Source organism: Mycobacterium europaeum (assembly GCF_002102155.1).
Lineage (GTDB): Bacteria > Actinomycetota > Actinomycetes > Mycobacteriales > Mycobacteriaceae > Mycobacterium > Mycobacterium europaeum.
The window spans coordinates 171,286-227,745 of record NZ_LQOU01000009.1 but is presented as its reverse complement, the minus strand read 5'-3'; the positions used below and the strand labels follow the sequence as shown (position 1 = coordinate 227,745).

Annotated in this window: 56 protein-coding genes and 1 tRNA gene (2 of these 57 cut by a window edge); 34 read left to right on the top strand and 23 right to left on the bottom strand. The window is 68.3% G+C overall.

Features of this window, described 5'->3' with window-relative positions; genetic code table 11:
• Both AWC03_RS04035 and AWC03_RS04030 read left to right on the top strand, forming a co-directional pair.
• A protein-coding gene (locus AWC03_RS04035; RefSeq protein ID WP_068061172.1) for a hypothetical protein crosses the window boundary here: on the top strand, positions 1–117 show its final stretch. 243 nt of this gene lie to the left of the window's left edge; 117 of the gene's 360 nt are visible here — the last part of the coding sequence; its start codon lies off the left edge, out of view; it ends in the stop codon at positions 115–117.
• A gap of 138 nt (positions 118–255) precedes the next feature.
• Complete coding sequence (locus AWC03_RS04030) at positions 256–453, top strand: hypothetical protein (RefSeq protein WP_085239221.1); 198 nt, start codon at positions 256–258, stop codon at positions 451–453.
• A 298-nt stretch (positions 454–751) separates the two neighbouring features.
• Here AWC03_RS04030 and AWC03_RS04025 read toward each other — a convergent pair whose 3' ends face one another.
• On the bottom strand, positions 752–1,573 hold the full coding sequence (locus AWC03_RS04025) for a spore germination YkwD domain-containing protein (protein WP_142278315.1): 822 nt from the start codon (positions 1,571–1,573) through the stop codon (positions 752–754).
• A gap of 488 nt (positions 1,574–2,061) precedes the next feature.
• Here AWC03_RS04025 and AWC03_RS26740 point away from each other — a divergent pair, with 488 nt between their 5' ends.
• Positions 2,062–2,565: a hypothetical protein gene (locus tag AWC03_RS26740; protein ID WP_090420953.1), complete on the top strand. Its 504-nt coding sequence runs from the start codon at positions 2,062–2,064 to the stop codon at positions 2,563–2,565.
• 50 nt (positions 2,566–2,615) lie between these two features.
• On the opposite strand, the gene AWC03_RS04015 is transcribed toward AWC03_RS26740, so the two are convergent.
• On the bottom strand, positions 2,616–4,232 hold the full coding sequence (locus AWC03_RS04015; RefSeq protein WP_085239218.1) for an adenylate/guanylate cyclase domain-containing protein: 1,617 nt from the start codon (positions 4,230–4,232) through the stop codon (positions 2,616–2,618).
• Positions 4,233–4,277: 45 nt separating this feature from the next.
• Between AWC03_RS04015 and nucS the strand changes: the two genes are divergently transcribed.
• A complete protein-coding gene (gene nucS / locus AWC03_RS04010) occupies positions 4,278–4,949 on the top strand; it encodes an endonuclease NucS (protein WP_085239217.1) in 672 nt (223 codons plus the stop codon).
• Between the two features lie 22 nt (positions 4,950–4,971).
• A complete protein-coding gene (locus tag AWC03_RS04005; RefSeq protein ID WP_085239216.1) occupies positions 4,972–5,259 on the top strand; it encodes a hypothetical protein in 288 nt (95 codons plus the stop codon).
• 10 nt (positions 5,260–5,269) lie between these two features.
• Here the strand turns inward: AWC03_RS04005 and mce are convergent, their stop codons facing one another.
• On the bottom strand, positions 5,270–5,737 hold the full coding sequence (mce, locus tag AWC03_RS04000) for a methylmalonyl-CoA epimerase (protein ID WP_167542671.1): 468 nt from the start codon (positions 5,735–5,737) through the stop codon (positions 5,270–5,272).
• 89 nt (positions 5,738–5,826) lie between these two features.
• Here mce and AWC03_RS03995 point away from each other — a divergent pair, with 89 nt between their 5' ends.
• Complete coding sequence (locus tag AWC03_RS03995; RefSeq protein WP_085239214.1) at positions 5,827–7,014, top strand: acetyl-CoA C-acetyltransferase; 1,188 nt, start codon at positions 5,827–5,829, stop codon at positions 7,012–7,014.
• A gap of 188 nt (positions 7,015–7,202) precedes the next feature.
• On the top strand, positions 7,203–8,114 hold the full coding sequence (locus AWC03_RS03990; RefSeq protein WP_085239213.1) for a tetratricopeptide repeat protein: 912 nt from the start codon (positions 7,203–7,205) through the stop codon (positions 8,112–8,114).
• An 18-nt stretch (positions 8,115–8,132) separates the two neighbouring features.
• Here AWC03_RS03990 and glgB read toward each other — a convergent pair whose 3' ends face one another.
• Both glgB and AWC03_RS03980 read right to left on the bottom strand, forming a co-directional pair.
• Positions 8,133–10,328, bottom strand: a complete 2,196-nt coding sequence (gene glgB / locus AWC03_RS03985; RefSeq protein ID WP_085239212.1) for a 1,4-alpha-glucan branching protein GlgB — start codon at positions 10,326–10,328, stop codon at positions 8,133–8,135.
• Between the two features lies 1 nt (position 10,329).
• Positions 10,330–12,444 (bottom strand): alpha-1,4-glucan--maltose-1-phosphate maltosyltransferase, encoded by a 2,115-nt coding sequence (locus AWC03_RS03980; protein WP_085239250.1) that lies wholly within the window; start codon positions 12,442–12,444, stop codon positions 10,330–10,332.
• Between the two features lie 224 nt (positions 12,445–12,668).
• Here AWC03_RS03980 and glgP point away from each other — a divergent pair, with 224 nt between their 5' ends.
• Complete coding sequence (glgP, locus tag AWC03_RS03975; RefSeq protein ID WP_085239211.1) at positions 12,669–15,314, top strand: alpha-glucan family phosphorylase; 2,646 nt, start codon at positions 12,669–12,671, stop codon at positions 15,312–15,314.
• Between the two features lie 2 nt (positions 15,315–15,316).
• Here the strand turns inward: glgP and AWC03_RS03970 are convergent, their stop codons facing one another.
• Together AWC03_RS03970 and AWC03_RS03965 are read right to left on the bottom strand one after the other, a co-directional pair.
• A complete protein-coding gene (locus AWC03_RS03970; protein WP_085239249.1) occupies positions 15,317–17,326 on the bottom strand; it encodes an ATP-dependent DNA helicase in 2,010 nt (669 codons plus the stop codon).
• The gene (locus AWC03_RS03965; protein WP_085239210.1) at positions 17,323–18,657 is read right to left on the bottom strand and encodes a nicotinate phosphoribosyltransferase; all 1,335 of its coding nucleotides are present in this window, start codon (positions 18,655–18,657) and stop codon (positions 17,323–17,325) included. Before AWC03_RS03965 ends, AWC03_RS03970 begins: the two co-directional genes overlap by 4 nt.
• 67 nt (positions 18,658–18,724) lie before the next feature.
• Here AWC03_RS03965 and clpS point away from each other — a divergent pair, with 67 nt between their 5' ends.
• The 8 genes from clpS (at position 18,725) to AWC03_RS03925 (ending at position 24,721) form a co-directional block, all read left to right on the top strand.
• Positions 18,725–19,030: an ATP-dependent Clp protease adapter ClpS gene (gene clpS / locus AWC03_RS03960; protein ID WP_085239209.1), complete on the top strand. Its 306-nt coding sequence runs from the start codon at positions 18,725–18,727 to the stop codon at positions 19,028–19,030.
• A gap of 24 nt (positions 19,031–19,054) precedes the next feature.
• Positions 19,055–19,636 carry an oxidative stress transcriptional regulator AosR gene (gene aosR / locus AWC03_RS03955; RefSeq protein ID WP_085239208.1) on the top strand — a complete coding sequence of 194 codons (582 nt, stop codon included), beginning with the start codon at positions 19,055–19,057 and terminating at the stop codon, positions 19,634–19,636.
• A gap of 16 nt (positions 19,637–19,652) precedes the next feature.
• The gene (locus AWC03_RS03950) at positions 19,653–20,696 is read left to right on the top strand and encodes a P1 family peptidase (protein WP_085239207.1); all 1,044 of its coding nucleotides are present in this window, start codon (positions 19,653–19,655) and stop codon (positions 20,694–20,696) included.
• Between the two features lie 36 nt (positions 20,697–20,732).
• Complete coding sequence (locus tag AWC03_RS03945) at positions 20,733–21,413, top strand: rhomboid family intramembrane serine protease (RefSeq protein WP_085239206.1); 681 nt, start codon at positions 20,733–20,735, stop codon at positions 21,411–21,413.
• Positions 21,410–22,225: a glutamate racemase gene (gene murI / locus AWC03_RS03940; protein ID WP_085239205.1), complete on the top strand. Its 816-nt coding sequence runs from the start codon at positions 21,410–21,412 to the stop codon at positions 22,223–22,225. Before AWC03_RS03945 ends, murI begins: the two co-directional genes overlap by 4 nt.
• Before the next feature lie 73 nt (positions 22,226–22,298).
• Entirely contained in the window at positions 22,299–23,081 is a 783-nt protein-coding gene (locus AWC03_RS03935) for a cyclic nucleotide-degrading phosphodiesterase (protein ID WP_085239204.1), read from the top strand.
• Between the two features lie 24 nt (positions 23,082–23,105).
• The gene (gene rph, locus AWC03_RS03930; protein ID WP_085239203.1) at positions 23,106–23,885 is read left to right on the top strand and encodes a ribonuclease PH; all 780 of its coding nucleotides are present in this window, start codon (positions 23,106–23,108) and stop codon (positions 23,883–23,885) included.
• A gap of 236 nt (positions 23,886–24,121) precedes the next feature.
• The gene (locus AWC03_RS03925) at positions 24,122–24,721 is read left to right on the top strand and encodes a DUF4395 domain-containing protein (protein ID WP_244275206.1); all 600 of its coding nucleotides are present in this window, start codon (positions 24,122–24,124) and stop codon (positions 24,719–24,721) included.
• A 57-nt stretch (positions 24,722–24,778) separates the two neighbouring features.
• Here the strand turns inward: AWC03_RS03925 and AWC03_RS03920 are convergent, their stop codons facing one another.
• A complete protein-coding gene (locus AWC03_RS03920) occupies positions 24,779–25,879 on the bottom strand; it encodes a ferritin-like domain-containing protein (RefSeq protein ID WP_085239202.1) in 1,101 nt (366 codons plus the stop codon).
• 227 nt (positions 25,880–26,106) lie between these two features.
• Here AWC03_RS03920 and rdgB point away from each other — a divergent pair, with 227 nt between their 5' ends.
• Entirely contained in the window at positions 26,107–26,706 is a 600-nt protein-coding gene (rdgB, locus tag AWC03_RS03915) for an RdgB/HAM1 family non-canonical purine NTP pyrophosphatase (protein WP_085239201.1), read from the top strand.
• A 69-nt stretch (positions 26,707–26,775) separates the two neighbouring features.
• Here rdgB and AWC03_RS03910 read toward each other — a convergent pair whose 3' ends face one another.
• The 3 genes from AWC03_RS03910 to AWC03_RS27750 are packed head-to-tail and all read right to left on the bottom strand — an operon-like array spanning position 26,776 to position 27,993.
• Positions 26,776–27,126 carry a DUF3817 domain-containing protein gene (locus AWC03_RS03910; RefSeq protein WP_085239200.1) on the bottom strand — a complete coding sequence of 117 codons (351 nt, stop codon included), beginning with the start codon at positions 27,124–27,126 and terminating at the stop codon, positions 26,776–26,778.
• Positions 27,123–27,503, bottom strand: coding sequence for a hypothetical protein (locus AWC03_RS03905; RefSeq protein WP_085239199.1), 381 nt, complete (start codon positions 27,501–27,503; stop codon positions 27,123–27,125). The genes AWC03_RS03910 and AWC03_RS03905 overlap by 4 nt, the downstream gene beginning before the upstream one ends.
• 16 nt (positions 27,504–27,519) lie before the next feature.
• Complete coding sequence (locus AWC03_RS27750; protein ID WP_244275205.1) at positions 27,520–27,993, bottom strand: LAGLIDADG family homing endonuclease; 474 nt, start codon at positions 27,991–27,993, stop codon at positions 27,520–27,522.
• 361 nt (positions 27,994–28,354) lie between these two features.
• Between AWC03_RS27750 and AWC03_RS03895 the strand changes: the two genes are divergently transcribed.
• Positions 28,355–28,438: transfer RNA gene (locus tag AWC03_RS03895), tRNA-Leu, on the top strand.
• An 87-nt stretch (positions 28,439–28,525) separates the two neighbouring features.
• Positions 28,526–28,834 carry a hypothetical protein gene (locus tag AWC03_RS03890; RefSeq protein WP_085239197.1) on the top strand — a complete coding sequence of 103 codons (309 nt, stop codon included), beginning with the start codon at positions 28,526–28,528 and terminating at the stop codon, positions 28,832–28,834.
• On the opposite strand, the gene AWC03_RS03885 is transcribed toward AWC03_RS03890, so the two are convergent.
• Entirely contained in the window at positions 28,831–29,256 is a 426-nt protein-coding gene (locus tag AWC03_RS03885; RefSeq protein WP_085239196.1) for a thiol-disulfide oxidoreductase DCC family protein, read from the bottom strand. The two genes, AWC03_RS03890 and AWC03_RS03885, sit on opposite strands and share 4 nt — an antisense overlap.
• A 153-nt stretch (positions 29,257–29,409) precedes the next feature.
• Between AWC03_RS03885 and AWC03_RS03880 the strand changes: the two genes are divergently transcribed.
• The 3 genes from AWC03_RS03880 (at position 29,410) to AWC03_RS03870 (ending at position 34,889) form a co-directional block, all read left to right on the top strand.
• On the top strand, positions 29,410–31,992 hold the full coding sequence (locus tag AWC03_RS03880) for an ABC transporter ATP-binding protein/permease (protein ID WP_085239195.1): 2,583 nt from the start codon (positions 29,410–29,412) through the stop codon (positions 31,990–31,992).
• Positions 31,989–33,725 carry an ABC transporter ATP-binding protein gene (locus tag AWC03_RS03875; RefSeq protein WP_085239247.1) on the top strand — a complete coding sequence of 579 codons (1,737 nt, stop codon included), beginning with the start codon at positions 31,989–31,991 and terminating at the stop codon, positions 33,723–33,725. The genes AWC03_RS03880 and AWC03_RS03875 overlap by 4 nt, the downstream gene beginning before the upstream one ends.
• An 87-nt stretch (positions 33,726–33,812) precedes the next feature.
• The gene (locus AWC03_RS03870; RefSeq protein WP_085239246.1) at positions 33,813–34,889 is read left to right on the top strand and encodes a phosphotransferase family protein; all 1,077 of its coding nucleotides are present in this window, start codon (positions 33,813–33,815) and stop codon (positions 34,887–34,889) included.
• Between the two features lie 4 nt (positions 34,890–34,893).
• Here AWC03_RS03870 and AWC03_RS03865 read toward each other — a convergent pair whose 3' ends face one another.
• The 3 genes from AWC03_RS03865 to AWC03_RS03855 are packed head-to-tail and all read right to left on the bottom strand — an operon-like array spanning position 34,894 to position 37,394.
• Positions 34,894–35,322, bottom strand: coding sequence for a pyridoxamine 5'-phosphate oxidase family protein (locus AWC03_RS03865; protein WP_085239194.1), 429 nt, complete (start codon positions 35,320–35,322; stop codon positions 34,894–34,896).
• A gap of 46 nt (positions 35,323–35,368) precedes the next feature.
• A complete protein-coding gene (locus AWC03_RS03860) occupies positions 35,369–36,190 on the bottom strand; it encodes a mycofactocin-coupled SDR family oxidoreductase (protein WP_085239193.1) in 822 nt (273 codons plus the stop codon).
• Between the two features lie 31 nt (positions 36,191–36,221).
• Entirely contained in the window at positions 36,222–37,394 is a 1,173-nt protein-coding gene (locus AWC03_RS03855) for an acyl-CoA dehydrogenase family protein (RefSeq protein ID WP_085239192.1), read from the bottom strand.
• 180 nt (positions 37,395–37,574) lie between these two features.
• Between AWC03_RS03855 and fabG the strand changes: the two genes are divergently transcribed.
• The 6 genes from fabG to AWC03_RS03825 all read left to right on the top strand — a co-directional run bounded on the left by fabG (position 37,575) and on the right by AWC03_RS03825 (position 43,068).
• Positions 37,575–38,309, top strand: coding sequence for a 3-oxoacyl-ACP reductase FabG (gene fabG / locus AWC03_RS03850; RefSeq protein WP_085239191.1), 735 nt, complete (start codon positions 37,575–37,577; stop codon positions 38,307–38,309).
• Positions 38,306–39,532: an acetyl-CoA C-acetyltransferase gene (locus AWC03_RS03845; RefSeq protein ID WP_085239190.1), complete on the top strand. Its 1,227-nt coding sequence runs from the start codon at positions 38,306–38,308 to the stop codon at positions 39,530–39,532. Before fabG ends, AWC03_RS03845 begins: the two co-directional genes overlap by 4 nt.
• Positions 39,529–40,722 (top strand): CoA transferase, encoded by a 1,194-nt coding sequence (locus AWC03_RS03840; protein WP_085239189.1) that lies wholly within the window; start codon positions 39,529–39,531, stop codon positions 40,720–40,722. Before AWC03_RS03845 ends, AWC03_RS03840 begins: the two co-directional genes overlap by 4 nt.
• 25 nt (positions 40,723–40,747) lie before the next feature.
• Positions 40,748–41,941 carry an acyl-CoA dehydrogenase family protein gene (locus tag AWC03_RS03835; protein WP_085239188.1) on the top strand — a complete coding sequence of 398 codons (1,194 nt, stop codon included), beginning with the start codon at positions 40,748–40,750 and terminating at the stop codon, positions 41,939–41,941.
• Positions 41,942–41,943: 2 nt separating this feature from the next.
• On the top strand, positions 41,944–42,636 hold the full coding sequence (locus AWC03_RS03830) for a GntR family transcriptional regulator (protein ID WP_085239187.1): 693 nt from the start codon (positions 41,944–41,946) through the stop codon (positions 42,634–42,636).
• Between the two features lie 69 nt (positions 42,637–42,705).
• Complete coding sequence (locus tag AWC03_RS03825) at positions 42,706–43,068, top strand: hypothetical protein (protein ID WP_085239186.1); 363 nt, start codon at positions 42,706–42,708, stop codon at positions 43,066–43,068.
• On the opposite strand, the gene AWC03_RS03820 is transcribed toward AWC03_RS03825, so the two are convergent.
• From AWC03_RS03820 to AWC03_RS03795, 6 genes are read right to left on the bottom strand one after another with little or no spacing between them, the layout of a single operon-like run.
• Complete coding sequence (locus AWC03_RS03820; protein WP_085239185.1) at positions 43,044–44,603, bottom strand: class I adenylate-forming enzyme family protein; 1,560 nt, start codon at positions 44,601–44,603, stop codon at positions 43,044–43,046. The two genes, AWC03_RS03825 and AWC03_RS03820, sit on opposite strands and share 25 nt — an antisense overlap.
• Positions 44,596–46,200 carry a class I adenylate-forming enzyme family protein gene (locus AWC03_RS03815; RefSeq protein ID WP_085239184.1) on the bottom strand — a complete coding sequence of 535 codons (1,605 nt, stop codon included), beginning with the start codon at positions 46,198–46,200 and terminating at the stop codon, positions 44,596–44,598. Before AWC03_RS03815 ends, AWC03_RS03820 begins: the two co-directional genes overlap by 8 nt.
• A complete protein-coding gene (locus tag AWC03_RS03810; protein ID WP_085239183.1) occupies positions 46,190–47,668 on the bottom strand; it encodes a class I adenylate-forming enzyme family protein in 1,479 nt (492 codons plus the stop codon). Before AWC03_RS03810 ends, AWC03_RS03815 begins: the two co-directional genes overlap by 11 nt.
• A complete protein-coding gene (locus AWC03_RS03805; protein WP_085239182.1) occupies positions 47,668–48,468 on the bottom strand; it encodes an enoyl-CoA hydratase/isomerase family protein in 801 nt (266 codons plus the stop codon). The genes AWC03_RS03810 and AWC03_RS03805 overlap by 1 nt, the downstream gene beginning before the upstream one ends.
• Complete coding sequence (locus AWC03_RS03800) at positions 48,459–49,271, bottom strand: enoyl-CoA hydratase/isomerase family protein (protein WP_085239181.1); 813 nt, start codon at positions 49,269–49,271, stop codon at positions 48,459–48,461. The genes AWC03_RS03805 and AWC03_RS03800 overlap by 10 nt, the downstream gene beginning before the upstream one ends.
• A 9-nt stretch (positions 49,272–49,280) precedes the next feature.
• Positions 49,281–50,093: an enoyl-CoA hydratase/isomerase family protein gene (locus AWC03_RS03795; protein WP_085239180.1), complete on the bottom strand. Its 813-nt coding sequence runs from the start codon at positions 50,091–50,093 to the stop codon at positions 49,281–49,283.
• Positions 50,094–50,224: 131 nt separating this feature from the next.
• Between AWC03_RS03795 and AWC03_RS03790 the strand changes: the two genes are divergently transcribed.
• Both AWC03_RS03790 and AWC03_RS03785 read left to right on the top strand, forming a co-directional pair.
• On the top strand, positions 50,225–50,932 hold the full coding sequence (locus AWC03_RS03790) for a hotdog family protein (protein ID WP_085239179.1): 708 nt from the start codon (positions 50,225–50,227) through the stop codon (positions 50,930–50,932).
• Complete coding sequence (locus tag AWC03_RS03785; protein WP_085239178.1) at positions 50,929–51,822, top strand: enoyl-CoA hydratase/isomerase family protein; 894 nt, start codon at positions 50,929–50,931, stop codon at positions 51,820–51,822. Before AWC03_RS03790 ends, AWC03_RS03785 begins: the two co-directional genes overlap by 4 nt.
• A gap of 14 nt (positions 51,823–51,836) precedes the next feature.
• Here AWC03_RS03785 and AWC03_RS03780 read toward each other — a convergent pair whose 3' ends face one another.
• Positions 51,837–52,649 (bottom strand): TetR/AcrR family transcriptional regulator, encoded by an 813-nt coding sequence (locus AWC03_RS03780; RefSeq protein ID WP_085239177.1) that lies wholly within the window; start codon positions 52,647–52,649, stop codon positions 51,837–51,839.
• A 221-nt stretch (positions 52,650–52,870) separates the two neighbouring features.
• Between AWC03_RS03780 and AWC03_RS03775 the strand changes: the two genes are divergently transcribed.
• Complete coding sequence (locus AWC03_RS03775; RefSeq protein ID WP_085239176.1) at positions 52,871–53,668, top strand: SDR family NAD(P)-dependent oxidoreductase; 798 nt, start codon at positions 52,871–52,873, stop codon at positions 53,666–53,668.
• A 44-nt stretch (positions 53,669–53,712) separates the two neighbouring features.
• Complete coding sequence (locus tag AWC03_RS03770) at positions 53,713–54,720, top strand: dihydrodipicolinate synthase family protein (RefSeq protein ID WP_085239175.1); 1,008 nt, start codon at positions 53,713–53,715, stop codon at positions 54,718–54,720.
• A gap of 86 nt (positions 54,721–54,806) precedes the next feature.
• Here AWC03_RS03770 and mbp1 read toward each other — a convergent pair whose 3' ends face one another.
• A complete protein-coding gene (gene mbp1 / locus AWC03_RS03765) occupies positions 54,807–55,043 on the bottom strand; it encodes a microaggregate-binding protein 1 (protein ID WP_085239174.1) in 237 nt (78 codons plus the stop codon).
• Positions 55,044–55,329: 286 nt separating this feature from the next.
• On the opposite strand from mbp1, the gene AWC03_RS03760 reads away from it, so the two are divergent.
• The gene (locus AWC03_RS03760) at positions 55,330–56,172 is read left to right on the top strand and encodes an enoyl-CoA hydratase (protein ID WP_085239173.1); all 843 of its coding nucleotides are present in this window, start codon (positions 55,330–55,332) and stop codon (positions 56,170–56,172) included.
• 30 nt (positions 56,173–56,202) lie between these two features.
• Positions 56,203–56,460 carry the start of an amidohydrolase family protein gene (locus AWC03_RS03755; protein WP_085239245.1) on the top strand. The gene runs 945 nt beyond the window's last position, so only the first 258 of its 1,203 coding nucleotides appear in the window; the start codon lies at positions 56,203–56,205; the stop codon falls past the right edge of the window.

Here is a 56,460-nt window from a genome sequence, read left to right as displayed (position 1 = left end):
GCCGCCGGCAACCGCGTCAATACGGTGCAGGTGGCCGTATTGCGACTGTCGCCCGACGAGGCGAATGCCGCCGCAGTGAAACTGGCTCGCGAAATCGCACCGCAAGTGCCCCGTTAGCCCTGGATGGCGGCTGCGGAAGTGGATGACGTGACGTGTGACGATGTCGGCCCGTCATCGTGCTATCTGGCGGAGTGGTACACCCGTCAAAACAACGATCGACCAATTACGGACATTGCACAGTGCTTACGCGGATCATTGGCGGCCATCGCCTCCGAAGCCGATCCACCTCAGCTGCTCTACGCGGTCGCGGTCCCGCAGGACGCCTACATGTTCGGCGTATTCGCCGCCAACTCCGCCGAGCTTGTTGTCCTCGCATGCCTGCGGGCGGGACTTCCGGCGGACCGGGTGTCCGCGGCCACCCAGGTGCCACCGATCGGTCCCAGGCGGGGATAGTGGTCGGCCACAACGTATGGCGCAGTAGCACGACGGAGCGTAAGCAACCCCAGATGTGTATGGGTGCCGGCTTTCTCGCCCATTCGACGCCGGAGTTGGCATCGTCACCACGTCTGCGACAGTTTCACCGTTCCGATCGGCTCCTTTTGTTGGCCGCTCGCATCCGGGCCGGCCTGCTCCGTTGAGGGTAATGAGCCGCAGCCCAAAGACTTTTGGGCGCGAGCAACCCGCCGCATGTTGGTGGCAGGTCGGATGACACAGCTACGTGTCGAGCGGTCCGATAGCTGCACGCGCATGCTCAATGCTTCGCCAGCACAACCGTGACGACGTCGACGCTGCGATCTTCATGCCGGATGAAGCCCACTCCGTACACAGTGTTGCTGCAATCGGCAATGGCGCCATGCGCCTTGGAGGTCAGGATGTCGATGGCTCTTGCCGCCGGATCGCCGGATGCCAGAAATCCGACTTGCCCAGACGCGAACGCGGGAGTCTCAGTCCTGGCGTACTGCTGAGCCACGCCCTCGAGTGCAGTTTGATAAGCCAAGCCGGGGCAGCCGGTGTCGCTGCGGGCCTGAACTACCGCACTCGCCTCCAGGTCGAGTCCCGGGCCGTGCGCCTGGTTGACGGGTGGAGGGGTGGTGGGCGTCGTGGAGGACTGGCCGAGCACGATGGTGACGACATCGACGCTGCGATCTTCATGTCGGATGAAGCCCACGCCGAAGTCGTTGTACTTGCAATCGTGGACCGCGCCTTTTGCTTTTCCCATCGCGCTGTCAGCAGCCTTGGCATAGGGGTCACCGGAGCCCAGGAAGGCGACGACGCTACCCGCGTATCCGGCCAGCTGCACCGGGGCCTTTTCCGTGGTGGCGTACTGCTGAGCGGCATTGTCGAGGTCGCCACGCTCGGTCAGCGGGGGACATGCGGTGGAGCGGCGTTCGTTGTTGACGTATTGCTTTGTGTCCTGTTGGTCGGCATGAGCGAGCACGGCCGGCCCCGCACCGGAGAACAGGGCGACACCCGTCGCGGCTGTCATCGCGAAGGCGAGCGTTGAATTCATCCTTCGTGCCATGCCGTTCTCCTCTTTCCCTATCAGGTCACCAATGCCGCGGACGACGCGCACGGCCAGTGGTTCACTTCATTCCCTCGACTCTCACCCGTCGGGAGGTGGGAAAAAATAAGGAGTTTCCCTATCGATCGACTGCGGTCGGCTACCGGATGAACTGCGTCGGGCGTAATGCGAGCGGCGCCCCGCGCTGCATAGCGGTTCGGCGGACCAACAGGCGCTCACTTATGCGGCGGCTTCGGTAACTTAGCGGGGCGCCGACATCGCGGTACGCGTTGGCGTCGGCCACCGGAAGCATGCTCGGCCCGCACACGCAATTGCTGCCGTTGATGGGCCAGCGACCAACGCGTAGTCCGGCTGACACCAAGCCGGCGGTCGTGTTGCGACGCGTCGCTTCCGACACCATCCTCGGCTGAAGATGCGCTGCGGCACAGATCTCATCCGGCAGTGTCCGCGCGCCGAACCCGGGATGCATCGCCACGAAGGGCGGCGCACTCGGCGTCCTCGTCTACCGGGTCGGCGAGGGAGCGCTCCATCGCGCGCTGTTGCGGACCGGCGCCTGGTTGGTGGCGTCGGCGTGGGCGGGGGAGCACCGTCGGGGCGATGACGCCGGTGACCGCGCCGGCGTCATCGCGCAACGGGGCTACGGGCCGGGAGGGGTGCCGACGCAGACGCCACCGGCGCAGGCGCCCGCTCCGCCGGGGCCGGCGGAGGCTCCCGCGCCCGGCACGCCCGCACTGGCCCCGCCGGGTCCGGCGCCGGCGCCGGAGCCACCCGGTCCGGCGGTCGTGGCACCTCCGGGTCCGGTCGCGGGACCGCCACCACCGGGGGCGGCAGGGGTGGTCGCGGCCGGGGCGGTCGTGGTGACGCTGACGCTGGCCGGCGTCGTGACCGTGGTGGTGACGCTCGACGTCGTCGGGTTCTTGTTGTTGTTGCTCGAGCCGCATCCCGCTGTCAGCGAGCTCAGGGCGATCGCCGCGGCGATGCCCGCGGCGACGGAAACACGGCGGGCAGTTGCACTACCGGTCATGTCAACACCAATCTCTTGAGGGGCGATGTCCTTAGTCCCGTTACCCACTCGGCTCGGAAATCAATCGCGTTACGCGGGTGAGTCGGCGGGCGAAGCCAGCCGGGTGGGGCGCTCGTGTCCGCGCAGGGTCACGGTTTCGCCCAAATACCAACGGGTGCGTTCGTTCTCGCTCGCTCCGTCCAGCGCCCCGGCCGTCGCAAGCAGCTTGCCCGGGTACGACTTGGCCAGCTCGCACAGGCGGGCCGCCTCGTTGACCGGCCCGCCGATGACGGTGTATTCGAAGCGTTCCCTGGCGCCGACGTTGCCGGCGACGACTTGCCCCGCCGCCACGCCGATACCGGCCTGGCACGCCGGCATCTCGTTGTCGAGCCGCTCGGCGATGGCGCGCGCGGTGGCCAGCGCCTCGTCTTCCGGGCGGTCCAGATGGTTGGGGGCCCCGAAGATGGCCAGCGTCGCGTCACCCTCGAACTTGTTGACCAGCCCGCAGTGTCGGTCCACTTCCTCGACGACGATGCCGAAAAACTGGTTGAGCACCGAGACGACTTCGGCCGGAGGCCGGCTGGTCACCAGTTGGGTAGATCCGACGATATCGATGAAAACGACTGCGACATGGCGTTCTTCGCCGCCCAGTTGCGGCCGCTCCCGTTCGGCGGCCAGGGCGACCTCGCGTCCGACGTGCCGTCCGAAGAGGTCGCGGACGCGTTCGCGCTCGCGCAGCCCGTCGACCATCGCGTTGAAACCGCGTTGCAGCTCACCGAGTTCGGTGCCGTCGAAAACGACTAGGTCGCCCCGCAGATCGCCGCGCTCGACGCGGCGCAACGCCGCACGGACCACGCGCACTGGAGTCGCCGTGAGCCAGGCCAGGATCCACATCAACAGGCAACCGAAGATCACGGTGGCGATCGACACGATCAACACGCCGACCGCGAACTCGGTCTCGGTCAGGTTCCGCATCAGGGCCTGGAAGCCCGCCAGAAAGGCGATGCCGAGGACGGGCAGGCCCGAACCGAGGAACCAGACCACCATGGTCCGGCCCATGATGCCCGCCGCCAACCGCCGTGGCGGTGGCCCCGCCTCCAGCGCCTGGGCGGCGACGGGCCGCAGGGCGAACTCGGCAAGCAGATAGCTGGCGGTGGCCACCAAGATGCCGCAGATGCCCACCGCGATGAGGAAGCGCGGGATGAACAGCGTGTTGACCGGGCCGTAGAGCGTCGTAAACACCACCGCCCCGACACCCCACAAAATGAGGTCGAAGCGGGCGATCCGCCACGGGGCCAGGAAGGTGTTGCGCTCGTCTTCGGCGGTCGGCGAGCGCTCCTCGATCGCCCAGCGCAACGAGACGACCGTCTGGTGGGTGATCCAATAGGTGCCCACCGCCAGGGCCAACGCGATGTAGGCCGGTGAGGCCCCGAACGTGATCCAGGCCGGCGCGTCGTGGAAGATGCTTGGCTGCGGGATGGCGACTATCACCAGCAGCAGTGCGACGGCGATGCCGATCAGGTTGGCGCCCAGGACCAGCACGGTCAGGATGACCTGGATGCGGATGCGGCGACGTTGCTGGTTTTCGGTGACCCGTCCCAGCAGCAGGGAGCCGTACGCCGGGGTCTCCGGCAGCCGGCCGCTCTGACGGGTGACCGTCTCGAGCACCCGGCCGATGCGTTTTGCCAAGCTCTGGGTGGCCGACATGGTGGCGTCAGCCTAATTTGTCGGCCACGCTCTAAGGTGAGTCGGGTGCGTCTAGTGATCGCCCAGTGCACTGTGGACTACGTCGGCCGGCTCACTGCGCACCTGCCGTCGGCGCGCAGGTTGCTGTTGTTCAAGGCCGACGGCTCGGTCAGCGTGCATGCCGACGATCGCGCCTACAAGCCGCTCAACTGGATGAGTCCGCCGTGTTGGGTGACCGAGGAGCCCGGTGACCAGGCGCCCGTATGGGTCGTGCAGAACAAGGCCGGCGAGCAGTTGCGCATCACCGTCGAGGCCGTCGAACACGACTCCAGCCACGATCTCGGCGTGGACCCCGGCTTGGTCAAGGACGGCGTCGAAGCCCACCTGCAGGCGTTGCTCGCCGAGCACGTGCACCTGCTCGGCGAGGGCTACACGCTGGTTCGCCGCGAATACATGACCGCGATCGGGCCGGTCGACCTGCTCTGCCGTGACGAGCAAGGCGGTTCCGTCGCGGTGGAGATCAAGCGGCGGGGGGAGATTGACGGCGTCGAGCAGCTCACCCGCTACCTCGAGTTGCTCAACCGCGACAGCGTGCTGGCACCGGTGAGGGGGGTGTTCGCGGCCCAGCAGATCAAGCCGCAAGCGCGCACGCTCGCCACCGACCGCGGAATCCGTTGCATCACGCTGGACTACGACAAGATGCGTGGGATGGACAGCGACGAATACCGGCTGTTCTAAGCCTCGCGGCTAGGCTGACGGTATGGTCCGGCGTCGTACACCGCCACGTCGGCCGTCGCCGCTACCGATGCTGCGCCGAGTGGAGATCGGGCCCGACGGCCACGAGTACGAGGTCCGTCCCGTCGCGGGGTCCCGAGCGGTCAAGACCTATCGCTGTCCCGGTTGCGATCACGAAATACGCGCGGGCACAGCACATCTGGTGGTGTGGCCGACGGATCCGACCCTCGGCGGCGCCGACGATCGACGGCATTGGCATGCCTCGTGCTGGACGCACCGCGCCACCCGCGGTCCTACCCGGAAGTGGTCCTGATCGCCGAGCCTCAGGCGGCCGGTTCGACCAGCTCGATGAGAACGCCGCCGGCGTCCTTGGGGTGGATGAAGTTGATCCGTGAGTTTGCCGTACCGCGGCGGGGCACCTCGTAGAGGAGCCGGATGTCCTGAGAGCGCAGGTGCTCGATCACGCTGTCGAGGTCGCTCACCCGGACCGCCATCTGTTGGATGCCGGGCCCCCGCTTGTCGATGAACTTCGCGATGGTCGAGGAGTCGTCGATCGGGGCCATCAGCTGGATCTGCGTGGTACCGGTCGGGGCGCCCCGCACGGCCAGCATGGCCTCGCGGATTCCCTGCTCCTCGTTGACTTCCTCGTGCACCAGGATCATGCCGAGGTGGTCGCGATACCACGCGATGGCCGCATCCAGGTCGGCGACTGCGATGCCGACGTGATCGATCGCCGTCACCAGCGCGGTGGCCAGGATCTGACGGGCGTCAACTTGATCGGTCGTCATCACATAAAGGTAACCTGGCGGCAAAGATCGCGCTTCTTCGGGAGGCCAAATCGGCCGTCCAGGGGCGCCTTAGTAGGCCTTAGGAGATAGTCATGACGACGTCGGTGATCGTTGCTGGAGCGCGTACGCCGATCGGTAAGTTGATGGGTTCGCTGAAGGATTTCTCGGCCAGCGATCTGGGTGCCATCGCGATCGCCGGCGCGCTGGAGAAGGCCAACGTGCCCGCCTCGGCGGTCGAGTACGTCATCATGGGCCAGGTGCTGACGGCCGGGGCGGGGCAGATGCCCGCGCGCCAGGCGGCCGTCGCGGCCGGCATCGGATGGGACGTTCCGGCGCTGACCATCAACAAGATGTGCCTGTCGGGTATCGACGCCATCGCGCTCGCCGACCAGCTCATTCGTGCCGGGGAGTTCGATGTGGTGGTGGCCGGCGGGCAGGAGTCCATGACCAGGGCGCCCCATTTGCTGATGGACAGCCGCGCGGGCTACAAGTACGGCGACGTCACGGTCCTCGACCACATGGCCTACGACGGCCTGCACGACGTCTTCACCGACCAGCCGATGGGCGCCCTGACCGAGCAGCGCAACGACGCGGACAAGTTCACCCGCGAGGAGCAGGACGAGTTCGCTTCGCGTTCGCATCAGAAGGCGGCCGCGGCGTGGAAGGACGGCGTCTTCGCCGACGAAGTCGTGCCCGTCAACATCCCGCAGCGCAAGGGCGATCCGCTGCAGTTCACCGAGGACGAGGGGATCCGCGCCAACACCACCGTCGAGTCCCTGTCCGGGCTCAAGCCGGCATTCCGGCGCGACGGGACCATCACCGCCGGTTCGGCGTCCCAGATCTCCGACGGGGCGGCGGCCGTGGTGGTGATGAACAAGGCCAAGGCGGAGGAACTCGGGCTGACCTGGCTGGTCGAAATCGGCGCGCACGGCGTTGTGGCAGGACCGGACTCCACGCTGCAGTCGCAACCCGCCAACGCGATCAAGAAGGCGCTCAACCGTGAGGGCATCTCCGTGGACCAGCTCGACGTGGTGGAGATCAACGAGGCGTTCGCGGCGGTCGCGTTGGCTTCGACCCGCGAACTCGGCCTGGATCCCGACATCGTCAACGTCAACGGCGGGGCGATCGCCGTCGGGCATCCCATCGGCATGTCAGGCGCGCGGATCACGCTGCACGTGGCGCTGGAGCTGGCCCGCCGCGGCTCCGGCTACGGCGTCGCCGCGCTGTGCGGCGCGGGCGGTCAGGGCGACGCCCTGATCCTGCGGGCAAACGCAAAGTAGCCGGCCTCGTCGGCGTGGGCCGGCGCAGGTCGATGTTGCTGGCACGAGGCACACGGGAAGCGGTGTGATTTTCGTCATAGTTCCCGGTAGTGGGTCGCTCCGGCGCGATTTCCGGTGCGGCCAGGCGGCGCCGAGCGCCCGCGCCACCGGGTGGATCGGTCGCCGATGCGCATGACAAACTTGACGTCGTGACGCGTCCGCGACCCTCGATTGGCCCCGCGCTTGCCGGTGCGGTCGACCTGTCCGGCCTCAAGCAGCGGGCCCAGCAGCAGCCGCCGCCCGGCGGCGCGACGGCGGCCGGCGATGGCGGCCCTGGAGTCGCCGCGATCACGGAGGCCAATTTCGAGAGCGAAGTCCTGCGGCGGTCCGAGGAAGTGCCCGTTGTGGTGGTGTTGTGGTCACCGCGCAGCGACGCGTGCGTCCAACTGGTCGACATCCTGTCCGGGCTGGCCGCCGAGGACCGCGGCAAGTGGTCGCTGGCGACGGTGAACGTCGACGTGGCGCCCAGGGTGGCGCAGATATTCGGCGTCGACGCGGTGCCGACCGTCGTGGCGCTGGCCGCCGGGCAGCCGCTGGCCAGTTTTCAGGGCATGCAGCCACCCGACCAGCTGCGGGGGTGGCTCGACTCGCTTCTCTCGGCGACGGCCGGGAAGCTCAGGGGCCCAAGCGATTCCGCGGATTCCGACGAGGTTGATCCCGAGCTGGCCGCGGCGCGGGAACAACTCGAGGCCGGAAATTTCGAGGCGGCCCGAGGCTTGTATCAGGCGCTGTTGGATGCCAATCCGGGCAACGCCGAAGCCAAGGGCGCGATCCGGCAGATCGACTTTCTGATGCGTGCGACCGCACACCCGCCGGACGCCCTCGCCACGGCCGACGCGGCACCGGGCGACATCGACGCGGCCTTCGCGGCCGCCGACGTCCAGATCCTCAACCAGGACGTCGGCGCGGCGTTCGAGCGGCTGATCGCGTTGGTGCGCAGCACATCCGGGGACGAGCGCACCCGCGCCCGCACCCGGCTGATCGAGCTCTTCGAACTCTTCGATCCCGCCGACCCCGAGGTCGTCGCCGGCCGTCGCAACCTCGCGAACGCGCTCTACTGAGCTTCGGGTCGAAGCCGTTTACGCGGGCTCGAACCACAGGGCCGAGTTCGGCGGCAGCACCAGCACCGCCGAGGCCGGCCGGCCATGCCACGGATCCTCGGTGGCGTCCACCCCGCCCATGTTGCCGATCCCGGAGCCGTTGTAGTCGGTGGCGTCGGTGTTGAGCACCTCGCGCCACCGGCCGGCGGACGGCAGGCCCAGCCGGTAGCCGCTGTGCTCGCTGCCGGCGAAGTTGAACACACAGGCCATGACCGAGCCGTCGCTGCCATACCGCAAGAAGCTCAACACATTGTTGGCCGAGTCGTTGGCGTCGATCCAGGAGTAGCCGTCGGGGATGGTGTCCTGGCTCCACAGGGCCGGATGGCTCCGGTAGATGCCGTTGATGTCGCGCACCATCCGCAGGATGCCGTTCGAGAACCCTTGCTCGTCGAGTTGCCACCAGTCCAGGCCGCGTTCCTCGGACCACTCGGCGTGCTGGCCGAATTCCTGTCCCATGAACAGCAGCTGCTTGCCGGGATGCGCCCACTGGTAGGCGAGCAGGCTGCGCAGCCCGGCGGCCTTGACGTGGTTGTTGCCCGGCATCCGCCCCCACAGTGTGCCCTTGCCGTGCACCACCTCGTCGTGGCTGATCGGCAGCACGTAGTTCTCGCTGAATGCGTAGAGCATCGAGAACGTCATCTCGTGGTGGTGGTAGTTGCGGTAGATCGGGTCGCGGCTGATGTAGTCGAGCGTGTCATGCATCCAGCCCATGTTCCACTTCATCGAAAAGCCCAGGCCACCAAGGTTTGTCGGGCGCGTGACGCCCGGCCACGACGTCGACTCCTCGGCGATGGTGACGATTCCCGGCGCCGACTTGTGCACCGTGGCGTTCATCTCCTGCAGGAACTGCACGGCCTCCAGGTTTTCCCGCCCGCCGTAGATGTTCGGCGTCCAGCCGCCCTCGGGGCGCGAGTAGTCCAGGTACAGCATGGAGGCGACCGCGTCCACGCGTAAGCCGTCGACGTGGTACTCCTCGAGCCAATACAGGGCGTTGGCCACCAGGAAGTTACGCACCTCGGCCCGGCCAAAGTCGAAAACGTAAGTGCCCCAGTCCAATTGCTCGCCGCGCGTGGGATCGGCGTGCTCGTAGAGCGGTGTGCCGTCGAACCGTCCCAGCGCCCAGGCGTCCTTCGGGAAGTGCGCCGGCACCCAGTCGACGATGACGCCGATGCCGGCTTGGTGCAGGGAGTCGACCAGCAGCCGGAAATCGTCGGGCGTGCCGAACCGCGACGTCGGCGCGTAGTACGACGTCACCTGGTAGCCCCACGATCCGGCGAACGGGTGCTCGGCGACGGGCAGCAGCTCGACGTGGGTGAACCCGTGCTCGAGAACGTACGCCGTGAGCTGGTGGGCCAGCTCGCGGTAGCTCAGACCGGGCCGCCACGAGCCCAGGTGCACCTCATAGGTGCTCATCGGCTCGAACACCGGGTTGCGCTGGGCGCGCTGTTCCATCCATCCGGCGTCCCGCCAGGTGTATTCGCTGCGCGTCACGCGGGAGGCGGTATGCGGCGGCACCTCGGTGGCGAAGGCCATGGGATCGGCCCGCTCGGTCACCACCCCGTCGGCGCCGTGCAGGCGGAACTTGTACAGGCCCTCCGCGGGAAAGTCCGGCCAGAACAGCTCCCATACCCCCGACGAACCCAGCGACCGCATCGGCGCATCACTGCCCGTCCAGCCGTTGAACTCGCCGATCAGGTTGACACCCTTGGCGTTGGGCGCCCACACCGCGAACGAAACCCCGTTGACGACACCGTCGGCCGTGGTGAAGGAGCGCGGATGAGCGCCGAGCACTTCCCAGAGTCGTTCGTGGCGGCCCTCGCCGAACAGGAAGAGGTCGACCTCGCCCAGGGTGGGCAGAAAGCGGTAGGCGTCGGCGACCGTGTACGGGTCCGACCCCTCGTATTTGATTTCCAGCCGGTAGTCGATCAGGTTGACGAAGGGCAAAGCCACTGCGAACAGGCCAGACTCGATGTGCTCCAACGGAAATCGGTCGTCTCCGATGAGCGCGACCACCTCGACCGCGTGCGGACGGAACGCCCGGATGACGGTGTGGTCGCTGTATTCGTGGGCGCCCAGGATGCCGTGCGGGTTGTGATGGGTGCCGGCCAGCAGGCGCGACAGGTCCGCGGGGTCGGGCGCCAGGTGCGTCCTGGCGAGTTGGTCGGCTTGGCTCATGTCACAGTCCCTCCGGTCCGTTTGGTGGCCTACGGAGCAGCTTCATCCGGGACTCCTGCGGGATGAGTGGCATGTTGATGACATGCGCCACCGCTCGCGCAGGGTCGATGCGAACGTAGTTTGCCTGACCCCATTGGAATTCCTGGCCGGTGATTTCGTCGCGCACCCAAAACCGCTCGTAGGGCTCCATACCCAATGCCGCCATATCCAAAAACAGGGTGGCTTCTTCGGCGCCGAACGCGTTGAGCGTCACCACCACCAACACACAGTCGCCGGTCGCAGGGTCGAACTTGCTGTAGGCCAGCAGCGCGTCGTTGTCCACGCTGTGGAAGTGGATGGTGCGCAGCTGCTGCAGCGCGGGATGCAGGCGGCGAATCTCGTTGAGCCGGGCGATGAACGGCTCCAGCGAGCGTCCCTCGGCGAGCGCGCCGGCGAAATCGCGGGGCCGCAGTTCGTATTTCTCCGAGTCCAGGTACTCCTCGCTGCCCTCCCGCACCGCGCGGTGTTCGAACAGCTCGTAACCCGAATACACGCCCCACGCCGGACCCATGGTCGCGGCCAGCACCGCCCGGATCGCGAACATGCCGGGCCCATTGTGCTGCAGGATGGCGTGCAGGATGTCGGGGGTGTTCACGAACAGGTTCGGCCGCCGGAAGTCCGCGGAGGCGGCGATGGCGTCGCCGAACTCGGTGAGTTCCTGCTTGGCCGTGCGCCAGGTGAAGTAGCTGTAGGACTGCGTGAACCCGAGCTTGGCCAGACCGTATTGCCGGGCCGGCGGCGTGAAAGCCTCGGACAGGAAAAGGACGTCGGGGTCGATGCTCTTCGCCTGGGCGATCAGCCACGCCCAGAAGTTCGGCGGCTTGGTGTGCGGGTTGTCCACCCGAAAGAACTTGACGCCGTGGTCCATCCAGTGCCGGACGACGCGCAGGACCTCGTCGTAGAGGCCCGCCGGGTCCTTGTCGAAGTTGAGCGGATAGATGTCCTGGTACTTCTTGGGCGGGTTCTCCGCGTAGGCGATGGTGCCGTCGGGCAGTTCGGTGAACCACTCGCGGTGATCGCGTGCCCACGGATGGTCCGGCGCGCACTGCAACGCCAGGTCGAGCGCCACCTCCATGCCCAATTCGCGGGCCGCGGCGACGAAGGCGTCGAAGTCCTCGATGGTGCCCAGGTCGGGGTGGACGGCGTCATGGCCGCCCTCGTCACTGCCAATCGCCCACGGGGAACCGACATCTCCGGGGGCGGCGGTGGGAGAGTTGTTGCGTCCCTTACGGTGCACCTTGCCGATCGGGTGGATGGGCGGCAGGTACACCACGTCGAAGCCCATCGCCGCGATCCGCGGGAGCTGGGCCGCCGCCGTCGCGAAGGTGCCGTGTACGGGTTTGCCGTCGGCGTCCCACCCACCGGTCGAGCGGGGGAACATCTCATACCACGAGCCGAAGCGGGCCAGCGGACGATCCACCCAGACGCCGTACTGTTCGCCGCGGGTGACCAGATCGCGCAGCGGATATTCGGCCAGAATCTCCTCGGTCTCCGGCGCCAGGGCCAGCGCCGAACGGGTGACCGGGTCCCCGGGTTCGCGCAGCGCCGCGGCGGCCGCCATGAGCGGCTCGCGCCGCGCGCGGGGCACCCCCGTCGCGGCGCGCTCGAACAGCGCGGCCCCGACGAGGAGGTCGTTGGACAGTTCCGTCTCGCCCTGGCCGGCCTCCAGCTTGGCCACCACGCCGTGCCGCCAGGAGTCGATGGGATCACCCCAGCCGTCCACCCGGAACGTCCACAAGCCGACCCGGTCGGGCGTGAATTGCCCGTGGAAGACATAGGGCTCGAGGCCCATCGTCATCGGCAGCTGTAGCGGTTTGACCCGCTGCTGGTCCACCCCGCCGTCGACTTCGGTCGGGGGCTTGACGGGCGCCTCAACCGCTTTGATCCGGCGGGTTTCCGTCACCTGCGGATAGCGCGGCCCGAGGTAGCGCACCACCAGGGTGGCGGCGACGGCCTCGTGGCCTTCCCGCCACACCGCCGCGCTGACCGGGACGGTCTCGCCGACCACCGCCTTGGCGGGATACGCGCCGCAGGAAACGACGGGTTGGACGTCATCGATCTCGACACGACCAGGCACCACAGCTCCGTTCCGAATGTGTGCGGCCAAACCGCGGTGTGCTCGTCGCGGAATGCCTCTCGTCTGGCGAAACTTCCTGTCGTGGGGAGCTTCCTCTGCGGGAAAGCGCCGTTGCGGCCCCAATAACTACCCGATACCCACCCTAGTGTCCGGTCACACCCTCGGTGGGAAAAGCGGTCGCTGCCGCCGTGCGCGGGGCGAAATCCTCAGTAAGGTAAGGACGCGTGAAAGCCCTCCGCCGCTTTACCGTCCGTGCCCACCTTCCCGAACGGCTGGCCGCGCTGAACCAGCTGTCGACCAACTTGCGATGGTCGTGGGACAAGCCGACCCAGGACCTGTTCGCGACCGTCGACGTCGACCTGTGGCAGCGGTGCGGCTCCGACCCGGTGGCGTTGTTGGGCGCGGTGAATCCGGCACGCCTCGACGAGCTGGCGCTCGACGAGGCGTTCCTGGGCCGGCTCGATCAGCTGGCCGCCGACCTGAACGACTATCTGAGCCGTCCGCTGTGGTACCAGCAGCAGCAGGCCGACGGTGTGGCGATGCCGGCGGCCATCGCCTATTTCTCGATGGAGTTCGGCGTCGCCGAGGTGCTGCCCAATTACTCGGGCGGCCTGGGCATCCTCGCCGGGGACCATCTGAAGTCGGCCTCCGACCTCGGGGTGCCGCTGGTGGCGGTGGGCCTGTACTACCGGTCCGGGTATTTCCGCCAGTCGCTGACCGCGGACGGCTGGCAGAACGAGACCTACCCCTCACTGGACCCGCAAGGGCTGCCGTTGCGGCTCCTCACCGATGCCGCCGGCGATCCCGTCCTGGTCGAGCTGACGCTTCCCGATTCCGCCCAGCTGCGCGCGCGGATCTGGGTCGCGCAGGTGGGACGGGTCCCGCTGCTGCTGCTCGATTCCGACGTCCCCGAGAACGAGCACGAGCTGCGCGGCATCACCGACCGGCTCTACGGCGGTGACCAGGAACACCGGATGCGCCAAGAGCTGCTGGCCGGCATCGGTGGCGTGCGGGCGATCCGCGCGTTCACCGCCATCGAGGGCCGGCCCGCACCCGAGGTGTTCCACATGAACGAGGGGCACGCCGGGTTCCTCGGGGCCGAACGCATCCGCGAGCTGATGACCGACGCCGGGCTGGACTTCGACACGGCGCTGGCCGTCGTGCGATCCAGCACCGTGTTCACCACCCACACCCCGGTCCCCGCCGGCATCGACCGCTTCCCGATCGACATGGTGCGGCTCTATTTCGACGGGCATGCCGGAGACGGCCCCGATGGCAAGGCCGAGAAAACCGGCGGCAAGGGTGCGCCCACGTTGTTGCCGGGCGTGCCGACGGCCCGCATCCTCGCGCTGGGCGCCGAGGACGATCCGACCAAATTCAACATGGCGCACATGGGTCTGCGGCTGGCGCAGCGGGCCAACGGCGTCTCGCTGCTGCACGGCGAGGTGAGCCGCGCCATGTTCAACGAGCTGTGGCCCGGCTTCGACGCGGACGAGGTGCCGATCGGCTCGATCACCAACGGGGTTCACGCGCGCACCTGGGCGGCGCCGCAATGGTTGCAGTTGGGGCGCGAGCTGGCCGGGTCGGATTCGTTCGGCGATCCCGGGGTGTGGCTGCGACTGAACCAGGTCGACGCCGGTCATCTCTGGTGGATCCGCTCACAACTGCGCGCGTTGCTGGTCGAGGACGTCAGGCGCCGGCTGCGCAAATCCTGGCTCGAACGCGGCGCCTCCGACGCTGAATTGGGTTGGATAGCAACGGCTTTCGATCCGAACGTGCTCACCATCGGTTTCGCCCGGCGGGTACCCACGTACAAGCGGCTGACGCTGATGCTGCGCGACCCGGAGCGGCTCGAACGCCTGCTGCTCGATGAGGACAGGCCGATCCAGCTGATCGTCGCGGGCAAGTCGCACCCGGCCGACGACGGAGGCAAGGCGCTGATCCAGCAGGTCGTGCGCTTCGCCGACCGGCCGGAGGTGCGCGACCGCATCGCCTTCCTGCCCGACTACGACATGTCCATGGCGCGGCTGTTGTACTGGGGTTGCGACGTCTGGCTGAACAACCCGCTGCGGCCGCTGGAGGCCTGCGGCACCTCGGGGATGAAGAGCGCGCTCAACGGCGGGCTGAACCTGTCCATCCGCGATGGCTGGTGGGACGAATGGTACGACGGCGAAAACGGTTGGGAGATACCGTCCGCCGACGGCCTGGCCGACGAGGCCCGCCGCGACGACCTGGAGGCCAGCGCGCTCTATGACCTGCTGGAGCAGGCGGTGGCGCCGAAGTTCTACGAGCGTGACGAACACGGTGTGCCGCCGCGGTGGATCGAGATGGTGCGGCACACACTGCAGACGCTCGGGCCCAAGGTGCTCGCCTCGCGCATGGTGCGCGACTACGTCGAGCAGTACTACACGCACGCGGCGCAGTCCCTGCGCAGGACGGTGGGGCCTGCCGAAGACGGTGAGGACGCCGGCCAGTTCGGCGCCGCCCGCGAGCTGGCCGCGTACCGTCGGCGCGCCCAGGAGGCATGGCCCAAGATCACCATCACCGACGTCGACAGCACCGGCCTGCCGGACACCCCGGTGCTCGGGTCCAAGCTGACCCTGACCGCGACCGTGGCGCTGGACGGGCTCGCCCCCGACGAGGTCACGGTTCAGGCGGTGGTGGGCCGGGTGGACGCCAGCGACGCGCTGCTGGACCCGATCACCGTCGAGATGTCGTACACCGGCACCGCCGAGGGCGGCAACCAGGTGTTTTCGACGACGCTGTCCTTACCGCTGGCGGGGGCCGTCGGGTACACGGTGCGCGTGCTGCCCCATCACCCGATGCTCGCCGGCAGCACCGAGCTCGGTCTGGTCACCCTGGCCCGCTGAGCTCAAGCGGGCAGGCCCTCCGACGCCGTGCGCAGCCGCTCCAGCGCGGCGCGGACCTGCGCGGGGTCGGTGGTCGGCCAGAACGGCGGCAGCGAGGCGCGCAGGTAGCCGCCGTAGCCGGCGGTGACCATCCGTGAGTCCAGCACCGCAACCACTCCACGGTCGGTGACCCGGCGCAACAGCCGGCCCGAACCCTGGGCCAGCAGCAGTGCGGCATGGCTGGCGGCGACCGCCATGAACCCGTTGCCGCCGTGCGCCGCGACCGCGCGCTGCCGCGCGCCCAGCAGCGGGTCGTCGGGGCGGGGGAACGGGATGCGGTCGATGAGCACCAGGGACAGTGACGGCCCCGGCACATCGACGCCCTGCCACAGCGACAAGGTCCCGAACAGCGACGTCTGCGGGTCGGCGCTGAACTGCTCGACCAGCGCGGACGTGCTGTCGTCGCCTTGACACAGGACCGGCGTCGACAACCGTTGGCGCATGGCCTCCGCGGCGGCCCGGGCTGCCCGCATCGACGAGAACAATCCCAGGGTGCGTCCGCCCGCCGCGGTGATGAGCTCGGCGATCTCGGTCAACTGCTCGGCCGACCCGGTGGCGTCCCGGCCCGGTGGGGGCAGATGAGCGGCGACGTAGAGGATTCCCGCCTTGGCGTGCTGGAACGGCGAGCCCACGTCGACGCCGCGCCAGCGGGCACCCTCAGTGTCCGCGGCGGTCAGACCCCACGCCGCGGCCATCGCGTCGAAGGACCCGCCGATGGTCAATGTCGCCGACGTCAGCACCGTCGTGGAACGGGAGAACACCCGGCCGCGCAGCAGGCCCGCGACCGACAGTGGCGCCACCCGCAACACCGGGCGCATCGAGCCCCTGTTGTCCTCGTGGTCGACCCAGACCACCTCGGTGCGATCGGGAATCGCCGGACCGAACGAGGTGAGGGCCCGCGACGCGGTGTCCGAGATCTCGCTCAGCGCCGCGACCGCTTCTGCGCGGGCCGCGGCCGCCTTCGCGTCGCTCGTGGTGTCGATCGCCGAGCGCGCGGCGGTCGCCGCGTCGCGCAGCGCGGTCAGGTAGGTCGCGAGCTCTTCATCGAGGCGGTCGATGCGGCCCGGCGTGGCGTCGTGGATCGCCGCCGCGAAGTTGGCCGTCGCCGCCTCCAGGCGTTGTATCAGTTCGGGATTCACCAACCGGGCGATGCGGCGGGCCGCGACGCCCAGGGCGGCCGGGGTCAGCTCCGCGGTGGCCACCGAAGTCACCCGGTCGACCAGCTCGTGGGCCTCGTCGACGACCAGCAGCGCGTGTTCGGGCAGCACCGCGGAGTCGGCGACGGCGTCGATGGCCAGCAGCGCGTGGTTGGTGACCACGATGTCGGCACCGCCGGCCCGGCCGCGCGCCCGTTCGGAGAAGCACTCCGAGCCGAAGGGGCACCGGGCCACGCCCAGGCACTCCCGCGCCGAAACGCTGACCTGGGACCAGGACCGATCTGGCACACCGGGTTTCAGGTCGTCGCGGTCACCGGACTCGGTCGTCGACGCCCAGGCGGTGAGCCGTTGGACGTCGCGCCCCAGTGCGGTGGCCGCCAAGGGGTCGAAAAGCTCCTCCTGCGGCCGGTCGCCCGCGTCCTCTTCGGCGTCGGCACCGCCGTTGTGAACCTTGTTCAGGCACAGATAGTTTCGGCGGCCCTTTAGGAGCGCGAACTGCGGGCGGCGGGGGAGCGCGTCGGTGATCGAATCGATCAGCCTGGGCAGGTCGCGGTCGACGAGCTGGCGTTGCAGCGCGATGGTGGCCGTGGAGACGACGACCGGCGAGTCGTCGTCGATGGCGCGCACGATCGCGGGCACCAGGTAGGCCAGTGACTTTCCGGTGCCCGTGCCGGCCTGCACGACGAGATGCTCGCCGGTTTCGAACGCCCGTGCCACCGCGTTGGCCATCTCGAGTTGGCCGCTGCGCTCACTGCCGCCGAGGGCGGCCACGGCGATGGCCAGCAACTCGGGCACGGACACCTCGGACGTGGTCAGCCTCTTCTGCTCTGCGGTGTTACCGAGCCGGCGGGGATCAGTGTCGTGGGGATCGCGGGCTCCCCGGGCGACAGGTTCAGACCCTCCCACGGCAGACTGCGCAGTCCGGAAGCTACAAGCTCGCGCGCCGCGGCCATATTCGGTTCGGACACCCCGGCGCCGCCGCGGACCAGCGGCACGGTCAACACCCGATACGGCTCGGTCACCGGGGGCCGATGGCCCGCCGGATACACCACCTCCTCGGTGACGGTGCCGGACGAGCGCGTCAGGCGCAGCGCCTCTTTGCGGCCGCCCCGGGATTCCTTGTGGCTGCTGCGCTTTTGCACCGGCATCCCGTCGACTTCGACGAGTTTGTAGACCATGTTCGCCGTCGGTGCGCCCGAACCGGTCACCAGGGAGGTGCCGACGCCGTAACTGTCGACCGGCTCGGCGCCCAGGGCGGCGATGGAGAACTCGTCGAGGTCACCGGAGACCACGATGCGGGTCCGGGTGGCCCCCAACCGGTCGAGCTGCTCGCGGACCTGGCGCGCCAGCACACCCAGCTCGCCCGAGTCGATGCGGACCGCGCCGAGCGACTCCCCGGCGGCGGCGACGGCATTGGCCACACCGGTCGTCACGTCATACGTGTCCACCAGCAGCGTGGTGCCGGCACCCAGCGCATCGACCTGGGCGCGGAATGCCGCGAGTTCGGTGACTTCGGCGGGTTCCCCGCTCGCGTGCAGCATGGTGAACGCGTGCGCCGAGGTGCCCACTGCGGGGATCCCGTATCGGCGCTGAGCCTCGAGGTTGGAGGACGCGGCGAAGCCGGCGATATAGGCGGCCCGCGCCGCGGCGACCGCGGCGTGTTCGTGGGTTCTCCGCGATCCCATCTCGATCAGCGGACGGTCCCTGCCCGCACTCACCATTCGCGCCGCCGCCGACGCGACCGCCGAGTCGTGGTTGAAGATCGACAACGCCAGCGTCTCGAGCACGACGCATTCGGCGAACGTGCCGGTCACCGACAGCACGGGAGAGCCGGGGAAATACAGCTCGCCTTCGGCATAGCCGTCGATGTCGCCGGTGAACCGGAAATCGCGCAAGTACCGCAACGTGTCCGGATCGAGGAATCGCGCCAGCAGCTGGCACGCCTCGTCGTCGAAGCCGAACCGCGGCAACGCTTCGAGGAGGCGGCCCGTCCCGCAGACCACGCCGTAGCGGCGGCCTTCCGGGAGTCGGCGGGCGAACAACTCGAAGGTCGTCAGGCGAGCGGCGGTGCCGTCGCGCAATGCGGCGTCCAGCATCGTCAACTCGTATTTGTCGGTAAGCAGCCCAGTTACGACCGGGTCGTTCATTCCATAACGGTATCGGCTGGCGTCGGGGGCTCGGAAACGTCATCGGTCGCTCGGTATCCTGTAAGCCATGGTTGTAATGTCAGCGCCCGCTAAGCCGGGCACTACAGGACAACGAGAGTCCGCTCCGGTAGACGTCACGGCGAGCCCGTGGGTCACGATCGTGTGGGATGACCCGGTCAACCTGATGACCTACGTGACGTATGTGTTCCAGAAGTTGTTCGGCTACAGCGAGCCGCACGCCACCAAGCTGATGTTGCAGGTGCACAACGAAGGCAAGGCGGTGGTGTCTGCGGGCAGCCGGGAGTCCATGGAAGTCGACGTGTCCAAGCTGCATGCCGCCGGGTTGTGGGCGACACTGCAGCAGGACCGGTGATCCTCGGGGCTTCGGCGATTACCCGTGCGCAAGTGGAAGCGCGTCGAGACCGCGGACGGCCCCCGTTTTCGGTCCGCCCTGGCGTCTCACGAGGCGGCCCTGCTGAAAAACCTGGCCACAGCCATGGTCGGATTGCTCGACGAGCGTGAATCTTCGGCGCCCGCAGACGAACTCGAGGAGATCACCGGCATAAAGACCGGCAACAGCGATCCGCCGAAGGATCCGACTCTGCGCCGGCTGCTGCCCGATTTCTTCCGTCAAGACGACGATGACCCGCTGGCTCCCGACGAAGCCGACAGCCTCAACGCCGCGCTGCGCAACCTGCACGAGCCCGAGATCATCGACGCCAAACGCCTTGCCGCACAACGGTTGTTGGACACCATTCCGAACGACGGCGGCCGCTTCGACCTCACCGAGGAGGACGCGAACGCCTGGATCGCGGCGGTCAACGACATTCGGCTGACCCTGGGCGTCATGCTCGAGGTCGGCCCGGAGGGGCCCGAACGCCTGCCCGACGACCACCCGCTGGCCGTGCACTTCGACGTTTACCAGTGGTTGACCGTTCTACAGGAATACCTCGTCCTGGTGCTCATGGGGAACAGATGACCCCGCTGGGCGCCGGATGAACGCCATCACCGACGTCGGGGGCATCCGCGTCGGCCACCATCACCGGCTCGACCCCGACGCGTCCCTCGGCGAAGGGTGGGCCCGCGGCGTCACCGTCGTGCTGACCCCGCCCGGGACCGTGGGCGCGGTCGACTGCCGCGGCGGTGCGCCCGGCACCCGGGAGACCGACCTGCTGGACCCGGCCAACACCGTCCGGTACGTCGACGCGGTGTTGCTCGCCGGCGGCAGCGCCTACGGTCTGGCCGCCGCCGACGGCGTCATGCGCTGGCTGGAGGAACGAGAACGCGGCGTGGCGATGGACGGCGGGGTGGTGCCCATCGTGCCCGGCGCGGTGATCTTCGACCTGCCCGTCGGTGGCTGGGGTCGACGCCCGACGGCCGAGTTCGGCTACCTGGCCTGCGAAGCCGCCGTGGGCCCCGAGGGTGCGCTGCCCGTGGGCAGCGTCGGCGCCGGCGTCGGGGCGCGCGCCGGGGTGCTCAAGGGCGGCGTCGGGACGGCCTCGACGACGCTGCCGTGCGGCGTGACCGTCGGCGCGGTGGTCGTGGTGAACTCCGCCGGCGACGTCGCCGACCGCGCCACCGGCCTGCCCTGGATGGCGGACCTGATCCGGGAGTTCGCCCTGCGTCCACCGCCGGCCGAGCAGGTCGACGCCTTCGCCCGACTGCCGACCGCGTCGGGCCCGCTGGAGAACCCGCTCAACACCGTCATCGGGGTGGTGGCGACCGACGCGTCGCTGAGCCCGGCCGCGTGCCGGCGGGTCGCCGTCGCCGCCCAGGACGGGCTGGCCCGCACCGTTCGGCCCGCACACACCCCATTCGACGGCGACACGGTGTTCGCACTGGCGACCGGGGCGGTGGAAGTGCCGGCCCCGCCCGACGCGCCCGCCGCCTTCTCGCCGGAGATGCGGCTGGCCGCGGAGGTGGGAGCCGCTGCGGCCGACTGCGTCGCGCGTGCGGTGCTGTCCGGCGTCTTCGCCGCCGATTCGGTCGCGGGCATACCGACCTACCGCGACACCTTGCCCGGGGCGTTCGCCCCATGAGGGGTTTACCGCCGCCCGCGCCGGTAACCTGCAGCTATGGGTAAGACCACCCGCAAGGGGCGCGCCGGCGCACCGGCGACCCAGCCGAAGCGGCCGGCGTGGGTGGTCGGCGGGACGACGATCCTCACCTTCGTCGCGCTGCTCTACCTGATCGAGCTCGTCGACCAGCTTACGGGGCATTCCCTGGACGAAAACGGCATCCGGCCGCTCGAAGCCGACGGCTTGTGGGGAATCGTCTTCGCCCCGGTCCTACACGCCAACTGGCAGCATCTGATGGCCAACACCATCCCGCTCTTGGTGCTGGGTTTCCTGATGACGCTGGCCGGTCTGAGCCGGTTCGTCTGGGCCACCGCGATCGTGTGGATCGTGGGCGGGTTCGGCACCTGGATCATCGGCAACGTGGGCAGTTCCTGCGGGCCGACCGACCACATCGGGGCCTCCGGCCTGATCTTCGGCTGGCTGGCCTTCCTGCTCGTGTTCGGCATCTTCGTGCGCAGGTTCGCCGACATCGCGATCGGGCTGGTGGTGTTGTTCGCTTACGGCGGTGTGTTGTTGGGTGCCATGCCGGTGCTGGGTAGATGCGGCGGGGTGTCGTGGCAGGGACACCTGTGCGGCGCTCTGGCCGGCGTCGTCGCCGCGTACTGGTTGTCCGCACCGGAACGTAAGGCGCGCGCGAAGAGAAAAGCCGGCAGCGCGCTGCCGCGCCCCAAGACATGAGCTCGCCGATGGCACCCGTCGGGATCTTCGATTCCGGCGTCGGGGGGCTGACCGTCGCGCGGGCGATCATCGACCAATTGCCCGACGAGGACATCGTCTACGTCGGCGACACCGGCCACGGGCCGTACGGCCCGCTCACCATCCCCGAGGTCCGCGCGCACGCGCTGGCCATCGGGGACGACCTCGTCGAGCGCGGGGTCAAGGCGTTGGTGATCGCCTGCAACACGGCGTCGGCGGCCTGCCTGCGGGACGCTCGCGAGCGTTACGACGTGCCGGTGATCGAGGTGATCCTGCCGGCGGTGCGCCGCGCGGTCGCCACCACCCGGAACGGGCGCATCGGCGTCATCGGCACGTGCGCGACGATCAACTCGCACGCCTACCAGGACGCGTTCGCCGCCGCCCGCGACACCGAGGTCACCGCGGTGGCGTGCCCGCGGTTCGTCGACTTCGTGGAGCGGGGCGTGACCAGTGGGCGTCAGGTGCTCGGGCTGGCCGAGGGTTACCTCGAACCGCTACAGCGCGCGCAGGTGGACACGCTGGTGCTCGGCTGCACGCACTATCCGCTGCTGTCGGGGCTGATCCAGCTGGCGATGGGCGACCACGTGACGCTGGTGTCCAGTGCCGAGGAAACCGCCAAGGAGGTCCTTCGGGTGCTCACCGAGCGTGAGCTGCTGCGTCCTCACGATGCGCCACCCGCGACCCGGGTCTTCGAGGCCACCGGCGACCCCGAGGCATTCACCGCGTTGGCGGCGCGGTTCCTGGGTCCGGCGGTCACCGGTGTGCAGCCCGTCCACCACGTGCAAATCGACTAGTGCTGATGACGAGATTCTCATCACACGAATGCGGCGATGTTTTCGTCACGGTCCTATCGGGCATGGCACAGTAGTGTCCGTGCGAATAACCGTGCTCGGCTGCTCGGGCAGCGTGGTGGGGCCGGATTCGCCCGCGTCGGGTTATCTGCTCCGGGCACCGGACACCCCGCCGTTGGTCCTCGACTTCGGCGGCGGCGTGTTGGGCGCGCTTCAGCGCTACGCCGATCCCGCCTCCGTGCACGTGCTCCTGACTCACCTGCATGCCGACCACTGCCTGGATCTGCCCGGATTGTTCGTGTGGCGCCGCTACCACCCGTCGCGCCCGGGCGGCAAGGCGCTGTTGTACGGCCCCGGCGACACCTGGTCGCGGTTGGGTGCGGCGTCGTCGCCGTACGGCGGCGAAATCGACGACTGCTCAGACATTTTCGACGTTCGGCACTGGGTCGACGGCGAACCGGTGACGTTCGGATCGCTCACGGTGACGCCCCGCGTGGTGGCCCACCCGACGGAGTCCTACGGCATGCGGATCACCGACTCCACCGGCGCCTCGCTCGTCTACAGCGGTGACACCGGCGTGTGTGACCAACTGGTCGAGCTGGCCCGGGACGCCGACGTCTTCCTGTGCGAAGCCTCCTGGACGCATTCGCCGGACCGCCCGCCCGCTCTGCATCTGTCGGGCACCGAGGCCGGCCGGACGGCGGCGGAGGCCGGCGTCCGCGAACTGTTGCTGACGCACATCCCGCCGTGGACGTCGCGGGAGGACGTGATCAGCGAGGCCAAGGCCGAGTTCGACGGCCCCGTGCATGCGGTGGTGTGCGGCGAAACGTTCGACATCCGCCGCTCCGAAAGGGTCTGAGCACCCCGGGTTAGGGTTGGCGTCGTGACGAGACGAGAAGACGGCCGCCTTGACGACGAGCTGCGCCCCGTAGTCATCACTCGCGGATTCACCGATCACCCCGCGGGGTCGGTGCTGATCGAGTTCGGGCACACCAAGGTGATGTGCACCGCCAGCGTCACCGAGGGAGTGCCCCGCTGGCGTAAGGGATCGGGTCTCGGCTGGCTGACCGCCGAGTACGCGATGCTGCCGTCGGCCACCCACTCGCGCTCCGACCGCGAATCCGTTAAGGGACGCCTGTCCGGGCGCACCCAGGAGATCAGCAGGCTGATCGGCCGGTCGCTGCGGGCCTGCATCGATTTGGCGGCGTTGGGGGAGAACACGATCGCCGTCGACTGCGATGTGCTGCAGGCCGACGGCGGCACCAGGACCGCCGCCATCACGGGCGCCTTCGTGGCGCTGGCCGACGCCGTGACCTACCTGGCGGCGGCGGGCAAGCTGTCCGATCCCCGACCGTTGTCGTGCGCCATCGCGGCCGTCAGCGTCGGGGTGGTCGACGGCAGGATCCGGGTGGACCTGCCCTACGAGGAGGACGCGCGGGCCGAGGTCGACATGAATGTCGTCGCCACCGACACCGGCACACTCGTCGAGGTGCAGGGGACCGGCGAGGGGGCGACCTTCCCGCGCTCGACACTGGACAAGCTGCTCGACGTGGCGCTCGCCGCCTGCGACAAGTTGTTCGCCGCCCAGCGCGAGGCGCTGGCTCTGCCTTACCCGGGTGAACTGCCCGAGGGGGCCTCGGCGCCGAAGGCGTTCGGCAGCTGACCGCCCCGCCCCCGCGGCGGAGCCGTGTGGGGGCACTCGCGGAAAGGGTCGAACAGTTCGACTCCGCCGGTCTGTCGCCTTGGTCACAGGATGGCCTGCGGCCGGTCGTAACGTTGCCTTTGTCGTCGAATGAAAGCTTCCGGCCGGGGCTGCCCACAATACCGTCATGGTAAACTGGCCTATGTCTAATTTAATTTAGGCAAGCCAATGTTTCCCCCCGTTTTTAGGACCAATTGATGGGCAGTCGGCCAGTCCCACTTGAACATGCTTTTCTCAATACGCCCTGGTGGGCTATGGGGCAGATGACGCATGAACATGCGGAACCCCGGATCAATGAAGTGGCGACCCGCGCAAGGGCGGGTTTGCTGAACATCATCTCGGCTATCACGATCGCGTTATTGCTCATGCGACCGGAAACCGATCCGGTGATCATCGTTGGTCCGCTGGTGCTTTTCGACATGCTGGTCGCGGCGTTTACCGGGCTAACTCCGTTCAGCCCAACGGGAATTCTCGGCACCGCGTTGACAATGGGCATTCGTCCGGTGTGGAAGCCAACGCGGCCGAAACGGTTCGCATGGTTGCTCGGTGCCGGTTTGGCAGCGACGTGCCTTGGCATGCGCCTGTTGGGGGCGTCGCCCGTGGCGATGGCGGCTGTTGTTGCGGTCTGTTTTGTCCTCACGTGGTCGGAGGCCACGCTGGGATTTTGTGTCGGCTGTTACATGCACAAAATGTTTTGGGGTTGTCAGGACTGCGAAGTCCCTTACGTCAGGGGAATAGCAACCCAACCCGCAATAAACCAGGAACGTCCCGCAATCAACTTGGAAAGTCGCGCGTAGTCCCGAGGCGAAATGCGGGCGGCTCAGGATCCGCCCGATCGTCAAACCGGACTGGGATCAGCTCGCGCCCGCCGCGATCACCTGGTCCACCTCGAGGGCCCGGTCGGCCATCTCGGCGTGTGCCTTGTCCAGAGCTTCGGCTTGGTCTTCGTCGGCCTTCATCAGGGCCTCGATGTCGAAGCCGGCCATGTCGTGGACGCCCATGTCCCGGAAAGCCTTCTGTACCTTGTCGCCCCATAGGCCGATGTCCTTGACGATCGGCACGATGCGGCTGAACAGGTGCGAGCGGAACTGGATCATCAGCGGTGACGTGTCGACCCACTCTGCGCACGCTTTGACGTCCAGGCCGAGGGTCTCGAAGACCTCCTCGCCGCGGAACCGGTCGCGCATCAGGTAGCAGGCGTCCACGACGAACTCTTCGCGCTCGTCCCGCTCGGCCTCGGTCAGCGCGGCGTAGTAGTCCTTCAGCGAGATTCGGCCGAAGGCGACGTGCCGGGCCTCGTCCTGCATGACGTAGGCCAGCACCTGCTTGGCCAGCGAGTCGGGCGCCGCCATGTCGCGCAGCACACCGAAGGCGGCGAGTGCGAGACCTTCGATGAGGACCTGCATGCCGAGGTAGGGCATGTCCCAGCGCGAGTCGCGCAGGGTGTCGTCCAGCAGCGCGGTCAGGTGCTTGTTGATCGGGTAGACCAAGCCGGCCTTCTCCTGCAGGAGCCGGGAGAACGCCTCGACGTGCCGGGCCTCGTCCATGGTCTGGGTGGCCGCGTAGAACTTCGCGTCCAGGTCCGGGACGACCTCGACGATCTTGGCCGCGCACACCATCGCACCCTGCTCGCCGTGCAGGAACTGCGAGAGCTGCCAGGCCTGGAAGTGCTGGCGCATCTCGGCGCGGCGTGCGTCGTCGGCGGCGTCCCACATCGGGCTGCCGAACAGCGGGTGGAATTCGTCGGGCAGTCCGACCGGGTTCATCGGGTCGACGTCTTGTGCCCAGTCGATGCGCAACTGCGCATCCCACTGCTTGTCCTTGCCCTTTTGGTACAGCGAGAGAAGTCGCGCGCGCCCCTCGTCGTATTCCCAGGTGAAGCGCGCGTTGCCGGCGCTGGGGACCTCCCACGAGTACGGGGAGGGCACGTCCGTGTACTTGTCCCTGGTGGTCATCGGCTGCCCCTCTCTACCTGGTATGACCAGTGGTCATATGACGGGTATCACAGTGCGCCGCCTCGGGCGGGGCTGTCAAGCCTTTCGGGGTTGGGGTCCTCGTCGGGCCGATCGTCACACCCCCGGGCTGGGGCCGGAGGCGGACGGCAGCACGGCCATTCCGGCTAATTTGTTGTCGTACGCGCGGGTGGCTCTTGCGGAGGTGATGGCATGGATGGGATCAACCGTTGACCGAGCTGCTGGTCGCCAGCCGCAACCCCAAGAAGCTGGCCGAATTGCGCCGGGTGCTCGACGCGGCCGGCTTGACGGGGCTGAAGTTGGTGTCTCTGCGCGACGTAGCCCCCTTCGACGAAGCGCCCGAAGACGGCGCGACCTTCGAGCAGAACGCGTTGGCCAAGGCGCGGGACGCCTTCGCGGCGACGGGCCTTGCTTCGGTGGCCGACGACTCCGGCCTCGAGGTGGCCGCGCTGAACGGCATGCCCGGCGTGCTGTCGGCACGCTGGTCGGGTAAGCACGGCGACGACGCGGCGAACACCACGCTGCTGCTGGCGCAACTGCGTGACGTGCCCGACGCACGGCGCGGTGCCGCGTTCGTGTCCGCGTGCGCCCTGGCCGGGCCGTCCGGCGAGGTCGTCGTCCGCGGCGAGTGGCCCGGCAGCATCGCCCGGGAACCACGGGGCCGGGGCGGTTTCGGCTATGACCCGGTCTTCGTCCCGGACGGCTCCGACCGCACCGCGGCGGAGCTCACCCCCGAGGAGAAGGACGCGGTTTCCCATCGCGGTCGCGCACTCGCGCTCCTGGTACCGGCGTTGCGTGAGCTGGCCTAGGTGTACGGCCGAGTGTGAAGCTGGCCGCACGTTCTCGAGTGTGAAGCTGGCCGCACGTTCTCGAGGGCTTTACAGGCCGAAGCGCGCCTTGACGTCCCTGGTCTGGAAGTGCTCGACGATGATGCCCAGCAGCGGGATGGTCCCGGCGAGCAGCACGCCGATCGTCTTGGCGATCGGCCACCGCACCTTGACCGCCAGGTTGAACGCGGTCAGGACATAGATGAAGTACACCCAGCCGTGGACCACCTCGATCCAGCGGATCTCGTGGTGCAGGACAAGGTGCGAGACGATCTCGTAGCACAGCGCGATCAGCCACAGACCCGTCGCCCACGCCATGACCCGGTAGGCGAGCAGCGCGGAGCGGATCTTCTCGACGGGAAATGCCGAAGCCGACGCCTCGGGCGTCTCCGGTGTGGTCATGCGGTGGTCCTGTTCTCTTTCTCGGTGTCTTGTTTGGCAAGCTCGGCCAGGTAGGCGTTGTACTCCGCCAGCGCGGGATCGTCGGACGGCGGTTGCATCGGCCCGGGGCGCTCGGGCAGCAAGCCGGCGGGTATCTCGGTGAGCTCGGGGCCGCGCCGGGGTTCCGGCGGCATCTCTTCGTAGCGCACATATTTCCGGTATGCGTAGACGCAGAACCAGGCGAACAGCGGCCACTGCAGCGCGTAGCCGAGGTTTTGGAACGTGCCCGACACCGACTGGAACCGGGTCCACTGCCACCAGCCCAGCGCCAGGCAGCCGCAGGCCGCCACGATCACCAAGGCGATCAGCGCGGGCCTGCGACGACGGGTAGTGGACACCCCTTGACGGTACCGCTCACGATTTGGGTCCGACGAATTCGTCGAGGCGTGCCACCGCCGCCTTGCGGTACACGGCGATGACGTACTTGCTCGGCCGGGTCCATGGGATGTCGAGGTGGTCGAGCGCCGCGGTGAACAAGCCGCGGATGTCGTCCGAACGGTTCGAGAAGTGATAACGGACGCTGCGGACCCCTCGGTCGTTCGCCACCACCCGGCACCCGTCGCTGTCGATGAGGCCGCGGATGAACTCTTCGGTGGCCTGGGTGACGAGCACCTCTTGCCACGGCTGCAGCCGAATTGGGCGCAGGTGCTTCTTGCCGGGGCCGTGTTGGGGCAGCAGGCACGGCCAGTGCTTGGAGTACAGCGAGACTTCGGTGCAGTTGCTGGCACGACGCAGAACTGCGGCGCGCTGTCGCGGCATCAGCACGTCGATCGCTCTTCGGCAGCGATCGATGATCTGTGGATATTTGTCGTCAAGGGTGATTCTCAACCGCCAGACGCGACGGCTCTTCGAGATGCACCCGTCGCCGAGGTACAGCCCCAACACATAGCAGTACGCGGCCGGGGGAAGGGCGGTGAACTCGTGCTGAACGTTGCAAGGGGAAGATCCGCTCGGACTCCGTAACCGGATTGGTGACTCGCAATACCGCCAACCCCATATAGTCCGTCGCGGTACGCCTGTCTGACGCGCGATCGCGCAATCGTTCAGGCCCTGTGCGACCAGCTTTCGCACGGCTTCGAACTCTTCAGCGGACCGCATCTCCGCGCCTCCTTTGCCGCCGTGTTGAACTCACGTTAGGAGCGAACGCCGACAGGTCCGTCCGTGCACCGAGCGGTAGGATCAGCACGCTGCGGGCGTGATGAAATTGGCAAACATGCCGGCTTTAGGTGCCGGTGCTCGTGAGAGCTTGAGGGTTCGAGTCCCTCCGCCCGCACCTCCGCCCGCACTGTGTCTGGCGATCGCGAGGCGTTAAACGCTCTGTGCCGGGTACCTGTGACTGCACGGGATACGAGGAGACGCCATGGGCACCGGAAACAAGACAGGCGAGCAAGCGTTTACCGCGGAGGATGCGGAACTTGCCGAGCGCAGGGCCGCGGCGGCCCGCGAACGGGCGGCGCATGCCGGCCTCTCGGCCGCGCGCAGCTTCGAAGAATCGGCCCTCAAGCACGACGAAGTGGCACGGGTGCAAGACCAGGCCGTCGAACAGGGCGTGTCGCATGTGGGCGTGCACCGCGAATCGGCGGCGCACCATCGCGAATTCGCGGCCGAGGACCGCAAGCTGGCCGAGCTGAAGCGCAAGGAGTCCGAGGCCGACCTCGCCGTGGACTAAGCGTCCAGGAAGCGCGCGCGAACCTCCGGTGGCGGCAACGGGCAGGTGTCGTGCTTGCCGAAGATGCGATAGCGGACGCGGGCGAACTTGTCGTAGAGCCAGTCCCGCAGGGGGGTGGGGATGACGCGGGCCACGTCGAGGAGCTTCCACGGGCCGCCAAGGTAGTCGACCACGCGCAACGCGGCGGCGGACCGGATGGCGACGCGCTCGGTGGGCTGGCCGGGCTCGTCGACGAACACCATCGAGTCCACCTGCCCGACAGCCGGATGCCGAGCGAAGACACCCCGGGCGAAGTCGCTGTCGAGCGCCGCGAACCGCAGCGGGCCGTTCGGATCGAACCGGAGGATCGTCTGCACCGCCCAGTTGCAGACTCCGCAGACTCCGTCGTAGAGCAATACGGGCGACGCCGGTTCACCGCTCACACCACCAGGCTACTTGCCGCTCGGCGACCACCACGGTTTGACCTTTGGTAAGGCAACCCTTAGTTTTGCGGTAACTTATCGAGCGGAAGGTCCGCCGGGCCGTTCTTTCGGTGAAGTCGTCGCGGCCCTGCGCGCCGCGGGGAAGGACCGCTGATGGCACGCGGGTTCCAGGGCGTGATGTTGCGGAGCTTCGGCGCCCGCGACCATATCGCGACGGTGCTCGAAACCGTCTGCATCGCACCACATTTCGTGCGGGTGCGGATGACGTCACCGACGTTGTTCGAAGACGTCGACGCCGAACCCGCCGCGTGGCTGCGGTTCTGGTTCCCGGACCCCGACGGATCCAACACCGAGTTCCAGCGCGCCTACACCATCTCCGAGGCGGACGTCCCCAGCGGCCGCTTCGCCGTCGACATCGTGCTGCACGAGCCCGCCGGCCCGGCGTCGAAGTGGGCGCGCACCGTCCAACCCGGCGCCACGATCGCCGTCATGGCGCTGATGGGATCGTCGCGCTTCGACGTGCCCGACGAGCACCCGGCCGGCTATCTGCTGGTCGGCGATTCCGCATCGATCCCGGGCATGAACGGGATCCTCGGAGTCGTTCCCGACGACGTGCCGATCGAGATGTATCTCGAGCAGCACGACGAGAATGACCTCCTGATCCCGATCGCCCCGCATCCCCGGCTGCGAGTGCGCTGGGTCGCCCGCCGTGACGAGACATCGCTTGCGGCGGCGATCGACAACCGTGACTGGTCCAACTGGTACGCCTGGGCCACGCCCGAGGCGACAGCCCTCAAGCACGTCCGGGCGCGGCTGCGCGACGAATTCGGCTTTCCCAAGTCCGAGATACACGCCCAGGCCTACTGGAGCGCCGGGCGTGCGATGGGCACCCGCCGCGGCGACGAGCCGGCGACCGCGGATGACGTTGCGCCGGGGCAGGTTTCGGCTCCAGAACCCGCCGACCGGCCGCCCGCCCCGGCGGCGCGCGGCAGGTGGCGCGCCCAGGGCGCCGGCCGACTGCTCGCGCCGCTGCGTTGGGCGTTGATCCTGTCCGGCGTGCTGCAGGCCGTCATCACGGTGGTGCAGCTGGCGCCGTTCGTGTTGCTGGTCGAGCTGGCCCGGCTGCTGGTGGCCGGGGCGCCCGCGGCGCGCCTCTGGGATGTCGGGATCGCGGCCATCGTCCTGCTGGGAACGGGCTCGGTGCTCGGTGCGGCTCTCACGTTGTGGCTGCACGTCGTCGACGCGCGGTTCGCCGCGCACCTGCGTTCCCGGTTGCTGCGCAAGCTCTCTCGGCTGCCGCTGGGCTGGTTCACCGCGCGCGGATCGGGCTCGATCAAGCAGCTGCTGCAGGACGACACGCTGTCGTTGCACTATCTGGTCACCCACGCCATCCCCGATGCCGTCGCGGCGATCATCGCGCCCGTGGCGGTGCTGATCTACCTGTTCGCCGTCGACTGGCGGGTGGCGCTGGTGCTCTTCGTGCCCGTCCTCGGGTACCTGGTGCTGACGTCGTCGCTCACGATCCAGTCGGGCCCGCGCATCCCGCAGTCGCAGCGCTGGGCCGAGAAGATGAGCGGCGAGGCCGGCGCCTACCTGGAGGGCCAGCCGGTGATCCGCGTCTTCGGGGGCGCGGCCGCATCCAGCTTCCGGCGCCAGCTGGACTCCTACGTCGAATTCCTGGTCTCGTGGCAGCGTCCCCTGGCCGGCAAGAAGACGCTCATGGACCTGGTGACCCGACCCTCGACCTTTCTGTGGCTCATCGTGCTCACGGGTACGCTGCTCGCCGTCACCGGACGGATGAATCCGGTGAACCTCGTACCATTCCTGTTGCTGGGCACCACCTTCGGCGCGCGGCTGCTCGGCATCGCCTACGGGGTAGGTGGCATCAGCGCGGGCATGCTGGCCGCCCGGCGCCTGCAGAACGCCCTCGACGAGCCCGAGTTGGCCGTGCGGCAGCCGGACCGGTCCGCGGATCCGTCGGCGACGGTGGTGTTCGACCACGTCAGCTTCGGCTATCGACCGGGTGTCCCGGTGATCCGGGGCGTGTCGCTGACGCTGTGCCCGGGCACCGTCACCGCCCTCGTCGGCCCGTCGGGGTCCGGCAAGTCGACGCTGGCCGCCCTGCTCGCCCGGTTCCATGACGTCGACACTGGCGCGATACGCATTGGGGGACAGGACATCCGGTCGATGACCGCCGATGAGCTCTACGCGAAGGTGGGGTTCGTTCTGCAGGAAACCCAGTTGGTGCACGGCACCGTCGCGGACAACATCGCGCTGGCCGTCCCGGGCGCCACCGCCGCGCAAGTCGAGGAGGCCGCGCGCCAGGCGCAGATCCACGACCGGATCATGCGGTTGCCGGACGGCTACGACACCGTGCTGGGTGCGGGAACCGGCCTGTCGGGCGGTGAACGGCAGCGACTCACCATCGCCCGTGCGATCCTGGCGGACACCCCGGTGCTGATCCTCGACGAGGCCACCGCGTTCGCCGACCCGGAGTCGGAATACCTTGTGCAGCAAGCGCTCAACCGGCTGACCCGGGACCGCACCGTGCTGGTGATCGCCCATCGGCTGCACACCATCACCGGCGCCGATCAGATCGTCGTGCTCGACCACGGTCGGGTCGCCGAAAGCGGCGACCACGACCAGCTGCTGGCCGCCGACGGCCGCTACCGACGGCTGTGGGAAAGCGGCCGGCGGAACCGGGTGGTCGCGACGGCGCAGGAGAGGGCACGATGATTCGCACGTGGTTGGGCCTGGTTCCGGCGGATCGCCGCGGCCGGGTGATCGCCTACACCGTGCTCGCCTTGGCCTCCGTGGCGGTGCGGGCGGTGGCCGCCGTATTGCTGGTGCCACTGGTGGGCGCCCTGTTCGGCGACACCCCGGAGCGCGCATTGGTGTGGCTGGGGTGGCTCACCGCCGCCACCGGGATCGGCTGGGTCATCGACACCGCGACCGCGCGCATCGGCTTCGACCTGGGTTTTGCCGTGCTCGACCACAGCCAGCACCACGTGGCGGACCGGTTGCCCCGGGTGCGCCTGGAGTGGTTCACCGCCGAGCACACCGCGACCGCGCGGCAGGCGATCGCCGCCACCGGGCCGGAACTGGTCGGTCTCGTCGTCAACCTGCTGACGCCGCTGACCTCCGCCTTCCTGCTGCCGGCGGTCATCGGGCTGGCCCTACTCCCGATCTGCTGGCAGCTCGGGGTGGCCGCCCTGGGCGGTGTGCCGCTGCTGCTGGGTGCGCTGTGGGTATCGGCGCGACTCACGCGGCGCGCGGACGCCGCGGCTGACGAGGCCAACAGCGCTCTCACCGAACGGATCATCGAATTCGCCCGCACCCAGCAGGCGTTGCGTGCCGCCCGACGGGTCGAGCCGGCGCGCAGTCTGGTCGGCGACGCGCTGGCCGCCCAACACGGGGCGACCATGCGGTTGCTGTCCATGCAGGTTCCCGGCCAGCTGCTGTTCAGCCTCGCCAGCCAGCTGTCGCTGATCCTGCTCGCCGGGGCGACCGCGGCGATGACCGTCAACAAGACCGTCACCGTCCCCGAAGCCATCGCCTTCATCGTCGTGATCGTGCGCTACCTGGAGCCGTTCACCACGATCAGCGAGCTGGCGCCGGCGTTGGAGAGCACCCGCGCCACGCTCGACCGCATTCGTGCGGTCCTCACCGCGCCGCTGATGGACGCCGGCACCGCTACGTTGCCCGCCGCCACGGCCCCCCGGATCGAGTTCGACGACGTCATGTTCCGCTATGACGGCGCGACCGCACCGGCGCTCGACGGCGTGAGCTTCAGCTTGGAGCCGGGCAGCACGACGGCGATCGTCGGCCCGTCGGGATCGGGCAAGAGCACCATCCTGGGCCTGATCGCCGGCCTGCACGAACCCCGTCGCGGCCGCATCCTGATCGACGGCGTCGACGCTGCGACGCTGGACGCCGACGCCCGGCGGGCGGCGAGCACCGTCGTCTTCCAGCACCCGTACCTGTTTCACGGATCCGTCCGCGACAACGTGTTCGCCGGTGATCCCGGCGCCGGCGAGGAGCGCTTCGCCCGGGCCGTCGCGCTCGCCCGCGTTGACGAACTCATCGCGCGGCTGCCCGACGGCGCAGGCACGGTGGTCGGCGAGGCCGGCTCGGCGCTGTCCGGTGGCGAACGCCAGCGGGTCAGCATCGCGCGGGCACTGCTCAAGCCGGCGCCGATACTGTTGGTCGACGAGGCGACCAGCGCGTTGGACACCGAAAACGAGGCCGCGGTGGTCGACGCGCTGACGCTCGACCCGCGGTCGCGCACCCAGGTGATCGTCGCGCATCGCTTGGCCAGTATCGGCCACGCCGACCGCGTCCTGTTCCTCGACGAGGGCCGGGTGATCGAGGACGGAACCGTCGACGAATTGCTCGCGGCGGGTGGGCGTTTCGATGAGTTCTGGCGCCAGCAGCACGAGGCCGCCGAATGGCGGATTCTCGCCGACTAGCTCACCGTTGCCGACCGGCGCTCTTGCGGTATGCCTTACAGTTTGTCAGTCGGACGGGGCCGTCCGGGTACAGGAGGCGTGCTGTTCATGAGTGCTGTGGTGTCGATTCCGCGTTATCCCGGCGACGTGACACCGGGGTGGTTGTCGGCCGCGCTCAGCGGGCGCGGCACACCCGTCGAGGTCGCCGACGTGGACGTGGTCCCCATCGGAACCGGGCAGACCGGCGCAACCTACCGGGTGTCCGCGCGATACGCGACGGATCCCGGCGACCTGCCGCACACCTTCGTCATCAAGCTGCCGGCACAAGACGACACGGTGCGCGACCGGGTGGTCATCGGATATCGCAGCGAATGCGCGTTCTACTCGTCGGTCGCGGACCGGGTGCAGGTGCCGACGCCACGGTGCTTCTACTCCGAGATCAGCCAGGATGCAATGGATTTCGCGTTGCTGCTCGCCGATCAGGCGCCCGCGGTGCAGGGCGATCAGCTCGCGGGATGCGAGGAGACCGAAGCGCGGCTCGCGGTCACCGCCCTGGCCGGCCTGCACGCGCCGAGTTGGTGCGATCCGGTCTGGCTCGATTTCCCGGGCATCGCGTTCGGCAGGCCGGATGAAGCGGGCGCGGGCGGCATGGGTGAGGTGGCGAAGATGAGCGCCGACATCACCCTGGACAAGCTGGGCGATCGGATGAGCGCTCAAGACCGCGATACCTTCAGCGCGGCAATGGGTTCGGTCGCGCCCTGGCTGCTGTCCGAGTATGACCGGTTCGCCCTGCTGCATGGCGACTATCGCCTCGACAACCTGCTGTTCGATCCGGACCGAACCCGGGTCAGCGTCGTCGACTGGCAGACGCTCGGCGTCGGATTGCCGGCCAGGGACCTCGCCTACTTCACCGCGACCAGCCTCCATCCCGAGCTGCGCGCGCGAATCGAAGAACAGCTGGTCGCCGACTACCACCGGGCGCTGACGGCCGGTGGCGTCACCGGTTACGACGCCGAAACGTGTTGGCGCGACTACCGACTCGGTGTGCTGCAGGCACCGCTGATCTCGGCGCTGGGGTTTGCGTTCGCCGCGGCGACCGAACGCGGCGACGACATGGTGCTGGCCATGCTCAGCCGCGGCTGCCAAGCGATCCGCGAACTGGGGACGCTGGAGCTGATCGGCTGAGGCCTCAGAGGTCGCCGGTGAAGTCCGCGCTCATCCAGCGATCGGGGCGGATGGTGTACATCACCTCTTCGACGCCCTCCATGCTGCGAATGAACGCCCGCCCGCCCTCCTCGCCGAGATAGCGGATGGCGACGGCCTCCTGCACGTCGGTCGGGGCGGGGTTGGCGGTGTCGACGATGGTGCCTTCGACCACCACGTACTGGTAGGGGGGCTCTTCGCGCTGGACCACCAGCGTCACCTTGCCGGCCCGATCGATCAGCCGCGCCTTGCGGCTGGCCGCCCCGGTCATGATCCGGATGTTCCCGCCCGGGGTGTAGTCGTACCAGATGGGAACGCTGGCCGGCGGTCGGCCGTCGGCGGCGTCGACGGACACCACCGCCACGTGCGTGTCGGCCAAGAACTCCTGACGTTCGCTCTCGGTGAAGGCTTTCATGTGGCCTGCAATCGCCGATCCCGCGAATCTATTCCCGGGCAGCGGGTCAGTACTGCGTCGACCCCTGATCGACCGGGATCCGGGCGGCGGTGACCTTACGTGACTCGTCGCTGGCCAGCCAGCACACGGTGTCGGCGATCTCCTCGGGCTCGGCGACCCAGTCCGGCAGGAACGGCGTGAGGACGTGCGACAGCTGCGGATTGGTCTCCATCGTCTTGGCCACCGCCGCGACCATGTCGCCCGTTCCCATCGGCGTGTTCACCGGCCCGGGGTGGACGCTGTTGACCCGGATCGAGTGCTTGCCCAGTTCGGCGGCGAAAGCCCGCGCCATCCCGGTGACGGCGTGCTTGCTGGCAGTGTAGTGAACCATGAACGGCTGCATCTTCATGCCGGCCGCGGAACTGATCAGGATGATGGAACCGCCGCGACCGCCCTCGATGATCTTGTCCGCGCCGGCCATGACGGTATTCCAGGTGCCGGTGACGTTGATGTCGATGACATCGCGGAAGTTCTCCGGCGTGATGTCGTTCCAGGCCTGCGGAGCCGCGACTCCGGCGTTGGCGACGATGATGTCCAGCCGCCCGAGCGCGGCGACGCCGTCCTCGACGGCCCGGCGAAGTCCCTCGAAGTCACGGGTGTCCACGACCGAGGCGACGATCCGGCGATTCGTCTGCTCGACGAGGCGAACGGTCTCGCTCAGGTCGTCGGGAGTCGCCGGGTCGTAGGGGACGCAGGACGGGAGCTTGCCGGCGATGTCGACGGCGATGATGTCGGCGCCCTCGCAGGCCAGCCGAACCGCGTGCGCCCGACCCTGCCCGCGCGCCGCTCCGGTGATCAATGCGACTCTGCCTGCAAGCTTTCCGTTCATACCTGCTCCTCTACTGGGATTGGCCGCGCCGTCAGCGCTGCGCCGCCTTGACGAGATTGGACCCGATGATCAATCGCTGAATCTCGCTGGTGCCCTCGTACAGCCGCAGCAGCCGGACGTCGCGGTAGATGCGTTCGACCGGGACACCGTGCATGTAGCCGCTTCCGCCGTGGATCTGCACCGCGAGATCGGCGACCTTGCCGGCCATTTCGGTGCAGAACAGTTTGGCGGCCGAGGGCGCGACCCTGCGGTCTTCGCCCGAGACCCAGAGGCGTGCGGCGTCGCGGACGAGCGCGCGGCCGGCCAGCACCCCGGTCTGCTGGTCGGCGACCATCGCCTGCACCAGCTGAAAGTGCCCGATCGGCGTGCCGCCCTGCGTCGCGGTGGCGGCGTAGGAGACCGACTCGTCGAGCGCGCGCTGGGCGGCGCCCACCGCCAGGGCGGCGATGTGGACGCGGCCACGGGCCAGTGAGGTCATCGCCGCTCGGTAGCCGATGTCCTCGCTCCCACCGATCAGAGCGCCGCCCTCGACGCGGACATCGTTGAAGCTGACGTCGGCGGTCCACGCGCCCTCCTGGCCCATCTTCGCGTCCTTGGCGGCGACTTCGACGCCCGGCGACCCTGCCGGAACCAGGAATACCGCGATCCCGGGCCCTTGGTCATCCGCGGGGCGGGTGCGCGCGAACACCACGAACAGATCGGCGACGGGCGCGTTGGTGATGAACCGCTTCTGCCCGGAGATCACCCAATCGGCTTCGTCGCGAACGGCTTTGGTACGCAGGCCGGCCGGGTTCGATCCGGCGCCGGGCTCGGTCAGGGCGAAGGAGGCGACGACGTCGCCGGACGCCATCGACTCCAGCCAGCGGGCCTTCTGCTCGTCGGTGCCGAAGCCGACCAGAACCTGCCCGGCGATGCCGTTGTTGGTGCCGAACATCGAGCGCAGCGCCAGCGAGGTGTAGCCCAATTCCATTGCCAGCTCGACATCTTGCATCAAGTTCAGGCCGAGGCCGCCCCACCGCTGCGGGATCGCGTACCCGAACAGCCCCATCTTCTTGGCCTGGTCGCGCAGATCATCGGGCACCCGGTCCTCGGTCAGGATCTCCTGTTCGCGCGGGACCACGGCGGTGCGGACGAAGTGGCGGGTCTGGGCGAGGATCTCCCGAAAGTCATCCTCGGAGACCTCGGGTCGTTCGGCGGTGGTCATAGGCGGACGCTCCCTCTTCGGCACCTCATTGGTTGCGAGTCGCGCGGCCGCGGCGGGCCGGCCGGCTCAGCGGTCGGGTCGGAACCCGGCATCGGGGCAGATCCTATATGAAATATGATATTCGACTGCCGGGGGCGTCCCTCGGGGATCAAAAGCAGAGGGAGGCGGAATCAGGTGTCGATGTTGACGGGCCAGACCGCAGTAATCACCGGCGGTGCGCAAGGGCTGGGTCTGGCCATCGCGGAGCGCTTTGTCGCCGAGGGGGCGCGAGTTGTGCTCGGCGACGTCAATCTCGAGGAGACCCAGGTCGTGGCCAAGCAGTTGGGCGGCGATGACGTCGCGGTCGCGGTCCGGTGCGACGTCACGCAGGCGTCCGACGTCGAAACTCTGATCCAGACCGCCGTCGAGCGTTTCGGCGGCCTCGACATCATGGTCAACAATGCCGGGATCACCCGGGACGCGACCATGCGCAAGATGACCGAGGAGCAGTTCGATCAGGTCATCGCGGTGCATCTGAAGGGGACCTGGAACGGCACCCGGCTGGCCGCCGCCATCATGCGGGAGAACAAGCGGGGCGTCATCATCAACATGTCGTCCGTGTCGGGGAAGGTCGGTATGGTCGGCCAGACCAACTACTCGGCCGCCAAGGCCGGCATCGTCGGCATGACCAAGGCGGCCGCCAAAGAGTTGGCGTACCTGGGCGTGCGGGTGAACGCGATCGCCCCCGGATTGATTCGCTCCGCCATGACGGAGGCTATGCCGCAGCGCATCTGGGATTCAAAGGTTGCCGAGGTGCCGATGGGCCGGGCCGGCGAACCCAGCGAAGTCGCCAGCGTGGCGCTGTTCCTGGCTTCCGACCTGTCCTCGTACATGACCGGCACCGTCATGGAAATCACCGGCGGCCGGCATCTATGAGCGCGATGCGCGACACGGTCATTTGTGAGCCCGTACGGACCCCGATCGGGCGCTACGGCGGGATGTTCAAGTCGCTGACCGCCGTCGACCTGGGGGTCGCCGCGCTCAAGGGTCTCCTCGAGCGAACCGGACTCGCGCCCGAGGCGGTGCAGGACGTCATCCTCGGCCACTGCTATCCCAACAGCGAGGCCCCGGCGATCGGGCGGGTGGTGGCCCTGGATGCCGGCCTGCCGGTGACGGTCCCCGGGATGCAGGTGGACCGCCGCTGCGGGTCGGGTCTGCAGGCGGTGATCCAGGCGTGCCTGCAGGTGGGCAACGGCGATCACGATCTCGTCGTCGCCGGCGGCTGCGAGAGCATGAGCAACGTCGCGTTCTATTCCACCGACATGCGCTGGGGCGGTGCGCGGACCGGCGTCCGGGTGCATGACGGGCTGGCGCGGGGGCGCACCACCGCCGGCGGGCGCCACCACCCCGTACCCGGCGGCATGCTGGAGACGGCCGAGAACCTGCGCCGCCAGTACGGCATCTCCCGTCTGGAGCAGGACGAGCTGGCCGTGCGGTCGCACCAGCGGGCGGTGGCCGCGCAAAAGGACGGCGTCCTGGCCGAGGAGATCATCCCGGTGGCGGTGCGCACCCGCCAGGGCGAGGAGCTGATCGACACCGACGAGCATCCACGCGCCGACACCTCGGTCGAGTCGCTGAGCAAGCTCAAACCGGTGCTGGTTAGCGAGGATTCGGAGGCGACGGTCACCGCCGGCAATGCCAGCGGTCAGAACGATGCGGCGTCGATGTGCATCGTGGCCACACCCGAGAAGGCCGACGAATACGGTCTGAGGCCGTTGGTCCGCCTGGTGTCATGGGGGCTGGCGGGGGTGGCGCCCCACCTCATGGGCATCGGACCGGTGCCGGCAACCGAGGCGGTGCTGGGCAAGGCGGGCCTGCGGTTGTCCGACATCGACCTCATCGAACTCAACGAAGCCTTCGCCGCACAAGCGCTCGCCGTCATGCGGGAATGGAACTTCGGCGCCGCCGACCACGAGCGGACCAACGTGCACGGATCGGGCATCTCCCTGGGGCACCCGGTCGGCGCGACGGGCGGGCGAATGCTGGCCACCCTGGCCCGCGAGCTCACCCGGCGCGAGGCCCGCTACGGGCTGGAGACCATGTGCATCGGCGGCGGCCAGGGCCTGGCGGCGGTGTTCGAGCGGGTCGCCCCGCGGTGACCGGACCCCTGCGCGGTCTCACCGTCGTCGAGGTGTCCAGCTTCGTCGCCGCCCCGCTGTGCGGCATGACGTTGAGTCAGCTTGGCGCGGAAGTGATTCGGATCGATCCGATCGGTGGCGCGTCCGACGTGCAGCGGTGGCCGCTGGCGGCGGACGGCACGTCGATCTACTGGACCGGGCTGAACAAGGGAAAACGATCGGCCACCATCGACTTGCGGTCCCCGGAGGGGCAAGAGCTGGTCCAGCGGCTCATCGTCGAGGGCGACGGTGTGGTGGTGACCAACGCCGCCGGCTTGCCCTGGCTCGGCTACGACGTCCTGGCGAGCGGGCGTCCCGACGTCATCCACGTGCAGCTGCTCGGGCGCGGCGACGGGTCCACCGGGGTGGACTACACGGTCAACGCCGGCGTCGGGTTCCCGCTCGTCACCGGCCCGGCCGATCATGCCGGCCCGATCAACCACGTGTTGCCGGCCTGGGACGTCTGCTGCGGCCTGTACGCCGCGCTGGCCGTCGTCACCGCCCTCCGCCGCCGTGACGAGTCCGGCGCGGGCGCGCGGATCAGCCTGGCGCTCGAGGATGTCGCGCTCGCCACCGCCGGAAACCTGGGGCTGTTGACCGAGCCGCAAGTCACCGGCACCGAGCGCCAGCGACTGGGCAACGCCATCTACGGCCAGTACGGGCAGGACTTCGCCAGCCGCGACGGCGCCAGATTCATGGTTGTCACCCTGACCCGCAGGCACTTTCGCGACCTGGTCGACGTGACGAGCACCGGCGCCGCGGTCGGCGCGCTCGCCGACGCGCTGGGCGTCGACTTCGGGTCCGAGGGCGATCGCTATAAGTACCGCGACGTGCTGTCCGGGCTGTTCGCCAGCTGGTTCGCCGACCACACCGCCGAGGAGATCATCGCCGCCCTGTCGGGAACGACGGTCTTGTTCGAGCGGTATCGCACCTTCGCCGAGGTCGCGGCCGGCCCGCAGGTGACCGGGAACCCGCTGTTCTCCCGATTGCGCCAGGAGGGCCTGGGCGAGTACCTCGCCCCCGGCCTGCCGGTCGCGTTCGACGGCGCCCACCCCGCCGGCGCACCGGCGCCCGCGCTGGGGCAGGACACCGCCGACGTTCTGCAGCGGTGCCTGGGCCTGACGGCCGGCGACATCGAACGCCTGACGGACGCGAAGACAATCGCTTGCTGAGCAAGCCGAAACGGAAAGACGACGCATGACCAAACTCGCCCAGACCCTCGGCCTCACCGAGTTCCAGACCGAGATCATCGACACGGTGCGGCAATTCGTCGAAAAGGAAGTCATCCCCAACGCCGCGGAGCTGGAACGCGGCGACACCTACCCGCAGGACATCGTCGACCGGATGCGCGACATGGGCCTGTTCGGGCTGATGATTCCCCAGGAGTATGGCGGCCTGGGGGAGTCGCTGCTGACGTACGCGCTGTGCGTCGAGGAGCTGGCGCGCGGCTGGATGAGCGTGTCGGGGGTGCTCAACACCCACTTCATCGTGGCCTACATGCTGCGCCAGCACGGCACCGACGCGCAGAAGCAGCGGTTCCTGCCGCGGATGGCGACCGGCGAGACGCGCGGCTCCTTCTCGATGTCGGAGCCTGAGCTGGGCTCCGATGTCGCCGCGATCCGGACGCGGGCCCGGCGCCAGCCCGATGGCGACTACGTCATCGACGGGCAAAAGATGTGGCTGACCAACGGGGGCAGCTCGACGCTGATCGCCGTCCTGGTCCGCACCGACGAAGGCGCCGACAAGCCGCACCGGAACCTGACCGCGTTCCTGGTCGAGAAGCCAACGGGTTTCGGCGAAGTCGTGCCCGGGCTGGTGATACCCGGCAAGATCGACAAGCTGGGTTACAAGGGGATCGACACCACCGAACTCATCTTCGACGGCTACCGGGCCGGCGCCGACGACGTTCTGGGCGGCACTCCCGGGCAGGGGTTCTTCCAGATGATGGACGGCATCGAAGTCGGCAGGGTCAACGTGTCGGCCCGGGCGTGTGGTGTCGGCATCCGCGCCTTCGAGCTCGCCGTGCGCTACGCCCAGCAGCGCCACACCTTCGGCAAGCCCATCGCCGAGCACCAGGCCATCGCGTTCCAGCTGGCCGAGATGGCCACCAAGATCGAAGCGGCACACCTGATGATGGTCAACGCGGCGCGGCTGAAGGATTCGGGAGAGCGCAACGATGTCGCCGCCGGGATGGCGAAGTACCTCGCCAGCGAATACTGCACCGAGGTCACGCAGCAGAGCTTCCGGATCCACGGTGGCTACGGCTATTCCAAGGAATACGAGATCGAGCGGCTGATGCGTGACGCGCCGTTCCTGCTCATCGGAGAGGGAACCAGCGAAATCCAGAAGTCCATCATCAGCAAGCGGCTGCTCGCCGAGTATCAGGTGTAGCGGTGACGGTTCCGGATTTCGCGGCGCGACCGCAGCTTTCCGACGACGTCGCGGGCTTGATCCGCCGGCGGATCTTCGATGGCACCTACCTCGCGGGGTCCTACGTCCGTTTGGACCAGGTGGCCGCCGAGCTGGGAATCAGCGTCACACCGGTGCGGGAAGCGCTCTTCGCCCTGCGTGCGGAGGGCCTGATCGCCCAGCAGCCGCGGCGGGGCTTCATGGTGTTGCCGGTGACCGGTCGCGACGTCACCGACGTGGCGAACGTGCAGGCTCATGTCGGTGGCGAACTCGCGGCGCGGGCCGCGAGCAACATCACCGACGACCAACTGCGCGAGCTGAAACAGATTCAGACGGAACTCGAAGACGCCTACGCCGGTGACGAGGACGAGCGCACGGTGCGCCTCAACCATCAATTCCATCGCGCCATCAACGTCGCGGCGGACTCGCCGAAGCTCGCGCAGCTGATGTCGCAGATCACCCGCTACGCACCGGAATCGGTGTTTCCCGCCATCCAAGGCTGGCCCGAACAGTCGATGAGGGACCACCGCCGCATCTTGTCCGCGCTCAAAAAGCGCGACGAGAAGCTCGCGCGCGCGGCGATGGAGCAACACCTCGCCGCGGGCGCCGTTCCGTTGATCGAGCACCTCACCGCGCGTGGCGTCGTCGTCGAGGCGAGCCCTGAGCGGTCCGGCTAACTGTTGTTTTGCGCGCCCGGGTCGGCATAGGCTGCCCTCCAAGGGGGCAACAACACAGAGCGAGGAAAAGTGCCCCGAAGGATTCGCGCGTCGGCCTTGTTCGCGTCGGCTGTGACAGTCCTCGCCCTCGCGCCGCCGGCCGTCGCCGAGCCGCTCGACCCGATTCCCGGCAATGGCGTGTTCATCGTGGGGCCCGACATCGCCCCGGGCCTTTACCACACGGGTGGGTCGGCATCGGTCTTCGGTGTCTGGATAAACAATGTGCCCACCCAGGACTCGATGTGCTCGTGGTTCACCTACAGCACGCCCGATGCGAACAAGGACCATGTGCTGCAGACGAATACGTCGATCGGTCCGATGTACGCGAACATCAACACCTCGGTCAAGGCCTTCGAGTCGCAGAACTGTCAGCCTTGGACGCGGGTCTCCTGAGGCCGATTCGCGTCGCTGAGGATCGCCCGCAGTCGAGCTAGATCGACCTTGCCGGTTCCTCCGCGCGGGATGTCGTCGTCGGATTCCAGCAGCAGCCAGACCGTGGGGACCTTGAAGGTGCTCAGCAGCTTTCGCGCGTCTCCGGTCAGCCGGTCGGCCGTCAGCGGTCCATCGCACACCACGGCCGCACCCACCCTTTCGCCCACCGTTCCGGGAACGTTGGTGACGAAGGCGCTCTGGACGCCGTCGATGGTGCGCAGCGCACGTTCGACCTCGCCGGGATAGACGGTGGCGCCGCTGACCTTGAACATGTCGTCGCAGCGTCCGTGGTAGAACAGGAACCCCTCCCCGTCGAGGCGGCCCAGGTCGCCGGTGGGGTAGAAGCCGTCGGCGGTGAACACGTCCTCTCGGCCGCGCCCGCAGATGCCGCGCAGCGTGTGCGGTCCCCGAATCTGGATCATGCCCACCGTTTCGGCCGGGACGGGCTCGCCGCCGTCGGGGTCGACGATGCGAACCTCCATGCCGGGGAAGGGCTTTCCGCAGCTGCCCCACGTGGTCTCGGGCATGTCGGTGTCGGCCTGATAGCCGCAGTACGGACCGAACGCCTCGGTCATGCCGAACAGCGTGGCGCGGGCGCCGGGCTGGGCCCGTTCGCCGGGCGGCAGCAGGGCCTGCAGGCTCCCGGGCCGCAGGGCCGACAGATCGGCGCCGACCGTGGCGGCGTGGCGCGCGAGCGTCTCGGCTTGGTCGGGCCAGCCGCGAAACAGCGTCACCCGCTCGGATTCCAGCAGTCGCAGCGTCGTCTCGGGCCGCGGGATCTGCTCGGTCACCAGGGTGGCGCCGGCCAACAGCGTGGACAGGATTCCACTGCCGAAGCCGCCCACCCAGAAGAACGGCATCGGAAGATACAGACGGGTGTCGGGGGTGATGCAGCGCGCGGCCAGGCCCGAGAAGACCGCGCCGAGCGCGCTGCCGTGAGAGTGCACGACTCCCTTCGGCGGCCCACTGCTGCCGGAGGTGAACATGATGACCAACGGGTCAGCGGCCCTGACCCTTTCCGTCAGGGCGTCGACGAGTCGGCGGGCCCGACCGCCGGCGGTCGCGCCGACGAGCCGGTCGGCCGTCCAGACCTGACGCAGGGCGGGAAGCTCGGTCCGCGGCGCGAGGTCGTCGAGGTAGCGGTGCCCGCGGAACTCCTCGACGCTGACCAGGAATTGCACCGCGGCGGCCCGCAGTTGGGCGCCCAGCTCCCGCGAAGTCAGGAGCGTGCTCAGCGGAACCAGCACGGCGCCCACCCGCGCCAGGGCGATGGCCACCTCCACCCAGCGAGCTCCGTTGGGCATGATCAGACCGACCCGCGTGCCCTTGCCGACGCCGGCGTCGACGAACACCGCGGCGAGTTCCTTTGTCACCGTGTCGAGTTGGCGGTAGCTGGTTCGCGACGTCGGGTCGACCACCATCGCTTTGTCCCCATGGCTGGCGGCGCGGGCACGCACGAGCTCGTCGACGGTGCCCGGGGCGGTCGGCTCAGGCATCGAGGAGGTCCCTCAGACGTCGCATGTCCACTTTGCCGCTGGACAGCAACGGGAGCTGGGAGCGCGGCACGGCGACGAAGCGCCGGGGGATCTTGTAGGAGGACAGTTCCGCCTTCAGCCGGTCGCGTAACGCCGCCGCGTCGAAGGCGGCGCCGTCCGGAACCACCACGGCCGCCGCGACGAGCTGGCCGCGCCGGGCATCGGGGACGCCCACGACGTGGGCCGTCAGCCCGCCGGTGACCCTGGCGATGGCCCGTTCGACTTCGGCCGCCGAGACGTTGGCGCCGGCCGTCTTGATCATCGTGCCGAGCCGGCCGAGGTAGTAGAAGAATCCGTCGGCGTCGACACGCACCAAATCGCCGCTGTGGAACCAGCCGTCGGCATCGAAGCACTCCTCGCGGCTGCGTCCGTAGTAGCGCTGCATCAGATACGGTCCGCGGATGCACAGTTCGCCGGCATCGCCTGCCGCCACCGTTTCCCCGGTTTCGGTGTCGATGACCTTGGTGTCGAAGCCGGGTGCCGGCTTGCCGAACGACCCGCGCCGAATCTCGGGTTGATCGGTTTCGTCGCCGCTGAGCAGCACGACGCTGCCGGCTTCGGTCATGCCTAGCATGTTGTGCCGCAGCTCCGGGTCGGCCGGTCGAACTCCGGGCGCCATGATCGGGTACAGGTTGCCCCGCCGCATCGATGACAGGTCGCGTTGCGGGAAGCTTCGGTGATCGGTCAGGTGAGCGATCCCGGCGCTGAACCCGTTGGTCATGGTGGGTCGTTCGGCTTCCAGCACGTCGAGCGTCTCACCGGCATCGCTCGCGTTGGAGCACACCAGCGTCGAACCGGCGACCAACGTGGCGAGCAGCCCGAACGCGAAGCCGCCGATCCAGAAGAAGGGGGAATTGCAGAACAGCTTGTCGTCCGGCGTGAGACCGCGAATCTCGTTGAGATTGCGCTGATGTCCCAGTAGCCCGGCGTGGGTGTGCACCGCACCCTTGGGGGAGCTGGTGGAGCCCGACGTGTAGACGATGGCCAGGGGATCGCAACCGCGGACGTCGTCCTGGGTCGCCGCCAACAGCTCGCGGTCCACGGTGGCGGCCAGCCGGTAGAACCGGCCGATGTCGCGGACGCGCCGCACCGCATCGGGGCGGTAGCTGATGCCGACCTGCCGCAGTTGTGGTGTGGCCGGCGAGAACAACCGGCGGTCGGATTCGAAGTCGGGATCCGACAGCAGCTGCTCGAGCCGTTGCACGTAGTCATGCGTGCGGAAAGACGGCGCGCTCAGCAGGATTTCGACGTCGCTGTCGAGCAGTTGCTCGCGCAATTCGCGGGCGGTGACGAATGTGGAGAACGGGACCACCACGGCGCCGACCCGGGCCGCGGCCAACATCGCGACAACGAACTCCGGGCCGTTGGGATAGAGCAGGCCCACGTGGGTGCCCTTACCCGCGCCGGCGGCGATCAGGCCGCGGGCCAGCTCGCCCGAGCGGGCCTCGGCGTCGCTGTAACTGATCCGGTCCTCGTCGCAGACGAGCAGAGGGTGGTCGCCCCGCGAACGGGCCTGATGTTTCAGGACCTCGCCGACGGTCGCGGTGTCAACGGGCATGATCGCCGTGGGATGCGCTGAAGAAACGCTGGACCGCGCCCAGGTCGGCTTTGCCCGACGGTGTCCGGGGGATGGCGTCGACGACGGCGATCTCGGTGGGAATCTCGTAGCGCGCCAGCCGCGTTCGCAGGTATTCCACGAGCGCCACGGGTTCGGTGGAGCCGGGCTCGCGCAGCTCCACCACGGCGACCGGCGTCGCGCCCAGGCGCTCGTCGGCTCGCCCGACGACGGCGGCGCCGGCCACCGCGGGGTGGCTCTCCAGGGCGGAGCGGACGTCGTCGGGCATCACCTTGAACCCTCCGCGGATGATCGCCTGGTCGGCGCGCCCGACGATCCAGAGGAAGCCGTCCGCGTCGATGCGCGCCATATCCGTGGTCCGCATCCACCGGGCCGACGGCCCCAGCTGGCTCGGCTTGACTTCGAGCAGACCGACCTGGTCGGGTCCGAGCGGCGCGCCGTCCTCAGTCACCACCCGCAGCTGTGCCCCGGGGTTGGCGCGACCGACGCTGCCCCGTTTGGCGGCCCAGTACCGCTCGTAATCGGGCAGGGTCCAGCCGGCGACCCCCCCGCCGAATTCCGTTGCCGCGTAGGAGGTCAGCACCGGAATGCCGTACCTGTCGGTGAAGGCGTCGGCGTCGTCGGCCGTCAGCGGGGCGGTACCGCAGGTGACGGCGCGGATGCTCGCCAGATCGGCCCGCGGCACGTCGGAGTGCAACACCGTCCGCAGGGCCGCCGGTACCAGCGAGACCGTGCGCGGCCGGTGCCTGCGTACCGCGTCGGCCCATGCATCCAGCTCGAATCGCTCGAGGAGTGCAAACGGCCTTGCCTCGGCGATGCATTGCAGCACGCGGAACACGCCGCCGATGTGCACCAGCGGCGAGCTGACGATCGCGACTCCACGCCGCAGTTCCGTGGGCGCCGGGGAGCGATCGGCCTCGGCGCCCATCACACTGCGCGCGAGCATGTCGTAGCCGAGGTCGATTCGTTTGGGCGGTCCCGTGGTACCGCTGGTGAGCATGCGCACCGCGACGCCGGGCCGCGGGTTGGCCGGCGCCACGAGCGGATTCGTCACGCGGTCACCCTCGGAATCGTCTAACCGGCCCGGGACCGGCACGGCGGTCATCCCCGTCGTCGGGGGCGCCAGCGCCGTCAGGTCGTCGTGCTCCCCGATGATCAGCGGCGTCCGCAACCCGGCGATGTCCGCGCGGGTGCGCTCATCACCACGGGCGGGGTTGATGACGACCACGGTGCCGCCGCCCAACAACACCCCGAGGAAGGCCGCCACCTGACCCGGGCGGTTGCGCAGCAGCATCCCGACCTCGGCGCCGGCGGTCAGGTCGGCGATGCGCCGTGCCGACGCGCTGACGCGAGCCCAGGGGATCCATTGCCGCTCATACTCGATGGCGTGCGCGTCTGGCCGCAGATCCAGGACATCGGCGATGCGTTGGCTGAGGGGGTGCGGGGCCATCAGCGCGTCTTCGGACCGCCCTCGGCGCCTTCGCCGCCGGAGTTCCTCTGGGCGGCGAGCTCCGCCGTGCCGAGCGGATTGCCCAGGCGGGTGTAGATCAGCCCTTGCTCCATGGCCGCGCGATACGGTTTGTCGAGCGATTCCCAAATCGCCTTCACCGTGCCTTGCGTTGCGGTCGGCGGCTTCGCGGCGATGGTCGCGGCGATTTCGTGCGCACGATCCCAGAGCCGCTCGGCGGGGACGACCTCCGAAACCAATCCGATCCGTAGCGCGGTGCCGGCGCTGACCCGCTCGTCGTTGCCCATCAGGACGATGCGCAGCGTCTCGCCCAGGCCGATGCGCCTCATCAGGCCGATCGGCTCCAATGCGCACACCAGGCCGGCGGAGACGTGTGAGTCGAAAAACGTCGCATCCTCCGAGCAGATGACGACATCGGATTCGTTGACGAAGTAGAACGCGCCCGCGGTGCAGATGCCCCGAACGGCGCACACGACCGGTTTCCACATCTTCTGCCACTTGGGGCTGAGCGCCTCGCCGGGATCCTCGTGGTTCCAGATGTTTTCGGGCTGCCCGTAGGCCGTCTTGACGTCCAGGCCGGCGCTGAACGCGCGGTCACCGGCCGCCCGCAATACCACCGCGTTGACCGAATCGTCGAGTTTGACCATGCGCCAGGCGCGGGCCATCTCCTCGCACATGGTGCGGTTGAACGCGTTGAGCTGTCTGGGCCGGTTCAGCGTGATGGTCGCGACCCGGTCGGTCTCGTCCACCTCGAGGACGATGGTTTCGAACGTCATCGGCATTGCCAATCCGGCTTGCGCTTCTCCACGAAGGCCTTCGGCCCCTCGGCCGCGTCCTCGGTGCGCAATACCCGCTCGCGGAACGTCTCGGCCATGATCTCGGCTTCGTGCAGCGGCACATTGAGGCCCTTGACGATGGCCAGCCGAGTTCCCCGAACCGCCAGCGGCGCATTGGAGTTGACGATGCCGGCTATCTCGTGCGCCCGCTCCAGGAGCCGGTCGTGCTCGACGATTTCGCTGATCAATCCGAGTTCGTAGGCGCGTTGTGCGCTCATCCGCTCGTGCTTGCCCATCAGCGCCATCCGCAGGGCAATGGACCGGGGCAGCACGCGCGACACCCGCACCATCTCCCGTCCCGCTACCAGGCCGATGCTCACGTGCGGATCGAAGAAAGTGGCTTGCTCCGAGGCGATCACGATGTCCGATGTGGTGACCCAGTCCATGCCGGCGCCACAGCACAGACCATTGACCGCGGTGAGTACGGGCTTGGCGGTCGTGCGAAACGGTGGAGTGCCCTCCTGCGGCGCCTCCCATTGGTCGTAGGTCGACAGGTACGGGCGCTCGTAGATCACCTTGCCGTCTTCGGGGATGGCCTTGACGTCGGCGCCCGTGCAGAACGCGCGTCCGGTGCCGGTCACGATGGTGAGCCACACCCGGTCGTCGTTCTCGGCCTCCTCATAGGCGGCCCGCAGTTCGGTGATCATGTGCGGGCTGAGCGCGTTGAGGGCGTCCGGGCGATTCAGGGTGATGGTGGCGGTATGCCCGTCGACGTCGTAGTCGATGGTGTCGAACGAGTCAGTAGGCATCCTGCTCCCTCACCGGCCCTGGAATTTCGGGCCGCGTCGTTGCCGGAAGGCTTCCAGACCTTCTTTGAAATCCGCTGTCCGGCAGGCCAGTTCCAGATTGAACAGCTCCTGGGTCATGGTCTGACTCAGCGTTGCGTCGTGGCCGAAGCCCAGTGCCTGCTTGGTCAGCCCGATCGCCACCGTCGGCCCGGAGGCGAGCCGCTCGAGTAAGTCCTCGGCCGCGTCGTCGAGCTGGGAGGGGCCGACCGCTTGGTGGATCAATCCCCAATCGGCCGCATCCCGCGCGCTGACCTTCTCGCCCAGCAGCAGCATTCGCCTGGCCCGCGCCAGTCCCACCAGCCGGGGCAGCAGCCAGGTGGCGCCCGAATCGGGGCTGAAGCCCCGGTCCACGAAGGGCTCCCAGAACACCGCGTCGGTGGCGGCCACGGTGAAGTCGGCTGCCAGCGCGAGGTTGCAGCCGAAGCCGGCGGCCCATCCCCGCACACTGCAGAGCACCGGCAACTGGATGCCGGCGATGAGCTCGATCACGCGATGAGCGGCATGGGGGATCCGCCGGACCAGGTCGCCGGCGCGGGGACGCTGCCGGTCGTTGGTGGCGACCCAGTCCACTCCGGCGCAGAAGTCCTCGCCGCCACGGATGTGCACGGCGCGCAGCGAATCATCGGCGGCGGCAGCGGCGAGCGCCTCGACCAATGCGCTGATCATGCTCTGGCTCAACGAGTTACGCCGGGATGGGCGATCGAGCGCTATCCGCAGCACCGCGCCGTCCCGGCGCACTGTCACCGAACCGTCGGCGCCGGCCGCGTCGGCCTCCTGACTCACCGTCGAATCCGGCCTTTCTGCCGTTACGGTTACCCATACAGTAGGCAATACGATTGATACGCTGTATAAGTTAGCAGGGTACGCGGCCGCCGGAAATAGCCGGGCCGGAACCCGATCGAAAAGGGAGATGCATGGCCGTGCAGGAGGGGCGAGCGGAGGGCTGGACCGGACCGGAGTCGACGCGCCAAGGTGCCGCCAGATTCGGCGAGCGGCCACTCTCCCAGACCATGGCCGCCGCCGGCGCCATGCGGCGGCTGAGCTCATTGCTGCTGGCGCTCGAAAATCCCCATCCCACGGTCGACACCATGGTGGCGAAGTTCGCGGAATGGGAGAGCGAACTGTCTGCCGCGGCCCCGGTGGACAACGCGCCGCGAATCGGCGACGTCCCCGACGATCCGCGGCGCGTCTATCTCGACCACGCCACCGACATCGGCGCCTACAACCCGTGCTTTCCGGAGTATCGGTTCGACCGCCTCGATGCCGACCGGGCAACCGGGCGAGTCAACTTCCCGCTGGTCTACGAGGGCCCGCCGGGATCGGTGCACGGCGGGTTCCTGGGCGTCTTCTTCGACTGCGTGATCCAGCACCACAATTGCGGGACGGGGCTTTCCGGCAAGACGCGGTCGCTGGTCGTGACGTTCCGCCGGCCGACACCGGTGTTGACCGAGCTGCGGTTCGACATCAACCGCTCGCAGGTCGAACGCGGCATCGCATCGACGGCACGGCTGCTATCCGACGGTGAAGTGCTGTGCACCGGCGAGGTGAACACCCTGGCGTCACCGCCGGAAAGGCTGGCCGGATTCCAATTCGGCAGGCGGCGAAGGGAGTCCGACACATGACAGTCCCGAGCGCCTCGGACGATCGCGTGCTGTTCGAGGTGGACCCCGACCGCCGCATCGCCACGATCACGCTGAACAATCCGGCGCAACGCAACTCCTACGACGCCGCCATGCGCGACGCTATCGCCCGCTGTCTGGATCGGGTGGCCGAAGACGACGACCTCACGGTGGTGCTGTTGCGCGGCGCCGGCGGCGTCTTCTCCACCGGGGCCGACATGAACAACGCCTATGGCTGGTACGGCGACAAGACCACGCCCGGCGACGCGTCGGGCCGGCGCCGTCCCAGTCAGCGCCGGCGACTTACCGTGGACCGCAAATCTTTTGGCTTCTACCACAACTTCATGGGCTTTCCCAAGGTCACGGTGGGCGAGATCACCGGCTATGCGCTCGGCGGCGGCTTCGAGATGGCGCTGATGACCGACATCTCCGTGATCGCGCGCGACACGAAGGTCGGCATGCCGGCGACCCGCTTCCTCGGCCCCGCGCTCGGCAGCCTGCACATGTTCTTCCACCGGCTGGGCCCGGTGCTGGCGCGGCGCCTGCTGCTGACCGGCGACATCGTCGAGGCCGGCGAGCTCGAACACCTCGGAATCTTCACCGACACCTGCGATTCCGCCGCCGTCCCGGCGCGGGCGCGGTACTGGGCCGAGAAGGCAGCGAAGATGCCCGCCGACGGGGTGGTCATCGCCAAGGAGGCTTTCCGCCTCGTCGAACAGAACCAGGCATACCAGGGTGAGGAAGTCGCGAGCTATCTCTTCCACGCCTTTGGCACCAACCTGCAATTCGGGCCGGGGGAGTTCAACTTCGTCAAGACCCGCGCACAGCACGGGACCAAGGAGGCGTTCCGGCTCCGCGACGAATACTTCGACGTGCCGGAACCCGAGGCCTAGTAATCGGAGTCCGGCTAGCGTGCGGCCGGGGCCTTGGTGCGTGCGCGCGACGCGGGCGACTTGGCCGCCTTGCGTGGCCGGGACGGCGCTGTCTTGCCGCCTTTCGGTCCTTTGCCCTCCTCGATCAACCGGCTGGCGTGATCGAGGATGCAGCGAAGGCCGTACTCGAAGTTGGTTTCGTCGGGAGCGCCGATCCGGTGACCGATCCGGCTTACCTGGGCCAGCAGCGGGGTCTTCTCGGGGTCGATCGCGACGGCCTCCTCGATGGCACGCGCACCCACGTCGGAGGATTGGTTCTTCTCGTAAAGCCGCTGCAGCACCACGGAGCCGCGGACATGCACAGAAACCGCCGAGTAGGTGTCGAAGGCGTCCTCCGGTGACAGGCCGGCCTCGACCAGGTTGGCGATGGCCTTCTCCATCTCCTCGGCGCCCAGCCGCGCCGCCTTCGGGCTGAGCGCGGCGCGAATCAAAATCAGGTCGCACAGAATTGGGTTGCCCATGAAGGTTTTACGCATCAGGCGCGCGTGGTTGGCCAACGTCTCGCGCCAGTCGCTGGCCTCGACGTAGGGGGTGGCGAACCGATACTTGCTCAATGCGCGGTCGGTCATCGCGTTGAGCAAGTCGTCCTTCTTGCGGAAGTACCAGTAAATGCTGGTGACACCGACGCCGAGATGTTTGCCCAGCAGCGGCATGCTCAAGTTGTCGATCGATACCTGTTCTGCGAGTTCAAATGCGCCACTGATGATGTCATCGGGGTTGATGGAACCGCGTTCGCGCCGTTGACGCTTGTCGGCGGTAGCTTGCTTTGCCACTACGGGCACCTCCATCACGATGTATCCTGTGCGTACGGTCGGAGAGTCGGGCAAACTCACCTGCGCATACCTAGGCTCGTCGCCGCTCGACGATGAACGTCAACCGGCAGTTCCGTGCGTTTTTCCTCTGCTACTGTAATACCTATCGTAGGCTTTTTGGTAACGACGGCTGGGCGGGCGACGATGACCGGGCTGAAGCCATTGACCGAGTCAGCCGATGAGCCACGGGAATTGCCATGGATCTAGGCCTGGCGAATGCCGCGACGGTAGTAGTCGGCGGTAGCCGCGGGATGGGTTTGGCGGCGGCCCGCTGCCTTGCCGACGAGGGCGCCCGGGTCGCGGTGGTGGGCCGCAGTCGCGACGTCCTCGATTCCGCGGTGGCGGACCTGGCGGGACGCGGTAGCCCGGACGCCGTCGGCATCGTCGCGGACATCGCCGACCCCGGGCGGGTTGAGGAGGCATTCGCCGACCTCGGCCGGCGATGGGGCGGTGAACTCAATGTGCTTGTCAATACGGTCGGTCCGGGCGCGGCGGGCACGTTCGACGATCTGACCGACGAACAGTGGCGCCAAGCCGTCGAAGACGGGGTGATGGGGATGGTGCGCTGCGTCCGCGCGGCGCTTCCGCTGCTGCGCAAGGCGCACTGGGCGCGGATCGTCAACTTCTCGGCGCACTCGACCCAGCGACAGAGTGTCATGCTGCCCGCCTACACGGCGGCCAAGTCGATGCTGACCAGCGTCTCCAAGAACTTGTCCCTGTTCTTGGCCAAGGACGAAATCCTGGTCAACGTGGTCTCGCCCGGCAGCATCGCCTCCGAGTCGCTGGTCGGTTGGGCGGAATCCGTGGGTGTCGACGGTGGCGATCCGTACGCGCTAATGGACGCCATTGCCAAGCACTTCGGCCATCCGGCGCACATGCCGCGGGCGGGGCTGCCGGAGGAGATCGGGCCGGTGGTCGCCTTCCTCGCCTCACGGCGCAACTCCTACATGACGGGGGCCAACATCAACGTCGACGGCGGTTCGGACTTCACCTGACCGCCCGGAACTCAACGGCTCGGCCGGAAAGGAAGGAGTCGACTGTGGCGACGGCAAGCGAGGCCCGCGCGTGGGCGCGTGGCGCATTGCGGGGAATCGGTGACTCGCTCTATACCCCGTTCTGCGGGCCCGATGGCGACGACATCGACTGGGAGGCCTACCGGACGCTGGTTCGTTACTGCGTAGGCGACCTCGGGCATCCGATGTTGTGGTGCACCAGCGGCCTCTCGGAGTTCTGGGCGTTGACGATCGACGAGCGAAAACGCTTGCTGGAGGTCGCCATTGAGGAAGGGCGTGCCGCCAACCCCGAGGTCGTCGTGCAAGCCTGCACGGCGGCCATCACCGCAAAGGACTGTCTGGAGTTGACATTGCACGCCCAGCAAGCCGGCGCCGACATCGTCTATATCCAAACGCCGATGATGGAGGTGCACGGCGGCGAGGGGGTGCTGCGATTCTTCAACTACATTGCCTCGCGTACCGACATCGCGCTGGGCATGTTCAACTCACCGTCGTCCGGCTACGTGCTGACCGCGGCCGAAAGCGCGCGGATCTACGACGAGGTGCCCGCGGTGTGTGCCACCAAGGAGGGCGCTTTTCGGCCGGCGAACAGCCGGATGCTCCATCAGCTGGCCCCCGGCCTGGCGCTCTGGGAATGTGACAAGACGGTGTATCGCGCCGGTTGGCTGCGCGACGGGATCGTCTGTCCGGCGCAACTGGGCACGGCGGGCTATCTTTTCGAGACGCCGCAGCGGCGATTGTTCTCGCAGTACTGGGATTTGGTGCAAAACGACAAGCTGCTCGAGGCGATGGACTTCGGCCGCGAGTCGGGCCTCGACCAGTTCGACCTCGACGTCGGATCCTGGTGGACGTGCTACCCGGGCCGGCCGGATTATTTCACTCACTGGGGTGGCGCGTTCAAGTACGCCGCCTCGCTCCTCGGGTTGCCGATAGGTGCCTATCCGCATTCCCGGCCACCCCAGGCGGAGTTGCCGCCGGAGGCCAAGGCGCAGATCGAGAGCGCCTATCGCCGACTGGGGCTCATCGAGGCCTAGTGAGCGGCCAAAACGGCTGCGTCACAACTGCACACATGGAAATCGGAGGCCCGGCCACCGCGGTGACCGGGCCTCAACTCAGCGATTTACTGTTCGGCCCGCTCGCGCGCCTCAGCGGCCTTGGCCTTGCCGCGGGCCTTCTCGGCCGCGGCTTCCTTCTTCGCCGCGCTGCGCTGAGCGTCGGCCTTGTCTTGCTGCGCCTGGCCCTCGTTGACCAGATCGTTGCGGCCGATGATCGTGCCCACGATTTCCTTGGCCTTGCCGAAGACGGCTTCGACGACGCCCTGGACCAACTCGACCGGGCCGCTCTTGATGTCAACCATTGCGATTTCCCTCCCTGGTAGTGGGTATGTGTGTTGGCTTTCCCTGTTCGCCGGCACGAGGAAACGCGATCGGCCCGTGGTGCTCGCCACACGTGGGACACCGGGGCTGCGCGCGGGGCGACGAGTGGCGCCCCGATGGCCGTCATGCGTGCGGTTCAGCGAGCCGAAATCCGCTGTTCGGCCGGGGTGCGTGGGTGCGTGGAGCCGGTTGTGGAAAACGGTACCGATAGGTATACAGTATGCGTACAAAACACCCGGAATTGCGCGTGAGGAGGTAGCGGGGGAGATGTCCGGCAGGGACGACGCTTCCGGGGACGCGGTGCTCTACGAGGCGACCGGTAGCGGCGTCGCGATTCTGACCTTCAACCGTCCGGACCGCCTCAACGCCTGGGGGCCGGACCTGGCCGCCGGCTTTTACGCCGCGATCGACCGCGCCGAACAGGATCCGGCCATCCGCGTGGTCGTGCTGACCGGCCGGGGCAAAGGATTCTGCGCCGGTGCGTATCTGGGCACGCCGAATTCCGCACCAAGCTACGGCGACACGATGGAGAAGGCGAGTAAGACCAACCTCGCCGAGTTGGTGGGGGAACGCCCGCCGCATTTCGTGACCACCCTGCGCAAGCCCGTTGTCGTCGCCATCAACGGCGCCTGCGTCGGCATCGGCCTGACCCAGGCGCTGATGTGCGACGTACGGTTCGCGGCCGCCGGCGCCAAGTTCGCCGCGGTCTTCGCCCGCCGCGGACTGATCGCCGAGTTCGGCATCTCCTGGATCCTGCCGAGACTGACAACCTGGGGCGCGGCCCTGGATCTGCTGTTGAGTGGCCGGACCTTCCTCGCCGAGGAGGCGGCCGAGCTCGGCCTCGTCAAGGAAGTGGTCGCTCCCGAGGATCTGATGACGCGAGCGCTGGAGTACGCGGAGGACATCGCCCGCAACTGCTCACCGGCGTCGATGGAAGTGATCAAGAGGCAGGTATACGGCGACGCCACTCGAGACGTCATGGACGCCACGTCGCGCGCCGAGGTCCTGCTGCACGAGGCGATGCCACGGCCGGACGTCATCGAAGGCATCACCAGCTTCCTGGAGAAGCGCCCCCCGCAGTTCCCCTCGCTCAACCCGACCGACGCTTAGTGCTCGCCGGTAGCACCGGAAAGGATGATCATGGCCAGCTTGGGTTACCAGGCGATCGACGTCGACAACCACTACTACGAACCGCTGGACGCCTTCACCCGCCACCTGGACAAGAAGTTCAAGCGGCGGGGCGTGCAGATGCTCAACGACGGCAAGCGCACCTGGGCCGTGATCGGAGATCGGGTCAACCATTTCATCCCCAACCCGACCTTTGACCCGATCATCGTGCCGGGCTGCCTGGACCTGTTGTTCCGCGGCGAGATCCCCGAAGGGGTCGACCCCGCCTCG

Coding starts and splice junctions, on each gene's coding strand:
- AWC03_RS04015 (WP_085239218.1), bottom strand. CDS start 4,232: ATGTCGGCCACCCAGAGCTTGGCAAAACGCATCGGCCGGGTGCTCGAG.
- AWC03_RS04005 (WP_085239216.1), top strand. CDS start 4,972: ATGGTCCGGCGTCGTACACCGCCACGTCGGCCGTCGCCGCTACCGATG.
- AWC03_RS03995 (WP_085239214.1), top strand. CDS start 5,827: ATGACGACGTCGGTGATCGTTGCTGGAGCGCGTACGCCGATCGGTAAG.
- glgB (WP_085239212.1), bottom strand. CDS start 10,328: ATGAGCCAAGCCGACCAACTCGCCAGGACGCACCTGGCGCCCGACCCC.
- AWC03_RS03965 (WP_085239210.1), bottom strand. CDS start 18,657: ATGAACGACCCGGTCGTAACTGGGCTGCTTACCGACAAATACGAGTTG.
- clpS (WP_085239209.1), top strand. CDS start 18,725: ATGGTTGTAATGTCAGCGCCCGCTAAGCCGGGCACTACAGGACAACGA.
- AWC03_RS03950 (WP_085239207.1), top strand. CDS start 19,653: ATGAACGCCATCACCGACGTCGGGGGCATCCGCGTCGGCCACCATCAC.
- AWC03_RS03945 (WP_085239206.1), top strand. CDS start 20,733: ATGGGTAAGACCACCCGCAAGGGGCGCGCCGGCGCACCGGCGACCCAG.
- murI (WP_085239205.1), top strand. CDS start 21,410: ATGAGCTCGCCGATGGCACCCGTCGGGATCTTCGATTCCGGCGTCGGG.
- AWC03_RS03925 (WP_244275206.1), top strand. CDS start 24,122: ATGGGCAGTCGGCCAGTCCCACTTGAACATGCTTTTCTCAATACGCCC.
- AWC03_RS03920 (WP_085239202.1), bottom strand. CDS start 25,879: ATGACCACCAGGGACAAGTACACGGACGTGCCCTCCCCGTACTCGTGG.
- AWC03_RS03910 (WP_085239200.1), bottom strand. CDS start 27,126: ATGACCACACCGGAGACGCCCGAGGCGTCGGCTTCGGCATTTCCCGTC.
- AWC03_RS03890 (WP_085239197.1), top strand. CDS start 28,526: ATGGGCACCGGAAACAAGACAGGCGAGCAAGCGTTTACCGCGGAGGAT.
- AWC03_RS03880 (WP_085239195.1), top strand. CDS start 29,410: ATGGCACGCGGGTTCCAGGGCGTGATGTTGCGGAGCTTCGGCGCCCGC.
- AWC03_RS03875 (WP_085239247.1), top strand. CDS start 31,989: ATGATTCGCACGTGGTTGGGCCTGGTTCCGGCGGATCGCCGCGGCCGG.
- AWC03_RS03870 (WP_085239246.1), top strand. CDS start 33,813: ATGAGTGCTGTGGTGTCGATTCCGCGTTATCCCGGCGACGTGACACCG.
- AWC03_RS03865 (WP_085239194.1), bottom strand. CDS start 35,322: ATGAAAGCCTTCACCGAGAGCGAACGTCAGGAGTTCTTGGCCGACACG.
- AWC03_RS03860 (WP_085239193.1), bottom strand. CDS start 36,190: ATGAACGGAAAGCTTGCAGGCAGAGTCGCATTGATCACCGGAGCGGCG.
- AWC03_RS03855 (WP_085239192.1), bottom strand. CDS start 37,394: ATGACCACCGCCGAACGACCCGAGGTCTCCGAGGATGACTTTCGGGAG.
- fabG (WP_085239191.1), top strand. CDS start 37,575: ATGTTGACGGGCCAGACCGCAGTAATCACCGGCGGTGCGCAAGGGCTG.
- AWC03_RS03845 (WP_085239190.1), top strand. CDS start 38,306: ATGAGCGCGATGCGCGACACGGTCATTTGTGAGCCCGTACGGACCCCG.
- AWC03_RS03835 (WP_085239188.1), top strand. CDS start 40,748: ATGACCAAACTCGCCCAGACCCTCGGCCTCACCGAGTTCCAGACCGAG.
- AWC03_RS03820 (WP_085239185.1), bottom strand. CDS start 44,603: ATGCCTGAGCCGACCGCCCCGGGCACCGTCGACGAGCTCGTGCGTGCC.
- AWC03_RS03815 (WP_085239184.1), bottom strand. CDS start 46,200: ATGCCCGTTGACACCGCGACCGTCGGCGAGGTCCTGAAACATCAGGCC.
- AWC03_RS03810 (WP_085239183.1), bottom strand. CDS start 47,668: ATGGCCCCGCACCCCCTCAGCCAACGCATCGCCGATGTCCTGGATCTG.
- AWC03_RS03805 (WP_085239182.1), bottom strand. CDS start 48,468: ATGCCGATGACGTTCGAAACCATCGTCCTCGAGGTGGACGAGACCGAC.
- AWC03_RS03800 (WP_085239181.1), bottom strand. CDS start 49,271: ATGCCTACTGACTCGTTCGACACCATCGACTACGACGTCGACGGGCAT.
- AWC03_RS03790 (WP_085239179.1), top strand. CDS start 50,225: ATGGCCGTGCAGGAGGGGCGAGCGGAGGGCTGGACCGGACCGGAGTCG.
- AWC03_RS03785 (WP_085239178.1), top strand. CDS start 50,929: ATGACAGTCCCGAGCGCCTCGGACGATCGCGTGCTGTTCGAGGTGGAC.
- AWC03_RS03780 (WP_085239177.1), bottom strand. CDS start 52,649: ATGGAGGTGCCCGTAGTGGCAAAGCAAGCTACCGCCGACAAGCGTCAA.
- AWC03_RS03775 (WP_085239176.1), top strand. CDS start 52,871: ATGGATCTAGGCCTGGCGAATGCCGCGACGGTAGTAGTCGGCGGTAGC.
- mbp1 (WP_085239174.1), bottom strand. CDS start 55,043: ATGGTTGACATCAAGAGCGGCCCGGTCGAGTTGGTCCAGGGCGTCGTC.
- AWC03_RS03760 (WP_085239173.1), top strand. CDS start 55,330: ATGTCCGGCAGGGACGACGCTTCCGGGGACGCGGTGCTCTACGAGGCG.